General features: G+C 73.8%; 54 protein-coding genes (1 of these 54 cut by a window edge). 35 read left to right on the top strand and 19 right to left on the bottom strand.

Going from position 1 to position 55278, the window contains the following annotated elements:
- A protein-coding gene (locus tag KLI87_RS29535) for an alpha/beta hydrolase (protein WP_173390747.1) crosses the window boundary here: on the top strand, positions 1-141 show its 3' end. 765 nt of this gene lie to the left of the window's left edge; only the last 141 of its 906 coding nucleotides appear in the window; the start codon falls outside the window, past its left edge; its stop codon occupies positions 139-141.
- A 7-nt stretch (positions 142-148) separates the two neighbouring features.
- Here the strand turns inward: KLI87_RS29535 and KLI87_RS29540 are convergent, their stop codons facing one another.
- Positions 149-901, bottom strand: coding sequence for a methyltransferase domain-containing protein (locus KLI87_RS29540; protein ID WP_214619555.1), 753 nt, complete (start codon positions 899-901; stop codon positions 149-151).
- A complete protein-coding gene (locus KLI87_RS29545; protein ID WP_214619556.1) occupies positions 898-2064 on the bottom strand; it encodes an MFS transporter in 1167 nt (388 codons plus the stop codon). Before KLI87_RS29545 ends, KLI87_RS29540 begins: the two co-directional genes overlap by 4 nt.
- 104 nt (positions 2065-2168) lie before the next feature.
- Here KLI87_RS29545 and KLI87_RS29550 point away from each other — a divergent pair, with 104 nt between their 5' ends.
- From KLI87_RS29550 to KLI87_RS29620, 15 genes are all read left to right on the top strand, one after another.
- On the top strand, positions 2169-3137 hold the full coding sequence (locus tag KLI87_RS29550) for a GlxA family transcriptional regulator (protein ID WP_214619558.1): 969 nt from the start codon (positions 2169-2171) through the stop codon (positions 3135-3137).
- Positions 3138-3232: 95 nt separating this feature from the next.
- Positions 3233-3961: an SDR family NAD(P)-dependent oxidoreductase gene (locus KLI87_RS29555; RefSeq protein ID WP_214619559.1), complete on the top strand. Its 729-nt coding sequence runs from the start codon at positions 3233-3235 to the stop codon at positions 3959-3961.
- A 42-nt stretch (positions 3962-4003) separates the two neighbouring features.
- A complete protein-coding gene (locus KLI87_RS29560) occupies positions 4004-4492 on the top strand; it encodes a 2,4'-dihydroxyacetophenone dioxygenase family protein (RefSeq protein WP_214619560.1) in 489 nt (162 codons plus the stop codon).
- A 96-nt stretch (positions 4493-4588) separates the two neighbouring features.
- Positions 4589-5614: a LysR family transcriptional regulator gene (locus KLI87_RS29565; protein WP_156216323.1), complete on the top strand. Its 1026-nt coding sequence runs from the start codon at positions 4589-4591 to the stop codon at positions 5612-5614.
- A 172-nt stretch (positions 5615-5786) separates the two neighbouring features.
- Positions 5787-6446: an RraA family protein gene (locus tag KLI87_RS29570; protein WP_214619561.1), complete on the top strand. Its 660-nt coding sequence runs from the start codon at positions 5787-5789 to the stop codon at positions 6444-6446.
- A gap of 2 nt (positions 6447-6448) precedes the next feature.
- On the top strand, positions 6449-7417 hold the full coding sequence (locus tag KLI87_RS29575; RefSeq protein WP_214619562.1) for a sugar kinase: 969 nt from the start codon (positions 6449-6451) through the stop codon (positions 7415-7417).
- A gap of 3 nt (positions 7418-7420) precedes the next feature.
- Positions 7421-8557, top strand: coding sequence for an ABC transporter substrate-binding protein (locus tag KLI87_RS29580; RefSeq protein ID WP_156216321.1), 1137 nt, complete (start codon positions 7421-7423; stop codon positions 8555-8557).
- The gene (locus KLI87_RS29585; RefSeq protein WP_308166290.1) at positions 8545-9387 is read left to right on the top strand and encodes an ABC transporter permease; all 843 of its coding nucleotides are present in this window, start codon (positions 8545-8547) and stop codon (positions 9385-9387) included. The genes KLI87_RS29580 and KLI87_RS29585 overlap by 13 nt, the downstream gene beginning before the upstream one ends.
- Complete coding sequence (locus KLI87_RS29590) at positions 9384-10265, top strand: ABC transporter permease (protein WP_156216320.1); 882 nt, start codon at positions 9384-9386, stop codon at positions 10263-10265. The genes KLI87_RS29585 and KLI87_RS29590 overlap by 4 nt, the downstream gene beginning before the upstream one ends.
- Entirely contained in the window at positions 10262-11104 is an 843-nt protein-coding gene (locus tag KLI87_RS29595) for an ABC transporter ATP-binding protein (protein ID WP_214619563.1), read from the top strand. Before KLI87_RS29590 ends, KLI87_RS29595 begins: the two co-directional genes overlap by 4 nt.
- Entirely contained in the window at positions 11094-11447 is a 354-nt protein-coding gene (locus KLI87_RS29600) for a hypothetical protein (RefSeq protein ID WP_156216318.1), read from the top strand. The genes KLI87_RS29595 and KLI87_RS29600 overlap by 11 nt, the downstream gene beginning before the upstream one ends.
- Positions 11448-11634: 187 nt before the next feature.
- Positions 11635-12597, top strand: a complete 963-nt coding sequence (locus KLI87_RS29605; RefSeq protein ID WP_156216317.1) for a LysR family transcriptional regulator — start codon at positions 11635-11637, stop codon at positions 12595-12597.
- Between the two features lie 272 nt (positions 12598-12869).
- Complete coding sequence (locus tag KLI87_RS29610) at positions 12870-14465, top strand: aminotransferase class V-fold PLP-dependent enzyme (protein ID WP_214619564.1); 1596 nt, start codon at positions 12870-12872, stop codon at positions 14463-14465.
- A 77-nt stretch (positions 14466-14542) separates the two neighbouring features.
- On the top strand, positions 14543-15025 hold the full coding sequence (locus KLI87_RS40465) for a RidA family protein (protein WP_214619565.1): 483 nt from the start codon (positions 14543-14545) through the stop codon (positions 15023-15025).
- A gap of 30 nt (positions 15026-15055) precedes the next feature.
- The gene (locus KLI87_RS29620; RefSeq protein WP_214619567.1) at positions 15056-16363 is read left to right on the top strand and encodes an amidohydrolase/deacetylase family metallohydrolase; all 1308 of its coding nucleotides are present in this window, start codon (positions 15056-15058) and stop codon (positions 16361-16363) included.
- Between the two features lie 79 nt (positions 16364-16442).
- On the opposite strand, the gene KLI87_RS29625 is transcribed toward KLI87_RS29620, so the two are convergent.
- Positions 16443-17057 (bottom strand): TetR/AcrR family transcriptional regulator, encoded by a 615-nt coding sequence (locus KLI87_RS29625; protein WP_214619569.1) that lies wholly within the window; start codon positions 17055-17057, stop codon positions 16443-16445.
- A gap of 71 nt (positions 17058-17128) precedes the next feature.
- Between KLI87_RS29625 and KLI87_RS29630 the strand changes: the two genes are divergently transcribed.
- Positions 17129-17857: a hypothetical protein gene (locus tag KLI87_RS29630; protein ID WP_214619571.1), complete on the top strand. Its 729-nt coding sequence runs from the start codon at positions 17129-17131 to the stop codon at positions 17855-17857.
- Between the two features lie 41 nt (positions 17858-17898).
- Here KLI87_RS29630 and KLI87_RS29635 read toward each other — a convergent pair whose 3' ends face one another.
- Positions 17899-19338: a carboxylesterase/lipase family protein gene (locus tag KLI87_RS29635; protein WP_214619573.1), complete on the bottom strand. Its 1440-nt coding sequence runs from the start codon at positions 19336-19338 to the stop codon at positions 17899-17901.
- 26 nt (positions 19339-19364) lie between these two features.
- Positions 19365-20282, bottom strand: coding sequence for an MBL fold metallo-hydrolase (locus tag KLI87_RS29640; protein ID WP_156216312.1), 918 nt, complete (start codon positions 20280-20282; stop codon positions 19365-19367).
- A 137-nt stretch (positions 20283-20419) separates the two neighbouring features.
- Here KLI87_RS29640 and KLI87_RS29645 point away from each other — a divergent pair, with 137 nt between their 5' ends.
- Positions 20420-21307 carry a helix-turn-helix transcriptional regulator gene (locus tag KLI87_RS29645; RefSeq protein WP_214619575.1) on the top strand — a complete coding sequence of 296 codons (888 nt, stop codon included), beginning with the start codon at positions 20420-20422 and terminating at the stop codon, positions 21305-21307.
- A gap of 55 nt (positions 21308-21362) precedes the next feature.
- Here the strand turns inward: KLI87_RS29645 and KLI87_RS29650 are convergent, their stop codons facing one another.
- On the bottom strand, positions 21363-21914 hold the full coding sequence (locus KLI87_RS29650) for a hypothetical protein (RefSeq protein WP_156216310.1): 552 nt from the start codon (positions 21912-21914) through the stop codon (positions 21363-21365).
- Between the two features lie 842 nt (positions 21915-22756).
- Between KLI87_RS29650 and KLI87_RS29655 the strand changes: the two genes are divergently transcribed.
- Complete coding sequence (locus tag KLI87_RS29655) at positions 22757-23332, top strand: TetR/AcrR family transcriptional regulator (RefSeq protein ID WP_214619576.1); 576 nt, start codon at positions 22757-22759, stop codon at positions 23330-23332.
- Between the two features lie 10 nt (positions 23333-23342).
- Here KLI87_RS29655 and KLI87_RS29660 read toward each other — a convergent pair whose 3' ends face one another.
- Together KLI87_RS29660 and KLI87_RS29665 are read right to left on the bottom strand one after the other, a co-directional pair.
- Positions 23343-23981 carry a 4'-phosphopantetheinyl transferase superfamily protein gene (locus tag KLI87_RS29660; protein ID WP_214619577.1) on the bottom strand — a complete coding sequence of 213 codons (639 nt, stop codon included), beginning with the start codon at positions 23979-23981 and terminating at the stop codon, positions 23343-23345.
- The gene (locus tag KLI87_RS29665) at positions 23978-24814 is read right to left on the bottom strand and encodes a metallophosphoesterase (protein ID WP_156216308.1); all 837 of its coding nucleotides are present in this window, start codon (positions 24812-24814) and stop codon (positions 23978-23980) included. The genes KLI87_RS29660 and KLI87_RS29665 overlap by 4 nt, the downstream gene beginning before the upstream one ends.
- 207 nt (positions 24815-25021) lie before the next feature.
- On the opposite strand from KLI87_RS29665, the gene KLI87_RS29670 reads away from it, so the two are divergent.
- The 4 genes from KLI87_RS29670 to KLI87_RS29685 all read left to right on the top strand — a co-directional run bounded on the left by KLI87_RS29670 (position 25022) and on the right by KLI87_RS29685 (position 30025).
- Entirely contained in the window at positions 25022-25612 is a 591-nt protein-coding gene (locus tag KLI87_RS29670; protein WP_214619578.1) for an RNA polymerase sigma factor, read from the top strand.
- A 159-nt stretch (positions 25613-25771) separates the two neighbouring features.
- Complete coding sequence (locus tag KLI87_RS29675; protein ID WP_214619579.1) at positions 25772-27277, top strand: DUF4331 domain-containing protein; 1506 nt, start codon at positions 25772-25774, stop codon at positions 27275-27277.
- 70 nt (positions 27278-27347) lie between these two features.
- Positions 27348-28673, top strand: a complete 1326-nt coding sequence (locus KLI87_RS29680) for a hypothetical protein (protein ID WP_214619581.1) — start codon at positions 27348-27350, stop codon at positions 28671-28673.
- Positions 28670-30025, top strand: coding sequence for a nickel/cobalt transporter (locus KLI87_RS29685; protein WP_214619583.1), 1356 nt, complete (start codon positions 28670-28672; stop codon positions 30023-30025). The genes KLI87_RS29680 and KLI87_RS29685 overlap by 4 nt, the downstream gene beginning before the upstream one ends.
- A 19-nt stretch (positions 30026-30044) precedes the next feature.
- Here the strand turns inward: KLI87_RS29685 and KLI87_RS29690 are convergent, their stop codons facing one another.
- Together KLI87_RS29690 and KLI87_RS29695 are read right to left on the bottom strand one after the other, a co-directional pair.
- Complete coding sequence (locus tag KLI87_RS29690) at positions 30045-30548, bottom strand: DUF1772 domain-containing protein (RefSeq protein WP_156216304.1); 504 nt, start codon at positions 30546-30548, stop codon at positions 30045-30047.
- 61 nt (positions 30549-30609) lie between these two features.
- Positions 30610-31488 carry an NAD(P)H-binding protein gene (locus KLI87_RS29695; protein ID WP_214619584.1) on the bottom strand — a complete coding sequence of 293 codons (879 nt, stop codon included), beginning with the start codon at positions 31486-31488 and terminating at the stop codon, positions 30610-30612.
- 81 nt (positions 31489-31569) lie between these two features.
- Between KLI87_RS29695 and KLI87_RS29700 the strand changes: the two genes are divergently transcribed.
- Positions 31570-32529: an AraC family transcriptional regulator gene (locus tag KLI87_RS29700; protein ID WP_156216302.1), complete on the top strand. Its 960-nt coding sequence runs from the start codon at positions 31570-31572 to the stop codon at positions 32527-32529.
- Here KLI87_RS29700 and KLI87_RS29705 read toward each other — a convergent pair.
- From KLI87_RS29705 to KLI87_RS29720, 4 genes are all read right to left on the bottom strand, one after another.
- A complete protein-coding gene (locus KLI87_RS29705; protein ID WP_214619585.1) occupies positions 32471-32974 on the bottom strand; it encodes a hypothetical protein in 504 nt (167 codons plus the stop codon). The two genes, KLI87_RS29700 and KLI87_RS29705, sit on opposite strands and share 59 nt — an antisense overlap.
- Complete coding sequence (locus tag KLI87_RS29710) at positions 32971-33528, bottom strand: hypothetical protein (protein ID WP_250904313.1); 558 nt, start codon at positions 33526-33528, stop codon at positions 32971-32973. The genes KLI87_RS29705 and KLI87_RS29710 overlap by 4 nt, the downstream gene beginning before the upstream one ends.
- A gap of 210 nt (positions 33529-33738) precedes the next feature.
- The gene (locus KLI87_RS29715; protein ID WP_308166293.1) at positions 33739-34860 is read right to left on the bottom strand and encodes a carbohydrate kinase family protein; all 1122 of its coding nucleotides are present in this window, start codon (positions 34858-34860) and stop codon (positions 33739-33741) included.
- Positions 34861-34970: 110 nt separating this feature from the next.
- On the bottom strand, positions 34971-36296 hold the full coding sequence (locus KLI87_RS29720) for a hypothetical protein (protein WP_156216300.1): 1326 nt from the start codon (positions 36294-36296) through the stop codon (positions 34971-34973).
- Positions 36297-36480: 184 nt separating this feature from the next.
- Here KLI87_RS29720 and KLI87_RS29725 point away from each other — a divergent pair, with 184 nt between their 5' ends.
- The 7 genes from KLI87_RS29725 to KLI87_RS29755 all read left to right on the top strand — a co-directional run bounded on the left by KLI87_RS29725 (position 36481) and on the right by KLI87_RS29755 (position 43108).
- Positions 36481-37212 carry a GntR family transcriptional regulator gene (locus KLI87_RS29725; protein WP_250904314.1) on the top strand — a complete coding sequence of 244 codons (732 nt, stop codon included), beginning with the start codon at positions 36481-36483 and terminating at the stop codon, positions 37210-37212.
- 102 nt (positions 37213-37314) lie between these two features.
- Positions 37315-38748, top strand: a complete 1434-nt coding sequence (locus tag KLI87_RS29730; protein ID WP_156216298.1) for a PTS ascorbate transporter subunit IIC — start codon at positions 37315-37317, stop codon at positions 38746-38748.
- A 90-nt stretch (positions 38749-38838) separates the two neighbouring features.
- A complete protein-coding gene (locus tag KLI87_RS29735) occupies positions 38839-39141 on the top strand; it encodes a PTS sugar transporter subunit IIB (protein ID WP_214619587.1) in 303 nt (100 codons plus the stop codon).
- The gene (locus tag KLI87_RS29740) at positions 39138-39575 is read left to right on the top strand and encodes a PTS sugar transporter subunit IIA (protein ID WP_156216297.1); all 438 of its coding nucleotides are present in this window, start codon (positions 39138-39140) and stop codon (positions 39573-39575) included. The genes KLI87_RS29735 and KLI87_RS29740 overlap by 4 nt, the downstream gene beginning before the upstream one ends.
- Positions 39568-40326, top strand: coding sequence for a sugar isomerase domain-containing protein (locus KLI87_RS29745; RefSeq protein WP_214619588.1), 759 nt, complete (start codon positions 39568-39570; stop codon positions 40324-40326). The genes KLI87_RS29740 and KLI87_RS29745 overlap by 8 nt, the downstream gene beginning before the upstream one ends.
- Before the next feature lie 132 nt (positions 40327-40458).
- Positions 40459-42717 (top strand): Orn/Lys/Arg decarboxylase N-terminal domain-containing protein, encoded by a 2259-nt coding sequence (locus KLI87_RS29750; RefSeq protein ID WP_214619590.1) that lies wholly within the window; start codon positions 40459-40461, stop codon positions 42715-42717.
- 133 nt (positions 42718-42850) lie between these two features.
- A complete protein-coding gene (locus KLI87_RS29755; RefSeq protein WP_156216294.1) occupies positions 42851-43108 on the top strand; it encodes an EF-hand domain-containing protein in 258 nt (85 codons plus the stop codon).
- Between the two features lie 74 nt (positions 43109-43182).
- Here the strand turns inward: KLI87_RS29755 and pgi are convergent, their stop codons facing one another.
- Positions 43183-44814 carry a glucose-6-phosphate isomerase gene (pgi, locus tag KLI87_RS29760; RefSeq protein WP_156216293.1) on the bottom strand — a complete coding sequence of 544 codons (1632 nt, stop codon included), beginning with the start codon at positions 44812-44814 and terminating at the stop codon, positions 43183-43185.
- Positions 44815-45132: 318 nt separating this feature from the next.
- Here pgi and KLI87_RS29765 point away from each other — a divergent pair, with 318 nt between their 5' ends.
- Together KLI87_RS29765 and KLI87_RS29770 are read left to right on the top strand one after the other, a co-directional pair.
- Positions 45133-46158 (top strand): lactonase family protein, encoded by a 1026-nt coding sequence (locus KLI87_RS29765; RefSeq protein ID WP_214619591.1) that lies wholly within the window; start codon positions 45133-45135, stop codon positions 46156-46158.
- Between the two features lie 107 nt (positions 46159-46265).
- On the top strand, positions 46266-47642 hold the full coding sequence (locus KLI87_RS29770) for an NADP-dependent succinic semialdehyde dehydrogenase (RefSeq protein ID WP_214619593.1): 1377 nt from the start codon (positions 46266-46268) through the stop codon (positions 47640-47642).
- Positions 47643-47654: 12 nt separating this feature from the next.
- Here KLI87_RS29770 and KLI87_RS29775 read toward each other — a convergent pair whose 3' ends face one another.
- Positions 47655-49817, bottom strand: a complete 2163-nt coding sequence (locus KLI87_RS29775; protein WP_214619595.1) for a thiamine pyrophosphate-dependent enzyme — start codon at positions 49815-49817, stop codon at positions 47655-47657.
- 115 nt (positions 49818-49932) lie between these two features.
- Here KLI87_RS29775 and KLI87_RS29780 point away from each other — a divergent pair, with 115 nt between their 5' ends.
- Entirely contained in the window at positions 49933-51471 is a 1539-nt protein-coding gene (locus KLI87_RS29780) for an aldehyde dehydrogenase family protein (RefSeq protein ID WP_308166294.1), read from the top strand.
- 137 nt (positions 51472-51608) lie between these two features.
- On the opposite strand, the gene KLI87_RS29785 is transcribed toward KLI87_RS29780, so the two are convergent.
- Positions 51609-52487 carry a helix-turn-helix transcriptional regulator gene (locus KLI87_RS29785; protein ID WP_214619598.1) on the bottom strand — a complete coding sequence of 293 codons (879 nt, stop codon included), beginning with the start codon at positions 52485-52487 and terminating at the stop codon, positions 51609-51611.
- Positions 52488-52606: 119 nt separating this feature from the next.
- Here KLI87_RS29785 and KLI87_RS29790 point away from each other — a divergent pair, with 119 nt between their 5' ends.
- Positions 52607-54091, top strand: coding sequence for an MFS transporter (locus tag KLI87_RS29790; RefSeq protein WP_214619600.1), 1485 nt, complete (start codon positions 52607-52609; stop codon positions 54089-54091).
- Between the two features lie 212 nt (positions 54092-54303).
- Here the strand turns inward: KLI87_RS29790 and KLI87_RS29795 are convergent, their stop codons facing one another.
- Both KLI87_RS29795 and KLI87_RS29800 read right to left on the bottom strand, forming a co-directional pair.
- Positions 54304-54666 carry a CrcB family protein gene (locus KLI87_RS29795; protein ID WP_214619601.1) on the bottom strand — a complete coding sequence of 121 codons (363 nt, stop codon included), beginning with the start codon at positions 54664-54666 and terminating at the stop codon, positions 54304-54306.
- Entirely contained in the window at positions 54663-55232 is a 570-nt protein-coding gene (locus tag KLI87_RS29800) for a CrcB family protein (protein WP_214619602.1), read from the bottom strand. The genes KLI87_RS29795 and KLI87_RS29800 overlap by 4 nt, the downstream gene beginning before the upstream one ends.
- Positions 55233-55278 lie beyond the last annotated feature (46 nt).

A 55278-nucleotide genomic window follows, 5' to 3' on the forward strand; every position in this document is an offset into this window, starting at 1 on the left:
GAGGCGTTCGACGCGATACCCGGCCCCCGCAAGAAGTTCCACGTCGTCCCCCGCTCCACCCACCTGACCCTCTACGAGGACGTGGAGGTCCGCCGCCAGACGGCGACGGTGGCGGCGGCCTGGTTCACCGACCACCTCTGAGACCCGGTCATCGGGGCCGGGTGGCGGTGGCGGTGACCCATGCCTGGGCGAACATCGCGGCGGGTCCGGCGGCCCAGTCACGGAGCCGGCGGGCATGAGCGGTCTGTCCCGCGTCGTCGAGTTGGACCGCGAGGTAGCCGGCGATGCGGGACGGGTCGTCGTAGCGTTCGTAGTGGGCGTCCAGGCGGCATTGCCCGAATCCCGCCTCGGTCAGATACCGGCCGAGCTCGCGGCCGACGAAGGGGTCTCCGCCGTTGGCCCGCTGGAGGCGCGTGTAGGCGCCGACGGCGTCGTCGGCGGGCGGGGCCAGCAGGAAGCCGCCCCAGTCGGGGCTGCACAGACCGACCGTCCCGCCGGGACGCAGCACCCGCCGGATCTCGGCCAAGGCCCGGTCCGGGCGGGCGAGGTGCTCCATCAGGGCGTGGGAGAAGACGCGGTCGACCGATCGGTCCTCCAGCGGGATGTCGTAGCAGGAGCCCTCCCGGAACTCGATGTTGGTGAGGCCGCGGAGCCGGGCGAGGGCGCGTGCGCCGGAGAGCTGGGCGGCCTGCCGGTCGAGCCCGAGCACGCGTCCGGGTGCGACGGCGGCGGCCAGGTCGGCGGTGATGGTGCCGGGCCCGCACCCCAGGTCCAGCAGGGTCGTTCCCGGGGCCAGGTGCGGGAGGAAGAAGCGCGCGTGCGTCGCGGCCGTCCTGGCGGCCATGAAGCCGACGGCGGAGGTGTCGTGGCCCGGTGTGTAGCGCTCGGTTCCGCCGTTCATCGTGCGACCGCCGCCCCCGCGCGCTTGTCGACCAGACCCGAGCAGGCGGCGAGGGCGAGCCCGGTGGCGGCCAGCACCGCGCCGACGGCGTTGGGGCCGGTGTAGCCGAACCCGGCCCTGATCGCCGTGCCGCCCAGGAACGCGCCGAGCGCGTTGGCGATGTTGAACGCCGACATGTTCAGCGCGGAGGCGAGGGCGGGCGCGCCCGCGGCCTTGTCCAGGACGCGCATCTGCAGCGCCGGGACGGTCGCGAATCCGAACAGCCCCAGCAGGAACAGGGTGCAGGCCGCCGGGACCCTGCTGTGCGCGGTCACCACGAACAGGCTCAGCACGACGGTCAGCCCGGCCAGGAACACGTACAGGCTGGGCATGAGGCGCCGTCCCACGTAGCGGCCCGACACGAGGTTCCCGGTGGCCATGCCCAGCCCGAAGACGACCAGCAGCGCCGTCATGCTGGACGCGCCGAACCCGGCGACCGCGGTCATCATCGGCGCGACGTAGGTGAAGGAGGCGAACACGCCGCCGAAGCCCGCCGTCGTCACCGCCATCGCGAGCCAGACCTGGGGCCGCCGCAGCGTCGCCAGCTCCGAACGCAGCCCCGCCTCGTCCTCGGGCCGCAGCCCGCGCGGGACCAGCGCCGCGGTGCCGGCCATCGACAGCGCGCCCAGCGCCGCGATCACCCAGAACGCGGCCCGCCAGCCCGCCACCTGCCCCAGCCACGTCACCAGCGGCACTCCGGCCACGTTCGCCATGGTGAACCCGCCGAACATCACCGACATCGCGCCGGCCCGCCGCTCCGGCGGGACGAGCTGCGCCGCGACCACCGACCCGACCCCGAACAGCGCCCCCTGCGGCACGCCCGCGACCACCCTGGCCACCAGCAGCACGCCGTAGCCGGACGCGACCGCCGACAGGACGCTGCTCGCCGCCAGCAGCCCCGCGACGACCAGCAGGGTCGTGCGGCGCGGCAGCCTGGCCGAGGCCGCGGTGAGCAGCGGCGCGCCGACGATCACACCGGCGGCGTAGCCGGTGATCAGGCCCCCCGCGGCCGGGATCGACACCCCGACCCCGTGGGCGACCTGCGGCAGCAGGCCCATGATGGCGAACTCCGAGGTCCCCACCCCGAACGCCGTGACGGCCAGGGCGAACAAAGCCAACGGCATGGCGCCGCACTCCTCAACTCCCGGGAAAGAACGGTGTCCAGCCTGGTCGGCGGGCCACGGGCGGCGTGAGTGGCTGAAACGACAATGTGGGATAGATTTACGCCATGTTCCGTGTGGGAGTCCTGGTCACCGAGCACGTCCGCGTGTTCGACTACGCCGTGGCCACCGAGGTCTGGGGGCTCGACCGCACCGCCCGCGGCGTCCCGCCGTTCGAGCTGCGCATTTGCGGCCCCCAGGGCACGACGGTGCCGATGCAACCGGGGGTGACCTGCGTCCCCGACCATGGCCTGGACGGTCTGGACGAGTGCGACCTGGTCGTCGTTCCCGGGGTCCGGCACCCCACCGGGCCCGTCCACCCGGACGTGCCGGCCGCACTGCGCGCCGCCCACGCGCGCGGCGCCACCGTGGCGTCCCTGTGCTCCGGCGCGTTCCTGCTGGCCGCCGCCGGCCTGCTGGAAGGGCGCCGCGCCACCGCGCACTGGCTCGACGCCGACGAACTCGCCCGCCGCCACCCCGGGGTGACCGTGGACCCCAACGTCCTGTTCGTCGGGGACGGCGCCGTGTGGACCTCCGCGGGCGTGGCCGCGGGCATCGACCTGTGCCTGCACCTGGTCCGCCGCGACCACGGCGCCGCCGCGGCGGCCGAGATCGCCCGCACCATGGTCACCGCGCCGTTCCGGCCCGGCGGGCAGGCGCAGTTCATCGCCCGCCCCGTCCCGGCCCGCGGCGGACGGGACGACGCCCTCTCGGCGCTACGCGAACGCGTCCTGGACGACCTGGCGCACCCGTGGACCGTCCCCGAGATGGCGGGCCTCGCCCGCATGGCCGAGCGCAGCTTCACCCGCCGCTTCGTCCAGACGACCGGCGACACCCCGCTGCAATGGCTCCTGGCCCAGCGCGTCCTGGCGGCCCAGCACCTCCTGGAGGTCAGCGAGCTGCCCATCGCCGCCATCGCCCGCCGATGCGGCTTCGGCACCCCCCTCACCATGCGCCACCACTTCACCCGCCACGTCGGCCTGCCGCCCCGCGACTACCGCCGGGCGTTCGGCGCCACCGCCAGGGCATCCGAATGACCCTCATTCCCCTCCCGTATGGGGCCTGACGGCCGTTCGCCCCCTGTGTTCAAGTGGGTCCGACGCATCGGAGCCGAACACTGGAGGAGACAGCCGTGCACGATGACCGCGTTGCGGGGCCCGGGGGACGGACCGTGGTGGTGATCGGCGGGACCAGCGGGATCGGCGCCGCGATCGCCGGCCGTTTCGCCGCCGACGGGGACGACGTCGTCGCCGCCGGACTCGACGCTGCAGGCGCTGTGCGCGAACTGCCCGGGAACGTGAAGAGGGTGGAGCTCGACGTCCGGCGGGAGGACGAGCTCCGCCGGTTCGTGGGCGCGTTCGAGGAGCTGCACGTCCTCATCAACGCGGTCGGCGTCATCGCGCGCGGCCGGGAGTTCGAGTCCGAGGTGTTCGCCGACGTCGTCGGGATCAACCTCACCGGCACCATGCGCAGCTGCCTCGCCGCCCGCTCGGCGCTGGCCGGCTCGCGCGGCTGCATCGTCAACATCGCGTCCATGCTGAGCTTCTTCGGCGGCGGCCGGGTCCCGGCCTACAGCGCCAGCAAGGGCGGCGTGCTGCAACTGACCAAGTCCCTCGCCGTGGCCTGGGCGGACGAGGGGATCCGGGTGAACGCCGTCGCGCCGGGCTGGATCCGCACCGGGCTGACCCGCGAACTGCACGAGAGCGACGAGACCAGCCGCCGCATCCTGGACCGCACGCCGATGGGGCGCTGGGGCATGCCCGCGGACATCGCGGGCGCCGTGTCGTTCCTCGCCGGTCCCGACGCCGCGTTCATCACCGGCGCCGTGCTGGCGGTCGACGGCGGATATCTGGCCGCCTGAGCCGGATCACCGATTCCCGAATTCCCAGAAAGGACCGATGTCATGGTCGCCATTCCCATGTCCTCCGCCGTGCCGCCGGAGATCGCCGTGGCCGCGGTGCCCGACGACGACCGGGTCTGGGTGCCGCAGGCGCCGAACGTGTGGTTCCGGCCGCTGATGTTCAACACCGTGACCGGGCAGTGGTGCAACCTGCTCAAGGTGACCGCCGCCGGGATCGTCTCGCGGCACCGCCACCCGGGGGTCGTCTTCGGCTACGTGCTCAAGGGCAAGTGGCAGTACCACGAGCACGACTGGGTCGCCGAGGCCGGCCACTTCGTCTACGAGCCCCCCGGCGAGATCCACACCCTGGAGGTGCCCCCGGACTGCCCCGAGATGGTCACGTTCTTCAACATCACGGGCGCCATGGCCTACGTCGACGAGCACGGTGAGCAGATCGGCTACGAGGACACGTTCACCAAGATCGACATGTGCCGGGCCCACTACGCGCGGAACGGCCTCGGCGCCGACTACGCCGACCAGTTCGTCCGCTGACGGCACCCCAGGGGCCTCAACAACCGATCTGCACCATTTAACTATCGGTGCGCCGCATGTAAGGTTCTCGACGATCTCGGTTTGGGAGGACGTGCCATGGACCTCAACAGCGCGCATCACTACCGCATCGACTGGATCGCGAGCTTCGTGGCGGTGGCCCGCCACGGCAGCTTCTCCGCCGCCGCCCGGACCCTCTACCGCTCCCAGCCCCGTGTCAGCAGCCATGTCGCCGCCCTGGAGCGGCTGGTCGGCCGGCGTCTTGTGGACCGTTCCGTTCAGCCGGCCATCCTCACCCCCGAGGGCCGCGGGCTGCTGCCGCACGCCGAGGAGATCATCCGCCGGCTCGACCTGCTCGCCGAGACGGCGGCGGGGAGCGTCTGCGGGACGGTGCGGCTGGGCTGCTACCCCAGCGTCGCGGCGTACCTGTACCCCCGGGCGGTGCGGGCGCTGCGGGAGACCCATCCGCAGGTCCGCCTGGTGCTGCACGAGGGCACCAGCCTGGACATCGGCGAGCGGCTCGCCGACGGCGGCGTCGACCTGGCCGCGCGCCCGCTGCACCCGCTGGTCAACTCCGACCGGGTGACCAGCGAGGTGCTGTGGCGCGAGCCGCTCGTCGCCGTGTTCCGCGCCGACCACCCGCTGGCCCGCGAGCCGGAGGTGACGCTGGCGCAGGCCGCCAGGCTGCCGGTGATCAGCATCGGGGAGATCGACGACGGCCACTCCCAGCAGTACGAGACCAACCTCGCGTTCGCCAACCACGGGCTGCACCCGGTGATCAGCGAACGCACCAACCAGCCGCAGACGCTGATCTCCCTGGTCCGCCACGGCCTGGGCGTCGGCATCACGAACGCGCTCGCCATGACCACCGCCAACACCGACGGCGTCTGCCTGGTCCCGCTCGCCGGCGCGGGCTTCGAGCGCGTCGTCGCCCTCTGGCGGCGGCAGGGCGAGGGCGGGTCGCCCGCCGTGGAGGCGGTGCGGGACTGCCTGTGCCGGCTCGCCCCGCCCGCGTGGCCGTGGACGGCGTCCGCCGAGCGCCGGACGGGCGCGGCCAGGGGCCCGGCGGGCACCCGCGCCGGGCGGCCGGGCGCCGCCCCGCCCTCGCTGCCGGCCGCCGTATAGCGGCCGGCATCCATTTGTCGAATACCTGCATTCGAGCCTCAGCCTTAACCGCTCCGACAATCCGCTCCTACAGTTTCCAGTAGCCGCACCACCGGGCCGTCACGCCTGACCAATTTCGCTCCCGGAATGCGGCGCGCTACAGGGAACGCTTTTGCAGAGAACGGAGCCCGCCATGACCACGACGCTTTCCGCCGATATCATCACCGCATTCCGTGCCATCGCGACCGCGTCGGTGGCCGACGCGGTGGAACTGGGCGGGCGCCGCGGCTTCCTGTCCGGCAGCGTCCGGCAGATGCTCCCCGGCGCGGGCCGGCTCGTCGGCCCGGCGGCGACGGTGCTGGAGGTGCCCTCGCCCGAGCCGGCCCCGCCGGAGCACGCGCTGCGGGCCATCGACGAGTCGGAGCCGGGCAGCGTCATCTGCATCGCCGCCGGCGGCGCCGACGTCGCCGTGTGGGGCGGGCTGATGGCGGCGGGGGCGGTGGCCAACCGGGTGGCCGGCGCGGTGCTCGACGCCGGCGTCCGCGACGTCGAGGAGATCCGCCGCGACTACCCGGACTTCCCCATCTACGCGCGCGGCAGCGTGCCCGCGACCACGGTGGGCCGCTACCGCACGGTGTCCCTGAACGAACCGGTGGAGATGGGCGGGGTGGCGGTGCGTCCCGGCGACCTCATCGTCGCCGACGCCGACGGGGTGGTGTGCGTGCCCGCCGAGCGCGCCGCCTCGGTCCTGGAGGCGGCGCTGGAGATCGAGCGGCGGGAGCGGGAGCAGACCGCGCTGATCCTGGAGTCGGGCTCGCTGCGCGGCGGCATCGAGAAGCACGGCCGGATCTGAGCGTGGACATCCTCGCGGTGGGCGAGCCGCTCCTGGAGTTCAACACCAGGATCGACGGCGCCCGGCCGATCCAAGACGACGACGCGTTCACCGTCGGTTACGGCGGTGACACCTCCAACTTCGCCGTGGCCGCGGCCCGCTCGGGCGCCCGCGCCGGCTATGTCACCCGGATCGGCGACGACGATTTCGGCGCGGCACTCGTGCGCATGTGGGAGCGGGAGGGGGTCGGCACCGACCACGTCGTGCGCGAGGCGGGCGGGCGGACCGGCATCTACTTCGTCTCCCGCACGGAGGCGGAGAGCAGGTTCGTCTACTACCGCGCGGACTCCCCGGCCAGCCGGCTCGCGCCCCAGGACATCCCGGTGGACGCCGTGAGCCGGGCGCGCCTGGTGCACCTCAGCGGGATCACCCAGGCGATCAGCCCGTCGGCCTGCGACGCGGGCTTCCACGCCATGGAGCTGGCGCGGCGGGCCGGCGCGCTGGTCAGCTACGACCCGAACCTGCGGCCCGCGCTCTGGCCGGCGGAGCGCGCCCGCGCGGTGATCATGCGCGCCGTCGAGCTGTGCGACATCGCGCTGCCGAACCTCACCGAGGGCCGGGCCCTCACCGGGGCGGACGACCCGCGGGACGTGCTGGCGGCCTTCGTGCGGCGGGGGCCGTCCATCGTGGTGCTGAAGATGGGGGCCGAGGGCGCGCTGGTGGCCCACGAGGGCACGGTCACCCGGATCGACCCGCACCCCGTGCGGCAGGTCGATCCCACCGGGGCCGGCGACACCTTCGACGGCGCGTTCGCGGCCCGGCTGCTGGACGGCGAGCCGGTGCCCGAGGCCGCCCGCTACGCGGCGGTGGCGGCGGCGCTCACCACGACCGGCCCGGGCGCGGTCACCCCCATCCCCCGCCGCGGCACCGTGGACGCCGCGCTCGCCGGGGGCCACCGACCCGTCCAACCGTCCAGACCGATCAGGAGATGAGTCATGTTGCGCGTGAAACGCCACCTCGCCGTGGTGGCCTGCTCGGGCATCGTGTCGTTGCTCGCGGGGTGCTCCGGCGGGTCCACCGTCGATGACGACGCGGGCGGCGGCGGCGCGGACGCCCCGACCAAGGTCTCCGCGGGATATGTCTCGGCGATCGACCAGCTCGGCCTGCCGGCCGGGGTCGAGGCCGGCTACTTCGACGACCAGAACCTCAACGTGAAGCTCGCCGACCCGTTCCCGACCGGCGTGGACGCGCTCAACGCGCTCCAGGCCGGCCAGGTGGACTTCGTGCAGGTCGGCACGCCGGCCATCGCCGCCGCCCAGAAGGGCCTCGACCTGGTGCTGGTCGGCAACTACACCGGCGCCGCCAGCAGGCTCAGCATCGACGACACCATGGCCGTGGTGGCGAGCGCGAAGTCCGGCGTGGACGGCGGGAACCTCACGACGCTGCGGGGCAAGCGCATCGGCGTCTCCGAGGGCTCCATCAACCACCTGTACCTGTTGGGGCTGCTGGAGAAGACGGGGCTCAAGGCGGGCGACGTCAAGATCGTGAACACCGAGCCGCCGGACATGGCGGTGGCGCTCAGGTCGGGCGGCATCGACGTCGCCATCGTCTGGGACCCGTTCCCGATCACCATCGCGCGGCAGGTGGACGGCGCGAAGGAGGTCCTGCGCGGCGGCGGGCACATCCCGTTCGTCGGCTACATCGTCACCACCCCCAAGTACGCGCAGGAGCACCCCGACGTCGTCAGCCGCTTCCTCACCGCCCGGGCGACCACCGACCAGTGGATGCGCCAGAACCCGGACAAGGCGGCCGACGCCGCGACCCGGTGGCTGCCCGGCACCAAGAAGGAGGTGGCCGCCGAGGCGATGAAGCACAACGTCAAGCAGCTCGACCCGCGCTTCTCCGCCTGCAACTACCTCGCGCTCGACACCGTCGCCCGGCTGCTGGCCGCGCAGGGGAAGGTCAAGCCCGGCTTCGACGTCAACAAGCTCTTCCGTCCCGGCCCGATCCTCAAGGTGATGTCCGCGGACCCGAAGCTCTTCCAGGACCTGCCCGCGACGCCGGCGTCCGCGAAGATCCAGGACGGCTACACCTTCGAGCGGACGGCGGCCGAGAAGGCGTGCCCGTCGTGACGGCGCCGACCGCGCGCCGCCGCGCCCTCCTGACCGCGCGGCGGCGCGGCCTCCTCTCCACCGCCACGGGCGCGCTGTGGTTCTTCGGGCCGCTGGCGGCGCTGGTGGCGGCGTGGGCCGTCGCGGTGCGGGTGTCGGGCGTGGAGATGCGCGTCTTCCCCCAGGTCACCGACGTGCTCGGAGCGCTGGGCGACCTGTGGTCGAGCGGGGACCTCTTCCGGCACCTGGGCGCCAGCCTGCGGCGGGCGGGCCTGGGGATGGCGCTGGCGCTGGTCACCGGGCTGCCGTTCGGCGTCGCGCTGGGGGCGAGCCGCGTGCTGTCCGCGTTCTTCCTGCCGCTGCTGCGGTTCTCGGTGGCGCTCGCCGGCATCGCCTGGATCCCGATCGCGACGCTGTGGTTCGGCTACGGCGACCGTGCCGTGATCTTCATCGTGTGGAACGCGATGTTCTTCGCGCTGACCTACAACGCGATGCTCGGCGTCCGGCAGATCCCCGTCGAGGTGCTGCGGGCCGCCCGCAGCATGGGCACCGGACGCCTGCGGATGTTCTGGGAGGTCCTGCTGCCCGGCGCCCTGCCCAGCATCGTCACCGGCCTGCGGGTCGGGCTCGGCTACGGATGGCGCGGCCTGGTGGCGGCCGAGATCATCGCGACCAACGCGGGCCTCGGATACGCCCTGTTCCAGGCGCAGAAGTACTTCCAGACCGACGTGATCATCGCGTCGATGGTGATCATCGGTGTGCTGTGGCTGCTGATGGACCGGCTCCTGCTGGCGCCGCTGGAGCGGCGCACGGTCGAGCGCTGGGGGATGACGGGAGCGGGGGACCGATGACCTCGACCACCTTTTCCACCGACGAGAAGCGCGCGGGCCGCGGATCGGGCCGGCGCCGGGGCGCGCGCCGCGGCCTGGCGTGGCGGCTGTGGCACCGGTGCCTGCGCAGCGGCGCCTTCCGCACGCTGGGGCCCTTCGTGCCGGTCGTCGCCCTGTGGTGGCTGCTGGCCGCGCTGGAGGTGTTCCCCGAGTCCTTCTTCGCCGGGCCGCCCGCCGTGGTGGACAAGTTCGGCGAGCTGATGGAGAAGGGCATCCTGCCCGGCTACCTCACGGACTCGCTCACCCGGCTGTGCTACGGCGTCGGCTTCGGCCTGCTCATCGGGCTCCCGCTGGGCTTCGCCGTGGCGATGAGCCGCGTGCTGCGCCGCGCCTGCTGGCCGATCCTGCTGTTCTTCCAGGCCGTCGCGGACATCGCGTGGCTGCCGATCGTCATCGTCTGGTTCGGCTTCAGCCTCACCACGGTGACGTTCGTCATCGTCTACACGATCGTCTTCCCGCTGATGCTCAGCGTCGTCGCCGGGGTGGAGCAGGTGCCGCGCGAGCTCGTCCGGGCGGCGCGCAGCCTGGGCGCCGGCCGCCTGCGGGTGTTCCTGGAGGTGATCGTGCCCGGGGCGCTGCCGTCGGTGGCCGGCGGTATCCGCACCGGGCTCGGGTACGGCTGGCGGGCGCTGGTGGCCGCCGAGATCATCGTCGGCACCAGCGGCGTCGGCTTCATGATGTTCGACGCCCGCCGCGTCGGCGACGTCAGCCAGGTGTTCCTGGGCATGGCGGTGCTCGGCACGCTCTGGTACGCGCTCGACGCTCTGATTCTGGCCCCGTTCGAGCGGGCGACCGTCGAACGCTGGGGAATGGTTCGCGCGATGGAGGCGGATGGATGACCGCGCTGAAGATCGACCGACTGCGGAAGGTCTACACCGACACCTACAGCGGTGAGGAGGTCACGGCCATCGACGACGTCTCCTTCTCGGTGAGGAAGGGCGAGTTCGTCTCCGTGCTCGGCCCCAGCGGCTGCGGCAAGACCACCGTGCTCAACATCGTCGCGGGCTTCGTGCGGCAGTCCGGCGGGACGGTCGTCGTCGACGGCCGCCCCGTCGACGGGCCGGGGCCCGACCGCGGGGTGGTGTTCCAGAGCCACGCGCTCTTCCCGTGGAAGACGGTGCTGGGCAACGTGGTCTTCGGGCTGCGCATGCGCAAGGTGCCGCGGGCCGAGCGCAACGCCAGGGGCGAGGAGTTCCTCAAGCTCGTCGGCCTCGAAGGCTTCGCGCACCGGTACCCGCACGAGCTGTCCGGCGGCATGCAGCAGCGGCTCGGCGTGGCCCGGGTGCTGGCCAACGAGCCGGCCGTGATGCTCATGGACGAGCCGTTCGCCAGCATCGACGCGCAGACGCGCCGCAGGCTCCAGGAGGACCTGACGGGCATCTTCGAGACCCGCCGCCCGACGGTCTTCTTCGTCACCCACGACGTCGACGAGGCGGTGTTCCTCTCCGACCGGATCGTGGTGCTGTCCCGGCGGCCCAGCCGGGTGCGCGAGATCGTGGACGTGGCGCTGCCCAGGCCGCGCCGCTGGCAGGAGGCGGCGGAGCTCCCCGAGTTCCGCCGCATCGCGAACCGGGTCAACGAGCTGCTGGGGGACGACGAGGACGCGGGGGCCGGCGCGGGCGCGGGAGACGGCGGCGCGCGCGGCGGGGAAGCGGGGGGCGAGCCCGATGCCGCCTAGGACGTCGCTGCCGCGCCGGGCCGCCAAGAGCCCGGCACTCCGCAAGATCGCCGTGGTCCTCGCGCTCGTGCTCGCCTACCAGCTGTGGCTGGTCGTCCAGGCCCAGGGCAAGGTCGGTCCGGGTGTCGGCGCGCAGCGCGACGCCCGCGGCCGCTTCGCGGTGGACGTGGAACTCGGCTTCGCGCCGGAGCGCTTCCACATCCTGCGCCTGCAGAAGCACGGCCGCATCGCGGGCACCGACGGCCATGTCGTGCACCTGCGGGGCGTGGCGCCGGCGGGGGTGGACGCGCTGGCCCGCGAGTACTGGATCCGGCACATCGAGGTACCGAGGCGAGGATCCTGACCCGACCGCCGCACGGCCGCCCCTCCCCCGTCCGACCAGCGGCCGCGCCGGGCGGCGGCCATGCCCTGAGCACATGGTGCGCACGCCCCCGGCCGCGGACCGCACGGCTATTCGGAATGCGGATCGGCCCCCATCCGAAACCACGACCGGGATTGTCCGCCACCAGGCACGGCGGTAGAGCAAAGGCATGCTCCGTACCGATCTGCGCCTCGAATGGCTCGTCTCGTTCCTCACCGTCGTCGATGCCGGAAGCTTCAGCGCCGCGGCGGAGGTCCTCCACCGCTCCCAGCCCCGCGTGAGCATGCACGTGGCCGCCCTGGAACGGGAGGCGGGCGTCTCGCTGTTCGACCGCGACCGCCGGCCCGTGTCGCTGACCGACGCGGGCGTGGTGCTCGCCGACCACGCCCGGTCGATACTGCGGCAGCTCGCCGGCGCGGAGGCCGCCATGGCCGGCTACCGCGGCGCGGCCCGCGGGGTGGTGACGCTCGGCAGCTATCCGAGCGCCAGCGCGGCGTTCGTGTCGCACCTGCTGGAGCGGATGGCGCGGACCCGTCCCGCGATCAAGGTGGTGCTGGTGGAGCGATCCACCCTGGAGCTCGACGGGGCACTGGCGGCGGGCGAGGTGGACATCTGCCTGCGGCCCATGGCGCCGCCGGCCGGGCCGTCGGTGGAGTGCCGGCCGCTGTGGCGGGAGGGACTGATCGTCGTGCACCGCCCGGACCACCCGCTGGCCGGCCTGCCCGAGCCGCTGCCGGTGGCCGAGGTCGCCAAGTACCCGGTGATCACCATCGGCCGGCTCGGCTCGCCGAAGGAGACGGGCTTCGAGCCCTACCGCGCCTTCCACGACCACGGCCTCGAACCGAACGCCGTCCAGGCGACGAACCAGCCGCAGACTCTCGTCTCCCTGGTCCGCAGCGGCCTCGGCGTCGGCGTCATCAACTTCCTGGCGGTCGCCACCGCCAACACGAGCGGCGTGGTGGCCCGCCGCCTCGACGTCCCCTGCGGCCGCCGCGTCGCGGTCTTCTGGAGCACGACCAGCCCGCTGACGCCGCAGGCCCGCACGCTGCTCCGCGAGATCGAGGTGTCGGACATCCCGGTCGGGACCACGAGGCTGACCGCGCCGGTGCGGCAGCCGCAGCCCGCCGGGTGACCTCCCGGCGGCACCGGTCCCTGAACCTCCGGTGTTCGAGGACGCATTCGATGTGCCATTACGGCTACTGGAAAACGCAATTCTTGACGGCTGCCACGCCGGCGATCGCCGTTCACGGGAACTGCCCGCGTTTCCCCCGGCACGCCAGGTGTCGGGCGGGCGGCCGCCATCCGAATAACGAATACTTCCATGCGAACGGCGAGCTTAACGCCCGCCCCCGCCCGCTTTACCGTGTGACGCACCACGAACCACGAGTCGCCTGAGGTGGCCGGATGCGAACTGAAGGAATATCACGGCGGACGATGCTCGGGCGCGGCGCGGCCGTCGGCGGCGCGCTCACTCTGGGACCGCTGCTGGGCGGCGAGGCGGTGGCGGCCGCGGACGCCGGCCTGGCCGCACCCGCCCTCGGGAAGGGCCCGAAGACCGGCTACGAGGCGATCGGCGTGCGCCCGCTGATCAACGGCCGCGGCACCTACACCGTCCTCAGCGGATCGCTGATGCTGCCCCAGGTGCGCGACGCGATCGACAGGGCGTCGCGCAAGTACGTCCAGCTGGACGAGCTCGCGGACGCCATCGGCAAGCGGCTCGCGGAGCTGACCAAGGCCGAGTTCGGGATGGTCAGCTCCGGCGCCTCGGCGGCGCTGGGGCACGCGAGCGCGGCGTGCGTGGCGGGCGGCAACCCCGACCTCCACGTGCGGCTGCCGGACCTGACCGGTTTCAAGAAGACCGAAGCGATCATCCCGAAGCACTCCCGGAACGTGTACGAGGCGGCCGTCAGCGCCACCGGACTCAAGATCGTCGAGGTGGACACCCGCGCGGAGCTCAAGGCGGCGCTCGGTCCCCAGACCGCGCTCGTCTACGTCTTCGCGATGCCCCGCGTCGACAAGCACGAGCTCAACACCGAGACGATCGCCGAGCTCGCCCACGCCGCGGGCGTGCCGGTGCTGGTCGACGCGGCGGCGGAGATCCTCACCATCCCGAACGTCCACCTGGCGCGGGGCGCCGACCTCGTCGCCTACAGCGGCGGCAAGTGCCTGCGCGGACCGCAGTCCGCCGGGCTCCTGCTCGGCCGCAAGGACCTGGTGAAGGCCGCCTGGATGCACAGCGCGCCCCACCACGGCTGGGCCCGCGGGTTCAAGGTGGGCAAGGAAGAGGCGATGGGGATGCTCGCCGCCGTGGAGATGTGGGTGCAGCGCGACCACAAGGCGGAGTACGCGACCTGGACCTCGTGGCTGAGGGACATCGCCCGCCGGGTCTCGGTGGTCCGCGGCCTGACCACCAAGATCGTCCAGCCGGAGGGGCTCTCCAACCGGACCCCGAGCCTCACCATCCTGTGGAACGCCGAGAAACTCGGCGTCAAGGGCCAGACGATCGTGGACGCCCTGTGGAACGGTGAGCCGCGCATCGCCATCAACGCCGCGGGCGGCAGCGACCCTGCCCAGTCCGGCGTGTCCATCACCCCGTACATGCTGGAGCGCGGTGACGCGAAGACGATCGCCACCGAGCTCGTCAAGCTGCTCCGCGACCCGCCGCCCGCGCCCGAGCCGCCCAAGCCGCCCACCGTCAACGCGAGCGGCACCTGGGCGCTGGACATCAGGTTCACGGCCAGCAGGTCCACCGCGCACGAGCTGAAGCTGACCCAGGACGGCGCGAAGATCACCGGCACCCACACCGGCGAGTTCGTGAGCCGGCCGGTGACCGGCACCGTCAGCGGCGACGAGGTGACCGTGCGCAGCCACTACGGCGAGGAGCACGGGGACGCCCTCGACTTCGCCTTCAAGGGCAGGCTCAGGGGCAACGGCATCAGCGGCGAACTCGACATGGGCGAATACCTGAAGGCGTCCTGGACCGCCACCCGCAAGTCCTGACGGCGGCGCCCCCGGCGCCCCGTCCCCCGCACGTCAACGCACCGAACCCTGTCTCACCCGCACCCCCTGGAGGAACCGTGTCCTCGAACCGACGGGACTTCATCCGCAAGGCCCCGGCAGTGGCGGCCGTCGCCGCGGTACCGGTCGTGGCGGGCGCCGACCCCGCGTCCGCCGACACCGGACGCGGGCACCGGCCCCGCAAGGAGGTCCACTACCCGGGCGGCCAGCAGCCGCCGAAGAACCCGCTGTTCAGCCCGATCGTCACCTACGGCGACATGGTCTACATCTCCGGCATCGGCGCGCACTTCGAGGGCGACATCCGCGCGCACACCAACCACGTGCTCAACGAGGTCAAGCGCTACCTGGAGTCCGTCGGCTCCTCCATGGAGAAGGTGCTGAAGGTCAACGTCTACCTCAACTCGCTGGACGACTACGCGGGCATGAACGAGGTCTTCCTGGGACGCTGGGGCCGCGCGCCCGGCGTGCGCACCACGATCGCCGCCGCCGGGGGCATCCCCGGCGACTCGCTCGTGGAGATCGACTGCATCGCCGTCAGATGAGTGCCGCCCTCAGCTGAGATTGGAGTCCGGATGCACGCGAGAGACCGATTCCGCCGGCGGATCATCCCGGCCACCGTCACCCTGACCCTCGGCGCCGCCCTCGGCGCCCTGGCCCCGGGCGGTGCGCCGTCCGCCGCCGAAGCCTATGACCTGGTCATCCAGCGCGGCCATGTCATCGACCCGAAGAACAACGTCGACGCCACCCGCGACGTCGCCATCAAGGACGGGAAGATCGCCAAGGTCGCGAAGCGGATCGACACCGCGGCCGCGAAGAAGACCGTCGACGCGTCCGGGGAGTACGTCACCCCGGGCCTCATCGACATGCACGCCCACATGTTCGCCGGCCCGGAGAGCGAGTACCGGAACGGCTGGGCGGGCCTGGCCCCCGACGGCTTCACCTTCCGCTCCGGCGTCACCACCGCGGTGGACGCGGGCTCGTCGGGCGCGAAGAGCTTCGACCTGTTCAAGAAGAACGTCATCGACCGCTCCCAGACCCGCGTCCTCGCCTTCATCAACATCGTCGGCGAGGGCATGGGCGGCGCGAAGTACGAGCAGAACCTCAAGGACATGGACCCGGGTCTGGCCGCGGCGAAGGCCAAGGAACACCCGGAGACGATCGTCGGCATCAAGACGGCGCACTACGAGGGGCCGGAGTGGACGCCGGTCGAGAACTCGGTCAAGGCGGGCACCGAGGCGAACATCCCGGTGATGGTCGACTTCGGCGCCAACCGCCCGGAGCGTCCGCTGAAGACGCTGCTCACCGAGAAGCTCCGCCCCGGCGACATCTACTCGCACGCCTACTCCGGGCTCCGCGGCGAGCTGGGCCCGGACGGCAGGCTCAACCCGGGCATGAAGAAGGGCCGCGAGCGCGGCGTGCTGTTCGACGTGGGCCACGGCGGCGGCAGCTTCGCGTGGGACGTCGCCGTCCCGGCGCTGAAGGAGGGCTTCACCCCCGACACGATCTCCACCGACCTGCACATCACCAGCATGAACGGCGGCATGAAGGACGAGTCCAACGTCATGTCGAAGTTCCTGGCGGTGGGCCTGCCGCTGAAGGACGTCGTCAACGCCTCGACCTGGGCGCCCGCGAAGGCGATCAAGCGTCCCGACCTGGGCAACCTCTCGGTGGGCGCGCCGGCCGACCTCGCGGTGTTCACGCTGGAGAAGGGCAGGTTCGGGTTCGTGGACAGCTTCGGCTACCGGATCGACGGCAGGCGGAAGCTGTCCACAGAGCTGACGGTCCGCGCCGGGAAGGTCGTCTGGGACCTGAACGGCCAGGCCGCCCAGAAGTGGACGCCGGACCCGGGCCGGCTGCCGGGCCCGGAGGACGGGCACTGACCTGAGCGGGCGAGGGGCGGGGTGCCGGGCGCAGAGCCCGGGGCCCCGCCCCTCGCCCGTACGTGACCACCGGCAGGGCTCAACCTGACCCCGCCGTTCCGCGACCCCGGGGCGCGCGCTCCAGTTCGTCGAGGTGCAGCGCGAGGGCGGACCGCATGCGGTGCGGGGTGTACACGTCGGGACGCGTGGCCGCGTGCACGGCCAGCCCGTCGACCAGGGCGTGCAACCGGTCGGTCTCGCGTTCGAGGCCGTGGTCCGACTCGTCGGGGAGGAGCCTGCGCACGAGTTCGCGGCAGCCGTCGCGCAGGCGGTCATGAGCCTGCTCCCGGACGGCGCGAAGCCCGGGGTCCACCAGCGCGCGGGCGGTGAAGGCCAGCCAGACCTGGTTCTCGGCGGCGCGCTCGGCGTCCATCGGCAGGAGTTCGGCCAGGACCCGCTCCGCCCGCAGGCGCGGATCGGCCTCCTCGGGCAGCGCCGCGATCCGCCGGTCGATCCGCTCGATGATCGTCCGCAGCGTGAAGTCCAGCAGCTCGGACTGCGCGGCGAAGTAGTGCCGCAGCGAGCCCATCGAGAGGCCGGCCTCGCGGGCGACCTCGCGCACCGACGCGCGGTCGAGCCCGTCCCGCCGGACGACCCGCCACACCGCCTCCGCGACCTCGCGCCGCCGTTCCACCGGATCCACCATCTTCGGCATGGGTTCTTTTTAGCACAGTCGTGCTATCGTCAAGGTAGTAGCACGCTCGTACTACAACCCTGGGAGACGCCATGACCACCCACCTGGCCCATGCCGCGCCCGCCTCGGCGGACCGCCCGACCCGCCCTCCGCGGCGAGGCCGCCGGGCACGGCGGGTCGCCGCCATGGGCGTCGGAGGCGTTCTCCTGCTCGCCGGATCGGCCTCACTGGCGGCCGCGGGCCTCCAGGCGCGCTCGGGCGGCTATTTCGGCACCCCCGAATACCACTTCGCCACCGACACGGCCGCGCTGAAGACCGACGAGATCGACGTGGGCTCGGACGGCGCTCGACCGGCCGACCCCGACCCCGACGTCGGCGAGCTGGCCCGGGTACGGATCGTGGTGCGGCCGCAGGACCCGGGCGTTCCCCTGTTCGTCGGCATCGGCCCCAAGGCCGAGGTCGAGAAGTACCTCCGGAACGTGGCGCACGACGAGTTCGCCTCCGCGCGCCTGGACCCGTTCAAGGCCGACTTCCGCCGGAGCCCGGGCGCCGCCACGGCACCCGACCCGGCCGCCCAGCCGTTCTGGGTCGCCACGTCGACGGGCCGGGGGACCCGAACGCTGAACTGGAACAAGACCCATGGCGCATGGTCGGTCGTCCTCCTGCGCCGCGACGGCCGACCGGGGGTGGAGGCCGACGCCTCGATCGGCCTGCGCTTCGGGTTCCTCCTCCCCGCCGGACTCGGCCTGCTGGTCGCCGGGACGGCGACGATCGGCCACCTGATCATCACGCGCGGGCGGCCCCGCGCGGGACGCCCCTGACCGGGCCGCAGCCGTCGGGCCGGGCCGACACGGCCGCGCCCTCAGGATCCGAGGACCTCCGCCACGGGTCGCCGCGGGTCGTGGACGGCCCAGCCCGGATCACCGGTCCGGGCGAACGCGACCCAGGCGGCGTGCGTCCGGGCCGCGAGGCCGCCCGGGGCGGGGTCGGGGCCGAGCAGTCCCGCGTCACCGTGCAGCCACGGCTCCTCGGCGACGCCGAAGACGAACGGCAACTCGACGGTGTGGGCGGCGCCGAGCCGTCCGTCCAGAGCCGTCGAGCGATACGCGAACGAGTAGACGTGTGTGCTGCCGCGCGAGACACGCGCGTGGGCTTGCGCCATGCGGGCCGTACCTGCGCCGAACAGGGCGTCCCCGAGCACCGCGGAGCGCAGCTCGCCCGGCGTCGCGTCCGGCAGTGCCGCGCGGTGCTCGGCGATCGCGGCGCCCGGGTCCGCGTACACCCTGGCGGCGAGGGCGCGCACGTCCGCGTTCGTGGACGACTCCAGGTCGCCTCGCGGGACGAGGTAGAGGCGCCCCTCCTCGGTGTTGGTGCCGATCAGCAGGTCGGCGTCGCGGCCGGGGCCGTCCGCGAGGCCGTCGGCGGGCTGGACGGCGAGGACGAGGCCGAACGGGCTGAGCCCGGCCAGCGGGTCGGTGGCGGTGCCGGTGCGCAGGTCGAGCCCGGCCAGCGCGGGCAGGATCCCCAGGAAGCGCTCGTCCGGGATCGCGGCGAAGGCGTCGGCGGCCGGTGCGACGCCCAGCGCGGCGGCCGCCGCCGCGGTGACCCGCCGCGCCTGCTCCGGGGTGAAGGCGCCGGTGCCGCTGCCGCTCTGCACGATCGCCCGCCGGAACAGGCCCGCGGCCTCCGGCGTCGCGAGCAGCGCTCCGACGAGCGTGGCGCCCGCGGACTGGCCGAAGACCGTGACGTTGCCCGGGTCTCCCCCGAACGCCGCGATGCCGGCGCGGACCCAGCCGAGCGCGGCGACCACGTCGAGCAGCCCGCGGTTGGCCGGGGCGCCCTCCAGGTCGAGGAAGCCGGGGACGCCGAGGCGGTAGTTCACCCTCACCAGCACGATGCCGTCGCGGGCGAACGCGCCGCCGTCGTAGAGCGCGGCGCGGGTCGAGCCGGTGACGAATCCGCCGCCGTGCACGAAGACCATGACGGGCCGCCTGCCGTGGTCGGCGGCCGGGGTGCGGACGTCGACGGTCAGGTACTCCTCGCCCCGGACCCAGCCCGGCCCGAAGTAGGGGGCCATGTCGAGCCCGCCGAAGTCGCGGACCGGCTGGGGGGCCGTGGGCGAGGGCCGCCTGCCGTCGCGGACGCCGGACCAGCCCGGGTGCGGCGCGGGCGCGGTGAACCGGCCGGCGCCGACCGGTGCCGCCGCGTAGGGGATGGCACGGTAGAGCTCGCCGGAGTCGTCGCGGACGCCGCGCACGGCGCCCGCCGGGGTCTCGACGACCGGGTCTGCGTACTGGGTCATGGGAAAACGCGTCCTTTCCGGAAATCTCAGGACATGCGGGAGAAGGCCGCCCACTGCTTGATCGCGAACTTCGAGCCGTCGCGCTCGACCTCCACGGCGCCCCGGCCCGCGAGGTGCGCGGGGAAGACGAGCGCGTTGTCCTCGGCGGCACGGCCGAGCAGCCTGTGCCGGGTGCTCCGCGACTCGGCCGGGTCCTCGCAGAAGCACGAGTTGGTCTCCGGCTCCACGATCTGCAGCGCGGTGTGCACGAGGTCGCCGACGAACAGGGCCCGGTCGCCGCCGGACTCCAGGGCGAGCACGGACGAGCCGGGGGTGTGCCCGGGAGCGGGTTCGAGCCGCAGGTTCGCGTCGATCCGGTACGACCCCTCCCACAGGTGCGCCAGCCCCGCGCGATGGACGGGCGCGACGCTGTCCTCGAACACGTTCTGGTTCCCGCGTCCGAGCACGGACCCGTTGCCGTTGGCCGGGTCCCAGAACTCGAAGTCCCGCCGCGTCATCAGGTAGGTCGCGTTCGGGAAGGTCGGCACCCAGTCGCGGCCGTCGAGCCGGGTGTTCCAGCCGACGTGGTCGATGTGCAGATGCGTGTTGACCACGATGTCGACGTCCTCGGGCCGCACCCCGGCCGCGGCGAGGTTGTCAAGGTAGGCCGTGTCCCGGCGGCTCCACACCGGCGCGTAGGGCCGGTCCTTGTGGTTGCCCACCCCGGTGTCGACGAGGATCGTGCGCCCCTCGCTGCGCAGCAGCCAGGTCTGGATCGCCGAACGGCACTCGTCCGTCTCCGGGTTCCAGAAATCGGGCGCCAGCCAGCCGCGGTGCTCCTCCCACGAGCCGCCGGGGCTGCCCGGGAAGAACTGGCCGGGGGTCATCTCGACCGAGCCGTAGAACTCCTTGACGCGGGTGACGCCGACGCCGCCCAGAGTGATCTGCTCGGGGTCCTGGTCCATGCGGTCCGTCCTCGGTTCGGGGCAGGTGACTGAATGGGACCGACCCTGGACGCGCGGACCCGCACGCACCACTCCCGCGTTGTCGTACCCCTCGCAGGGTGTGGCTGGGACCGGACCGTGCGCCGGATACTGGGGGCATGGACGGACCCGGCCCCCTCGGCGACTTCCTGCAGGCACGACGGGCCCTGCTGCGACCGGCGGACGTCGGCCTGCGCGACCTCGGCCCCCGCAGGCGGGTGGCCGGTCTCCGGCGCGAGGAACTGGCCCAGCTGGCGGGCGTCAGCGTCTCGTACTACACGCGGCTGGAGCAGGGGCTGTCGCGAGGGGCCTCGGCCGAGGTGCTCGACGCGATCGCCCGCGCCCTGATGCTCGACGACCACGAACGCGACCATCTCAACCGGCTCGCGGAGACCTCCCGCCACTCCCCCCGTGCGCGCCGTCCGCGTCCCGAGAGGCTCGCCGACGAGACCCGGGACCTCCTGCGGGCCGTGGACGGCGTCCCCGCGCTGGTGCTCGGGCGGCGCACGGACGTGCTGGCGTGGAACACCCTCGGCCACGCGCTCCTCGCCGGCCACCTGGACTTCCGCGGCCCGGACGGCCCGGCGGGGCGGCCGAACATGAGCCGGATGCTGTTCCTGGACCCGCACTGCCGGGCGCTGTACGCCGACTGGGAGCGCAAGGCTCGCGCGGTGGTCGGCAACCTGCGGATCACCGCGGGCAGACACCCGCAGGACCCGCTGCTCGCGGAACTGATCGGCGAACTGACGATGAAGAGCCCCGAGTTCGGCGCGCTCTGGAGCGACCACCGCGTGGGCCCCTGCGACGCCGCGTCCTACGAACTGCGCCATCCCGTCGTCGGCCCGGTGACGCTGACGCAGCAGACACTGTCGATCGCCCGCTCGCCGGACCAGGTGCTGATCGTGTGCACGACCCCCGCCGGATCGCCGTCCGAGGAGGCGCTCGTGCCGCTCCGGGACTTCCACGACCATTCGACCGGCCTGAGCCTCGAAGACGCGGTTCGATAGGACCCCGCCGCGCTTCTGCTCGACGGGAGGCCATGCGGGCCGTCCAGGTGACGGACTACGGCTCGACTTCGTCTCTTTCCGGACCCGGGCCCGAACGGGCATCCCGAGTGTTCCGCCTTCCCTCAAGAACGGCCACGAACAGCGTGGCGCAGGTGCCCGCCAACGCACTGGCCCAGACGAGCTCGCTCTTTATCGTGCGACCTGCCATGGAGATCCGCCGGGACGCGGGGGCCGACTTCTCGGTGACGACGACCGGGAAGAGGAACTTCCTACTCGCCGCCACCGGCTCGTCGGACCCGCCGCCCAGCGGCGTCATCGTCAATACCATCAGATACCGCCCCTTCTGGTGGGGCGTCACGGTCCAATACCATTCGGCGTAGGAGTTCTCGTCTTCGGTGGACTCGATGCTCGATCCGTGGGCCTTGACGACGAGCGTGGGGCTGTCGGCGGTGAGTTCGGCCTTCGTTCTTCTTCCCAGGGGGACCTCCCCGGCCCGTCGGGGTGCCGCGCTCGACCCGGGGTAGCCGGTCGGCCCGGCCCAAGCGGGCGGGCACCTGGAGCCGGAGGAGAGGCACAGGTAGGCGCGCACCAACGACGGCACCGCCACGGTCTGGTCCTCATCGAGGAGAACGGTGACGGCAGGGTCGAACCGCTTGCGGCCTTTCGTCGGTCTCGGCCGAGGAGGTGTCGAGTCACCGCGGGGCCCTGTGCGCGGAAGTCCCGAGCCCCCCGTTTCCCCCGAGCTCCCTGTTTTCCCGGAGTCCCCCGGTTCCTTGGAGGGCACGGGCTCGGTGGGCGCGGACGAGGCGGGTGCGCTGGGTCCGGGGCCATCCGGCGGACCAGGACCCGCAGGCTGGCGCACCTGCCCGGGCGCGGTCAAGGATTCCTGTGAACCAATAGGCCCGTATCGGTGCACGACGACGGTGCTCGGCGCGGCTTTGGGAGCCGCCTGACGGCGGTCCCAGAAAGATCCAAGGATAAAGGTGCCCGCGGCAAAGAGGAAGAAGGCGAGCACCAACCTCGGAAAGCGCATTCGAGAACCAGGACGACTCCCCACGGGTCCAGTATTGCCGCGAAACAAGATCGGTCGTGGATCGCGGCTCCTCATCCGTTGACCGGCACCGGCCAGCCGCAGATCATAAAGAGCGATCTTCAACAAAGAGAGCCGGGGCAGGTCCCCTTTGCGAACGCGGGCAGGCGAAGAAATCTCATATAAGGGAAATGACGTCCCGTCGTGGTGGCACGGCTTCGCGGCTGCCCGCCCGACCGGGGCCGGTCCTGGCGCAGCGGCTCCCGCCCGCGCCGCCCTCACCGCCCCTGGGGCCGAGCCCTCCCGGGCCCGGCCCGCGGGGTTCGGTGGGGCCTTCGCGTGCGGCGACGCGGCGGCGTCCGGAGCATCCCGGCTAGTATCTGGGGACCGTTCCAAAATTCCCGCGCCAGGAAGGTCCCGTGACCAGCGACCACACCTCCGCCGCAGGCCGGCCCGAGCGCGCCGACGTGCGCCGCAACCGCGCGCGGCTCCTCGCCGCGGCGCGGGAGACCTTCCCGCGCGACGGGGCCGACGCCTCACTGGAGGGCATCGCGCGGCTGGCCGGCGTCGGGATCGGCACGCTCTACCGCCACTTCCCCACCCGCCGGGACCTGCTGGAGGCCCTGACCGCCGACGTCTACGACGGTCTCGCCGCGCAGGCCCGCGCCCTCCAGTCCGCGCCCGAGCCGGCCGAGGCGTTCATGACCTGGCTGCGCGCGTTCATCGCGCGGGTGACCGGGTTCCGCGGCATGGCGGCCGCCGTCCTGGTCACGCTGCGCGACGAGCGGTCGGTGCCGTCGAAGGCGTGCCAGGCGATGCGGGCCGAGGCCGAGGAGCTGTTCGCCCGCGCGCAGAAGGCGGGGGCGATCCCGGTGGGCACCGAGTTCGGCGACGTCCTGACGCTGGCCAACGCGATCGCGATGGCCACCGAGGAGGACCCCGGCAGCGCCGACCGCCTGCTCACCCTCGCCGCCTCGGGCATCCGGCAGGACTGAGCCCGGGGCCTCACCTCGGGACGGTGATCGCGGCGGCGACCAGGCCGTCCGCAGTGGCCCAGCGGCCGGTGAACCCGTCGAAGGGCGGGTCCGGGGCGAGGATCGCGGCGGTGAACGTCCCGTCCGGGGCGAGCACGAGGCTGGCGTCCTCGAAGCCCAGCCAGCGGCGCGCCACCGGGAACCACGCCTTGTAGACGGCCTCCTTGGCGCAGAACAGCAGCCGGTCCCAGTGGACGTCCGGGGACGCGCGGCGCAGCTCCTCCAGCAGCGGGACCTCCTCCTCGCGGGCGATCGCGTCGAGCACGCCCTCGGGCAGCGGACCGTGCGGCTCGGCGTCGATGCCGAGTGCGCGGACGTCGCCCGCGCGGGCGACGGCGGCGGCGCGGTAGCCGTCGCAGTGCGTCATGCTGCCGACGACGCCGTCCGGCCAGCGGGGCGCGCCCCTCTCCCCTCGGGGGATCGGAACGGGCGCGAACCCGAGGTCGCCGAGCGCCCGGCGGGCGCACCAGCGGACCGTGGTGAACTCGCGGCGGCGCTTGTCGACGGCCCGCGCCACCTCGGGCTCCTCCTCGGGGAACAGCACGGCGCCGGGCGGGTCGTGGTAGGCGGTGGACGTGGCGACGCCCGGCGGCACGATCCGCTCGATCACGAGCCCTCCTCCTCCAGCAGGACGGGCCGCAGCCCCTGCGGCGCCTCCCCGCGCTTGCGCCACTCGCGCGGGTAGCCGACGGACACCTCCACGTGGGGGACGCCCTCGCTCCAGATCGTCCGGGGGATGTGCAGGTGGCCGTACACGACGGAGACCGCGCCGAAGCGGACGTGCCAGTCGGCGGTGCGCTCGCTGCCGCACCACTGGGCGAACTCGGGGTACCACAGGACGCGGGTGGGCTCGCGGATCAGCGGCCAGTGGTTGACGAGGACCGTCCGGGTGCCCGGCGGCAGCTCCGCCAGGCGGCGCTCGCTGTAGGCGATCCGCGCGTCGCACCAGGCGTCGCGCGTGGGGTAGGGGTCGGGGTGCAGGTAGACCTCGTCGGTGCACACGATGCCCGCCTCGTGCGCGAGCTTCAGCGCCTCCTCCTTGGTGTCCGCGCCGTCCGGCCGGAACGTGTAGTCGTACAGGACGAACAGCGGCGCGATCGTCAGCGGGCCGCCCTCGCCCTCCCACACCGGATACGGGTCCTCGGGGGTGTGCACGCCGAGCCCGCGGCACATCTCGACGAGCCGCCGGTAGCGGGCCTCGCCGCGCAGCGCCACCGGGTCGTCCCTGGTCGTCCACAGCTCGTGGTTGCCGGGCACCCAGAGCACCTCGGCGAAGCGCCCCGCGAGGGTGCGCAGCGTCCACTCGACGTCGGCGAAGCGCTCCCCGACGTCCCCGGCCACGATCAGCCAGTCGCCGTCCGCAACCGGCCGCAGCCCTTCGACGAACGCGCGGTTGTCGGGGAATCCCACGTGCAGGTCGCTGATGCCGTACAGACCGCTCATCCAATGATCGTAGGCGGCGGAGGCGCGGATCCGGCGCCCCTGAGGCCGCCGGGACCGGGGTCTGGACCCCCTGGCCGGACAAGGCCATCCGGGCGCGGGACCTGCGCCGCACCTCACGGCACCCGCCGCCGGGCCCGAGGTCATGTACCGGCCGACGCGAGGGTGAGACAATTCACGCCGGACCGGTCAGCGACGGGTGGTGGTTCGGTGGACGCGCCCGGGCCCGCATCCGACCCCGATCCCGACCGGGCGCCCCCGGGCGATGAGGACCTGCGCGCCCGGCTCGCGGCGGGCGACGAGGCCGCGCTGGGCGAGGTCTACGACGCGTACGCGACGCTGGTGCACGGGCTCGCGCGGCGCGTGACCGGCGACCACGAGGCCGCGCGCGACGTCACGCAGGAGGTGTTCGCCGGGCTGTGGGAGCGCCCGCTGGCGTTCGACCCCGAGCGCGGGACGCTGCGCGGCTGGCTGGCGACGCTCGCCCACCGCCGCGCGGTCGACTGGGTGCGGCGGGAGGTGCGGCGGAGCCGGCCTCCCGAGGAGGCGCCCGAGCCGCCGGACACGGCCGGCCCGGACGAGGCGGTCCTCGCCGGGGAGCTGGCCAGCGGGGTGAAGCGGTCGGTGAACGCGCTGCCCCCGCCGATGCGCGACGTCCTCGAACTCGCCTACTACCGGGGCATGACCTACCGGGAGGTGGCCGCCGCCCTCGGCATCCCCGAGGGGACGGCCAAGTCCCGCATCCGGGGCGCCCTCGCGCGCGTCGGCCGGCTGCTGGAACGCGAGGGCCTCATCCCGTGACGATTCCGCGCCGCCGCGCCTTGGACGCGCGCGGTGGGCGGAACGCCGGATCGATGACCCGATGTGGCCAGGCGGTCATCCAAGGGGCGCACGGGTTCGAACGAGGGTTATCAGCGGCACCGAAAAGGGGGCCGCCAGACTCGCGAGAAGGACTCAGCGATGTCATTACCGCATCATCTCAAGGCAGCCGCGCTGCTCACCGTGGGCGCGGCGCTCGCCGCCGGGGGCCTGTCCGGCCTCGGGTCCGGCGCCGCGACGGCGTCCAGCCACCGGGAGGCGCCGCTCATCTCCGGGCAGCCGCAGTACGACAACACCGACGTCTACGCGTTCGTCAGCCCGGACCGGCCCGACACCACGACGCTGGTGGCGAACTTCCTGCCGTTCGAGGAACCGGCGGGCGGGCCCAACTTCTACAAGTTCGCCCAGGACGCGCGGTACGAGATCAACGTCGACAACGACGGCGACTCGCTGCCCGAGTTCACCTACCGGTTCAGCTTCCGGGACTCCTACCGCAACCCCAACACGTTCCTCTACAACACCGGCCCGGTACGGAGCCTGGACGACCCGAACCTCAACTTCCGCCAGACCTACGACCTGACGCTGATCCAGCGCAAGGGCGGGAAGGTCACCGACACGCGCACGCTGGCGAACGACGTGCCGGTCGCGCCGTCCAACGTCGGGCGGGCGTCGATGCCCGACTACCGGACGCTGCGCCAGCAGGCGACCCGGGGGCTGCCGGACGGCGCGCGCGTGTTCGCCGGGCAGGCCGACGACCCGTTCTTCCTCGACCTGCGCGTCTTCGACCTGCTGTACGGCGCGAACCTGAAGGAGGTCGGCAATGACACGCTGCGCGGCTACGACGTCCAGTCGGTGGCACTGCAGATCCCGACGAAGGCGCTCGTCACACCGGGCCAGCCCATCGTCGGGGTGTACTCGGCGGTTCAGCGGCAGAACGCGGCCGGCGAGTGGACGCAGGTGTCACGACTGGGCAATCCACTGGTGAACGAGCTGGTCGTCCCGGTGAAGGACAAGGACAGGTTCAACGCGTCCGTGCCGTGGAACGACGCGCAGTTCGCGCAGTACGTCACGAACCCCGAGCTGGCGCGGCTGATCGAGGGCGTCTACAACATCCCGGCGCCGCCGACGCCGCGCAACGACCTCGTGCAGGTGTTCCTCACGGGGGTGCCGAAGCTCAACCAGCCGCCGAACGTCCGTCCGGCGGAGCTGATGCGGCTCAACACCTCGATCCCGCCCGCGGCGAGCCCCAAGCGGCTCGGCGTGCTGGACGGGGACGCCGCCGGGTATCCGAACGGGCGCCGGCTCACCGACGACACCGTCGACATCTCGCTCCAGGTCGTGGAGGGCGAGCTGCTCGGCCGCAAGACCGATCTCGGTGACCGGGTCGACGCCAACGACGTGCCGCTCGACAAGGCGTTCCCGTACGTGGCGCTGCCGACGTCCGGGTCCACCGTGCAGAAGGCGCCGCGGCAGGAGAGCGTGCGCAAGGCGTCCGCCGGCCTCGACGCCGCGCCCGCCGCGGGCACCGAGCACACCGGCGGCGACGGCGCGCCGATCGTCCCGGTCCTCGCGCTCGGCGTCGGTGCGGCGTTCCTGGTCGGGGGCGGCACGCTGTGGTTCCGGCGCCGCCGGGGCCCCGTCCTCTGACGCACCGGATCGCAAGGCCCGGCCGCTCCCCCGCACCGGCCGGGCCCTCCGGGGCACCCAAGGAGCTCTCATGACACACGCACTCACGCGGCGCCTGCTTCCGGTCGGGCTGGTGGCGGCGCTGGCCGCCGGCCTCACCGCGGGCGCGGCGATCCGGATCCAGCGCCCGGCCCCCGCGGCGGGCGCCCAGGCCGGGCCGGTCGCGGCCGGGGCGCCCGCCGCGACGCTCGCCGGCTCGATCGCCCGGCTCCAGCGGCACCTGCGCGACCAGCCGCGCGACGCGTCCGGCTGGGCGGCGCTCGGGCTGGGCTACGTGGAGCGGGCGCGGGTCACCGCCGACCCGTCCCTCTACCCGAAAGCGTCCGACGCCCTGGACCGCTCGCTGCGCTTACGTCCGGACGGCAACGACGCCGCCCTCGCCGGACGCGCCGCGCTCGCCGCCGCCCGGCACGACTTCCCCACGGCGCTGGCGGAGGCCGACCGCGCCCTGGCCGTCAACCCCTACGGGGCGCGCGCACTGGCCGTGCGGGTGGACGCGCTGGTCGAGCTGGGCCGCTACCCGGCCGCGCTGAAGGCCGCCGAGCACGCCGACGCGACCGCGCCGGGCATCCCGGTGTTCACCCGGCTCGCCTACGTCCGCGAACTCCACGGCCGGACGGGCGAGGCGCGGCGCGTGCTGCGGCTCGCGGCGGCCTCGGCGACCGACCGGGGCGACATCGCCTACGTCCGGACGCAGCTCGGCGACCTCGCCTGGAACGGCGGCGACGCGCGCGCCGCCGGACGCGAGTTCGCCGCCGCGCTCCGCGCCGACCCGACCGACCTCGGCGCGCTGGACGGGCGGGCCCGGGTGCGGGCGGCGACCGGCGACCTCGCCGGGGCGGCGCGCGACCAGGAGGCCCTGGTCGCCCGGTCCCCGCTGCCCGCGCGGCTGACCTGGCTCGGCGAGCTGCGCGAGTCCGCGGGGCGCCGGGACGAGGCCGCCCCCCAGTACGCGGCCGCCTCGGCGTGGGGCGCGCTCGCCTGGGCGAACGGGGTCACGCCCGACCTGGAGACGGCGCTGTTCGAGGCCGACCACGGCGACCCGGCGAAGGCGGTGCGCGCGGCGCGGGCCGAGTGGGGGCGGCGCCGCAGCGTCCACGTCGCCGACGCCCTCGGCTGGGCCCTGCACGCCGCCGGGCGCGACGCCGAGGCCCTCGGCTACGCCCGGCGGGCCGCCGCGACGGGGTACCGCAACGCCGCGTTCCTCTACCACCGGGGCATGATCGAGCGGTCGCTCGGGCAGCGGGCGCCGGCGCGCCGCGACCTCGGGGCGGCGCTGCGACTCAACCCGTCCTTCTCGCCGCTGCACGCGCCCCGCGCCCGCGCCGCGCTCGCCTCCCTCGGGGGCGCCCCGTGATCGCGCTCGTCCTCGCGGCCGGGCTCGCCGCGCCGGCGGGGCATCCGCTGGGCAACTTCTCGGTGAACCGCTACGACGGGCTGGTCGTCGCGCCGCACGAGCTGCGGATCGACCACGTCCAGGATCTGGCGGAGATCCCGGCGGCGCAGGTCCTGCACGGGAGCACGGACCTGCGCGGCTGGGCCAGGAGCGAGTGCGCGCGCTCGGCCGCGGCGTTCCGGATCACCGCGGACGGGCGGCCGGTCGCGGCGGTGGTCCGCGCGGCGTCGGCGTCCGCGCGGCCCGGGCAGGCGGGGCTGCGGACGCTGCGGCTGGAGTGCGCGGTCAGCGCGCCGTTCGGCGGCAGCAGGCTCGGGTTCCGCGACACCGGCGACGGGGGCCGCCCCGGCTGGCGCGAGGTGACGGCGGTGGGCGACCGCATGACGCTGACCTCGTCGGACGTGCCGCGCGAGTCGCCGACGGCGCGGCTGACCCGCTACCCGCGCGACCTTCTCGGCTCGCCCTCGGACCGCCGCGCGGCGACGGCCGAGGTGCGGCCGGGGGGCCCGCCGCTGCCCGCGTCCGCGCCCGCGGCCGCCGGGCCCGGGGTCGCGGGACGCGGCGCCGACCCGCTCACCCGCGCCTACACCGGCCTGGTCGCGCGCCACCGCCTCACCCCGGGCTTCGCCGTGTTCGCGCTGCTCGCGGCCGTCGTCCTCGGGGCCGCGCACGCGCTGGCGCCCGGCCACGGCAAGACGATCATGGCGGCGCAGGCCGCCGGGCAGGGCCGCCGCTCCCGCCGGGACGTGCTGGCCCTGGGGCTCACGGTCACGGTCACACACACCGCGGGGGTCCTCGCGCTGGGCCTGCTCGCGGCGACCGGCGCGTCCCTCGGGGCGCCGCAGCTGCTGCCGTGGCTCGGCGCGGGGGCCGGGGTCCTCGTCGTGGCGGCCGGTGTCTCGCTCCTGCGGCGCGCCCTGCGCCGCCCGCGCCACCACGGACATGGGCACGGACATGGGCACGGGCACGGCCACGGGCACGGCCACGGGCATGAGGGGGGAAGGCGGGGGATGGTGCTGGTGGGGTTCGCCGGAGGGCTGGTGCCCAGCCCGTCCGCCGTCGTCGTGCTGCTCGGCGCGCACGCGCTGGGGCACGCCTGGTTCGGGGTGCTGCTCGTCCTCGCCTACGGGGCGGGGCTGGCGCTCATGCTGGTGGCGGTCGGGATGCTGGTCACCGGGACGGGGCGGCTGCTGGCGCGGCGGCTGCCGCCGCTGCCGGTCCTCGCGCCGCGCCTGCTGCCCGTCGTGACGGCGGCGCTGGTCGTGCTGCTGGGGGTGGGCCTGACAGCGCGAAGCCTGGCGCCACTGGTGTGACGCCAGGCTCCCCCGCGGATCATGCGCCCTTGCCCCAGACATAGGCCCCGGCGCCCATCAGGAGGAGGCTCGCCCAGCTGAACACGGCGCGGACGGTGTTCCAGGCCGTCCAGCGCCCGGAGTAGTCCGACCAGATCTCGGCGGCCTCGCGGGTCCCGGACGGGATCCTGACGGCGTCCAGGTCGTTGTTCATCGGGATGTTCACCGCGAAGCTCGGCACCAGCGCGCCGACGACGTAGACGGCGGCGGCCGCGAAGAACAGGATCGCCGCCGACTTCTGCCCGAGCGACATCAGCAGGACCCCCGCGACGACCGCGAGGACGGGCAGCAGCATGAACGCGCCGACGAACAGCGGGTTCTGGATCTTCTGGTTGATCGTCTGCATCGCGTTGATCGCCGAGGACGGCCTGGCGGCGTTCAGGCCCGGCATAACTCCGCAGGAGAAGACGAAGAACGCGCCGGCCATCCCGGAGGCCATCAGGATGGACAGGGCCGCCGAGGCCGCCGTGAGGGAGAATTTCATGGTCGCTCCGTTGGTTCGTTCGGGGTGGGGTTCAGGTCCGGGGGTTCGGTTCCGGCGGGGGTCAGTTCCAGATGCCGCTGGCGGCGGTCTCGGCGGCGTACTCGGCGAAGTCCCGGGGCTCGCGCCCGAGTGCCCGCCGCACACCGTCGGCGGTGGGGGTGTTCCGGCCGTCCAGAACCGTCGAGAAAAGGTAGGTCAGAAAAGCGACCACCTCGGCCGGGAGGCCGTGCTCGGTGAGCGCGGCGGCGTAGTCGTCGGTGCTCACCGGCACGTAGGCGACCTCGCGCCCGGCCGCGCGTCCGATCTCGGCGACCGCCTCGCCGAAGGTGAGCGCCCGGGGGCCGGTCACCTCGTAGACCTCGCCGTGGTGCCCGTCCCGGGTGAGCGCCGCGACCGCCACGTCCGCGACGTCGTCCAGGTGGACGAACGGCTCGGGCACCTCCCCCGCCGGCAGCACGACCTCGCCCGCCTGGACCGGCTCCAGCAGGTAGTCCTCGCTGAAGTTCTGCGCGAACCAGCTCGACCGGACGATCGTCCACTCCAGGCCCGAGTCCTGGACGATCCGCTCGCAGGCCTGCGCCTCGTCCTCGCCCCGGCCGGAGAGCAGGACCACCCGCCGGACCCCGGCCTCGACCGCCGCCGCCGTGAACCCGTGGATCGCGCCGGGCGCCCCGGGGACCGCGAGGTCGGGGTAGAAGACGAGGTAGACGCGCTCGACGCCGCGCAGGACGGGCGCCCAGGTGGAGCCGTCCTCCCAGTCGAAGGCCGGGGCCGCCGAGCGGGATCCCATCCGCACCGGGACGTCCAGGGCCTCAAGGCGCTCGACGACGCGCCGCCCGGTCTTGCCGGTGCCGCCGAGGACGAGCGTCAGGCCGCTCTCGACGGGGGCCGTGCTGGTGTTTCCGCCGGTGTTTCCGCTGATGTTCTCGCTGTTCGTCATGGCTAAGAGTCAACCGGGGTGCGACCTCCGAGAACATCGTCGAGAAGCTCGTCCGCATACGCGAGCGTCTACGCTGGCGCCATGGACGCCCTCACCGACCTGCTCGACGGCCCCCGCGCACGCGGTGCGTTCATGCTGCGCTGCGTGCTCGACCCGCCGTGGTCCGTGCGGATCCAGGACGAGGCGCCGCTGACGCTGGTCGCGATGGTCCGCGACGAGGCGTGGGTGATCCCCGACGAGGGCGGTCCCGAGCACGTCCGCCCCGGCGACGTGGTGATCATCCGCGGGCCGGCCCCGTACGTCGTCGCCGACGATCGCGGCACCGCGCCGCAGATCGTCATCCACCCGGGCCAGCACTGCACCACCCCGGACGGCACGAGCCTGTCGGAGGCGATGGACCTCGGCGTGCGGGCCTGGGGCAACGCGCCCGACGGCCGCACGGAGATGCTGGTCGGCACCTACCAGATGCGGGGCGCGGTCACCCAGCGGCTGCTGGCGGCGCTCCCGGCGCTCGCGGTCGTGCGGGGCGACACGTGGGAGTCGCCGCTGGTGGGGCTGCTCGGCGAGGAGATCGGCAGGGACGAGCCGGGCCAGGAGGTCGTCCTCGACCGGCTGCTGGACCTGCTGCTCATCGGGACGCTGCGCGCGTGGTTCTCGCGGCCGCGCGCCGAGAAGCCCGGCTGGTACCGGGCGCACGGCGACGCGGTGGTCGGCCCGGCGCTGCGGCTGCTGCACGACGACCTGTCGCACCCGTGGACGGTCGCGGACCTCGCCGCCCGGGTCGGGGTCTCCCGCGCGGCGCTCGCGCAGCGGTTCGGGAAGCTGGTGGGCGAGCCGCCGATGGCGTACCTGACCGGCGTCCGCCTCGCCCAGGCGGCCGACCTGCTGCGCGAGAGCGAGGCGACGCTGGAGTCGGTCGCGCGGCAGGTCGGCTACGGCAACGCGTTCGCGCTCAGCACCGCGTTCAAGCGCGAGCGCGGCGTCAGCCCGCAGGAATACCGGACCTCGCCGGAGCACCGGCCCGCCGCGCCCGCCCGCTGACCCGGCGGGCGAGCGGGTAGAGCAGGGCGGCCCCGGCCAGCAGGATGAGCCCGGTCGGGATCCACTCGTGCGACCCCGACGGCGCGTACACGCGGCTCGCGCGCCCGACGTCGATGGCGGGCACCCGCTCCCCCGCCGCCAGGTCGCCGCGTCCGGCGCCGTACATCGTCGTCTCCCGCGCGCCGCCGCCGCCCGCGGGCGTGAACGTGCCGTACCAGGAGCACGCCTCGTGCCCGGGATGGCTGACGCACGACACACGCGCGGCGGTGAACGCGCCGGGCGCGCCGTCGCCGCGCGCCGCCCGCCAGACCAGCTTCACGTTCGGGACCGTGAAGAACAGCAGGAGGAGCGCGGCGGCGGTCGCGACCGTGACCGTGAACCCGGACGGGGCCCGGCGGGGCGGCGCGCCGCGCTCCCCCGGGCCCGCCTCCCGGACGGCCGTCATGCGCGGGCGACCGCGCAGTCGCAGGAGCGGGCGCCGCCCGGCCCGGCCGCCGCCGCGTCCCGCCGGTGCAGCAGCATCGCGACCACCATCGGGGCGAACACGACCGCGTTGTAGAACAGGTGCAGCTCCACGCGCGGGACGAGCAGCTGGATGATGCTCGTCGGCACGGCGCGGCCGCCGATGTTGTGGCCGCTCTGCGCCTGGACCAGCAGGAGCAGGTGCTCGAAGTGGTGCCACACCTGGATGCCGAGGGCGATGTTCCACCACGTCCGCGATCGTCCGGAGAAGCCGGGGCGCAGCAGGATGAACGCCACCAGCATCACCACCGCGAAGCCGTAGTGGAGCCCCTCGGACTTGATCAGCCAGGGGAACCACTGCCCGAGGATCCCCCGCGACTCCGGGACGGGCCGGCCGAGCACCCAGATCTGGTACGCCTGCACGAGGTGCTCGGCCCAGTGGCCGAGGACGATCAGGAAGAACACGTTGAGGCCGGTCCGGTGACCGCCCGCGTTGAGGCGGGTCATCCAGGTGGGCCGGTGGGCGATGGCGGCCATGGGCTACTCCTCGCTACCGCGGCGGCGCGGCGGGGGACCACGATCTTTGTGTAACGCTGTTATGGCTTCCATCTTGGGCCACCCGGGGGCCCAGGTCACGCGGACGGCCGGATCCGGCCTGACGGACGACCCGGAATCACCGCCAGCCCCCCGGCCTGGCACGCCGAAGGCCCGCGCGGGCCTTCGGCGGTCCAGGGCCTTCCGGCCGGATCACGCCTGGTGGCGCAGCGTCGGTTCGGCGCGGACGACCGTGTCGTCGGCGGCCGCGGGGATGAAGGGGACCACGAACGCGTAGTCGGCGAGGACGGACTCGGGGACCTCGCCGGACTCGCCGAACGCGGCGATCTCGCCCCAGCAGGGCGAGCCGAGCGAGCCGCTGCGGTGCCGGACCGACAGGCCCGCGCACAGGTTGGCGAACCGGAGCCGCTCGGCGAGCGGGAGGCCGGCGAGCGTGGCGAACACGAACCCGGCGGCGAACACGTCGCCCGCGCCGGTCGCGTCCAGCGCCTGGACCGGCAGCGCGCCGGTCTCGGCGCGCTCCCCCGTCCGCGCGTCGAGGGCGATGGCGCCGTCGCCGCCGCGCTTGACCACCACGACCGGGACCCGCGCGGACAGCGCGCGCGCCGCCTCCTCCGGTGTCGCGGTGCGGGTGTAGGCCATCGCCTCGGCCGCGTTCGGCAGGAACACGTCGACGTGGGCGAGCCGGTCGAGGACCTCGGTGGACCAGGCGCCGGTCGGGTCCCAGCCGAGGTCGGCGAACACGAGCGCGCCGCGGTCGCGCATCGCGGGGGCCCAGGCGGGCACCGGGCGGTCGACGTCGACGAAGCACGCCCGCGCGGGCGGCGGCGCGGCGCCCATCGACTCGTCCACCGCCGCGGGGAGGGGCCGCGCGTAGGTGACCATGCTGCGGTCGGAGTCGTAGGCCATCGACACCGTCACCGGCGTCGGCCATCCGGGGACGCGGCGCGACAGCGCGAGGTCGACGCCCTCCTGCTCGGCGAGCGTGCGCCACAGGTAGGAGCCGAACAGGTCGTCGCCGAACGGCGCCGCCAGCCCGACGCGCAGGCCGAGCCTGCTCATCGCGACCGCGATGTTGGCGGCGCCGCCGGGCGCCGAGCCGAGCCCGTCGGTGACGATCTCGGTGCCGGGCGGCGGCAGGCCGGGCAGCCCGGTGAAGATCATGTCCATGAAGACCCGGCCGGACAGGAACACGTCCAGGGCGGGGCCGGCGGCGTCCGCCGCGGCGTGCAGGCGCTCGCCCGCCGGCTCCCGCCCGGCGCAGGGATCGGTGAGGGGCGGCTCGGGCGGCCGGCCCGGAACGGTCTGCGTCACGGTGCCCCCACGGCGTGGTTGGAACGTTCTCGCGGACGATAACCGCCGCCTCCGACAGAACGCACCCGGCGCCGTGCGACGCGACCGGACCGCCGCCTCCCCCGCGGCGGCTACCTCGGCGTGTACAGGCGGACGTCGTCCACCCGGGCGCTCCCCTCGTAGAAGTTCATGTGCGGGTCGCCGATCATGAAGTGGTCGGGGTAGGCGGACCCGGCGGGCCAGGTGTCGCGGTCGACGAGCGTGCCGCCGGGGCCCTTCCACGTCCAGTCGGCGTTGTAGCGGCCGTCGTACTCGGAGGGCTTCTGGTTGTAGTGCCAGATCGGCTCGCCGTCCTGGACGAACGACCGGGTGTACCGGAAGGTCGCCTTCCCCACGTGCGCGAAGTTGCCCGACATCTCCATCGTGTACGCGCCGTTCCGCCGCTCGACCGCGAACCGGTAGGGCTCCTTGGGCAGCAGCTCCGGCTTGAGGTCGACGGTGGAGACGATCGCGCCGCCCTTGGCGAGCCCGCACCGGCTCTCCATCAGGTACTCCGTGCCCGGCGTCGTCGGGTAGCGGCGGTCGTCGGTCATGAAGATGGCGTTGACGCCGTTGCCCGTCCCGGCGGAGTAGGGCTCGTACTGCCCGGTCGCCGGGTTGCAGTACCGCAGGCCCGCGCCGGTGTACTTGTAGCGGTTGTAACCGTCCATGGCGACCTTGCGGTGCCCGTGGATGAACACGTTGTTGTGCGGCGCCACCCGCCCGTAGTCCATGATCGACATGTAGTAGAAGCCGTTGGAGTCGGTGCGGACGTCCGCCCACTGGCACTCGGGACGGCCGAAGTCGCCGCCCGAGGCCCACGGGAAGTTCGTCTTGCAGCCCTCCGGCGAGTAGCCGTTGACCCGGCCGTCGGGGTAGTCCCACGATCCGCCCCGCTGCCCGCCGAAGTCGAGGCCGCGCAGCGTCATCTCCACCCGGTACTCGGCGGGCAGCGCCCGCGTCGAGCGGATGACGACGCCCGCCTGGTGGCTCGGCTCGTCCAGCCGCGCGACGCCGCCGCGCGAGGTGAGCGTGGGCGGCGCGTCCGGCCGGCCGTCGCCGTCGGCGTCGCGGGCGGCGAGTTCGGCGGTGAGCCAGCCGCGCTTGCCGAAGGTGAACGACTTGCGGTAGGTGCTCATCTTGGCGAGCTGCGTCCGGAACGCCGGTCCCCCGACCGTGTCGAAGAAGGCGCCGTCGTTGTCGTACATGTCGACGTTGTAGGGACTTGACGGACCGTCGCCGTCGGGCTTCCAGGGCACCTTGGCGTCGTCCAGGTGCCGGTCGAAGGACTCGGCGTCCAGCAGCCGCCACCCCGCCGGGACGGGCGGTGCCGCCCCCGCGCGGGCCGCTCCCGCGAACGCCATGGGCATGACCAGGGGAAGCGCCAGTGCCAGCGCGCCCCTCACGATTGCTCTCATCTCGACCCCTCCGCGCCGCGCCTCCCGCGCGGCGCTCCGCCGGACATCGGGTGATCATCGGTGACGGTAGGTCGAGGCGTCGGCGAACGCCATGGCAAAACCCGCCAAAGTGGTATTGACCAGTCGCAACAACCGGACATATCGTGTGCCCGAACAGGAACAGCGCATCCGGGAGGTGACCAGGTTGCGATCCGCCGGTGAGTCCCGGAACGGGAACACGAAACGGCAGGCGGTGCGCCGCCGCCTGCTGGCGATGCTGGACGGGATGGACGTCGGCGACGCCCTTCCGTCCGAGCGCCGGCTGGCCGCCGACCTGGGCGTCTCCCGGCCGACGTTGCGGCAGGCCATCGACGGCCTCGTCGCCGAGGGCCTGCTCGACCGGCGGCACGGGAGCGGAACCTATGTGTCCGAACCCCGGATCGCCGTGCCGCTGACCATGACCTCCTTCACCGAGGACATGATCAGGAGAGGGATGCGGCCGGGCGGCCGGGTCCTGTCGTTCCGCACGGAGGCCGCGGGGGCGCGGATCGGCAGGCGCCTGGCCATGTCACCGTTGGAAGAGGTATTTACCATTCGGCGGCTCCGGCTCGCCGACGAGGCCACGATGGCGATCGAGACCCTCTACATGCCCCGGGCGCTGATGCCCGGCCTGCGCAGGCAGGACCTGGAGGGCCGGTCGTTCTACGAACTGCTCCGGGGCAACGGCGTCGAGATCGCCTCGGGCACCGAGACGATCGAGCCGACCGTCACCACCGAGGAGGAGGCGGCGGAACTCGGCGTGCCGGTGCATACACCGGCGTTCCTGTTCGAGCGGGTGACCAGGGACGCCGAAGGCCGGCCCCTGGAATACGTCCGGTCGCTGTACCGCGGCGACCGCTACCGCCTGGAACTCGATCTCACACCACCGTCGCACTGACCGGAGTCCCGGCGGCGACCCGCCCCGGAACCCGACCGTCCAACCGCGCTGACGGGGGCGACAGCGCACGACCCCACCCCCGAGAAGTGAGGCGATTCACCCATGGACGTCATCAAGGACATCCTCACCTTCCTGGCCGACAACGTGTTCGGCCAGGTGCCCATCCTCATCGGGCTCATCACGCTCATCGGGCTGCTGCTCCAGCGCAAGCGGTTCGAGGACGTGTTCGCCGGCGCGCTGCGCGCGACGATCGGCGTGGTGATCCTGTTCATCGGCGTCGACGTCTTCACCGGCGGGCTGACCAGCTTCCAGACCGTGCTGGCCAGCGCGATGGGCACGACGCCGCCGAAGGCCGACCACACGCTCACGCAGTTCCTGACCGACCAGGGCGGGACGATCGCGCTGGTCATCACCGTCGCGTTCCTCGTGCACGTGCTGGTCGTGCGGCTCTTCCCGGCGGCCCGGTACCTGTACCTGACCGGGCACCTGATGTTCTGGGTGAGCACGGTGACGGTCGCGTCGCTGGTGACGATCGCGCCGGGCCAGGACCAGCTCACGCTGGTGCTGTGCGGCGCCGGGTTCGTCGCCGCGTACTGGACCGTCCAGCCGCTGTGGATGCGGCCGCTGATGCGCCGCGTGATGCCCGACGACCGGTTCGGGTACGCGCACACCAGCTCGCTGTCCTGCCTGATCACCGGCTACGCGGCGCGGCCGCTCGGCAGCCGGGAGAAGCACGACACCGAGAAGCTGAAGCTGCCCCGCCAGCTCTCGTTCTTCAAGGACGTCAACGTCAGCACGGCGCTGATCATCTCGGTGATCATGCTGGTGGCGGTCGCGTTCGCCGAGGACGCCGTGGTGGGCAAGGCCTCCGCCGAGATGGACCCCAAGCTGTCCTCGTGGGTGTGGGCGCTGCTGGTCGGCCTGCGGTTCGCGGGCGGCATCGCGATCCTGCTGTTCGGCGTGCGGATGTTCCTGGGCGAGATCGTCCCGGCGTTCAAGGGGTTCAGCGACAAGGTGATCCCCGGCACCCGTCCCGCGCTGGACGCGCCGACCGTCTTCCCCGTCGCGCCGACCGCGGTGATGCTCGGCTTCGTGGCCTCGACCGGCGTGTTCCTGGTCTGCCTCGCGGTCTTCGCCGCGGCCGGCTGGTTCACGCTCGCCCCGCCCATGATCATGCTGTTCTTCGTCGGCGGCGCCGCCGGGCTGTTCGGCAACGTCGTGGCGGGCTGGCGCGGGGCGGTGCTCGGCGGCGTGATCTCGGGGCTGATCCTCGCGATCGGGCAGTCGGTCACCTGGGGCCTGTACGAGCGGACCGCGCCCGAGCTCGCCACCCTCGCCGACCCCGACTGGTACGCGATCGGGTGGCTGCTCAAGGCCGTGGACCCGGTCGTCGGCGACGGGTCGATCTGGCTGGTGCCCGCCGTGGCGCTGGTCGCGATGACCGCGACCCTGCTCGTCCTCGGGCGGGCCGAGAAGCGCAGGGCCGTCGCCGAGGGCGCGGCCCCCGGCGGGGACAAGGCGCCCGCGAACGCCTGAGAGACGGAAGGAACGGGAACGCCCCGAGGGGGCGACCTCGCGGGGCGCCCGGGCCGAACGTCAACGAAACCGGACAAGGAGTGACCCGATATGGCACTGGACCGGCAACTGGAGATCCTCGCGGTCTGCGGCGTCGGCATGGGCTCCAGCCTGATGCTGAAGATGACCGCCGAGGACGCGCTGCGCGCGCTCGGCGTAGAGGCGCGGGTGGAGAACACCGACGTGTCCACGGCGCGCGGCATGACGCCGGACGTGGTGATCGGCCAGGGCATGCACACCAGCGAGATCGCCGACCTGGCGCCGGTGGTGATCACGATCAGCGACTTCCTGGACAAGGAGGGCCTGGAGGTCCAGCTCCGCGAGCGCCTGACCGAGCAGGGGTGGCTGTCATGACGATCGCCGTGGCGACCGACGGCGTCGCCGCCGCCGACTGGCGGGAGGCCGTCGTCAGCGCGGCGTCCGCGCTGGTCGATGCGGGCGCGGCGGGTGAGGGCTACCCGGAGGCGTGCGTGCGGGTGGTCGAGGAGAACGGCCCCTACATCGTGCTGACGAAGGGGCTGGCGCTCGTCCACGCCCGCCCGGAGGAGGGCGGCCTGGCCGTCGGGGTCGGCGTGACCCGGCTGGCCGCGCCGGTGGAGTTCGGCCACCCCGACAACGACCCGGTGGACCTGCTGCTGGCGTTCTGCACCCCGGACCCCGACGTCCACGTCGGGACGCTGGCCGCGCTGGCGCGCGCGCTGTCGGGCGGCCTGGCCGACCGGCTCCGCGCGGCCGCCGGTCGGGACGACCTCGCCCGCGAGCTGAAGGAGGCGCTGCCCGATGACTGAGACCGTCCGCGCGCAGCGGCTCCCCGACCGGGTGCGGACCCTGCTGGACGACCTCGACTCCGTGTCCGGCGCGGCGATCGGCGAGGCCGCCGCGCTGCTGCTGGAGTCGGTCGCCTCCGACGGGATCGTGCACGTCGCGGGCGCGGGCCACTCGCTGGCGATGGTCTGCGAGACCTTCTACCGCGCGGGCGGGCTCGCCGCGGTCCGGCCGATCTGGCATCCCGGCGTGTTCCCGCTCGACGACGCCCTGCGCAGCACGCGGGTCGAGCGGGAGAGCGGGGTCGGGCGGGCCGTCGTCGAGGCCGCCGCGCCCACCCCGCCCGACGTCGCGGTGGTGTTCTCCACCAGCGGCCGCAACCCCTACCCGGTCGAGGTCGCGGAGGCGTGCGCGGCGCGGGGCGTGCCGGTCATCGCGGTGACCTCGGCGCGGGCCTCGCGCGAGGCGGCGGCGCGGACCCCGACGAGCCTCGCCGACCACGCCGCGATCGTGCTGGACACGCGCGTCCCGCCGGGCGACGCGCTGCACCCGGCGGGCGCGCCGCGCACCGCCGCGGTCTCCACGATCCTCGCCGCCTACACGTGGTCGCGCGTCCTCGCCGAGCTCGACGACCTCGCCTCCGCGCGCGGTATGCGGCTCCCCCGCTGGACGAGCGCGAACGTCCCGGGCGGGGACGAGGAGAACGCGGCGCTCCTGGCCCGCTACCGGGGGCGGATCCCCGAGCTGACCGGCGGCCGGGACACGTCGCAATAAACGGGGGCTTACCGTCGCACGCCACCCTCCTCCCGTAACGGTTACTTTTAGTTGCCATTCAGGCACTATTCGGTGATCGGCCCGGTTGTTACCGTTCGGGAACTCCGCCCCTGGGCGACGGGAGGCCCCGCGATGCAACGAACGATCCTCGTCGCCGTCGACGAGGCGCCGGACGGCGACTCGGTGGTCGCCGAGCAGCTCCGCCGCCTGTGCGCCGCGCTGGAGGGGCACGGGCTGCACGTCCGCTGGACGCACCGCGCCGCCGACGCGCTGGCGGTGGTCCGCTCGGACGCCATGCTGGCGGCGGCGCTGGTGGGCTGGGGGGCGGCGGGCACCGACGACGTCCTGACCGCGGTGGGCGGGCGGTTCCACCGCCTCCCGGTGTTCCTCGTGACCGCCGAGCAGGAGGCCCGCGACGTCCCGCTGTGGGTGTACGAGGTGATCCAGGGCTATGTCTTCCTGCTGGAGGACACCCCCGACTTCATCGCCGGGCGCGTCGCGCACGCGGCGCAGGAGTACGCCGAGCGGATCCTGCCGCCGTTCTTCGAGGCGCTCCAGCGCCTGGACGACCGGCACCGCTACTCCTGGCACACCCCCGCCCACGCCGGCGGGGTGGCGTTCCTGAAGTCGCCGGTGGGGCGGGCGTTCTTCGACTACTACGGCGAGCGGCTGCTGCGCACCGACCTGTCGATCTCTGTCCCCGAGCTCGGGTCGCCGCTGGACCACACCGGCCCGATCGGCGACGCCGAGCGCAACGCCGCCCGGATCTTCGGCGCCGAGCGGACGTTCTTCGTCGTCAACGGCAACTCGACCGCCAACCGCATCGTCGGGCACCACGCGGTCGCCCGCGACGAGCTGGCGCTGGTGGACCGCAACTGCCACAAGTCCGTCCAGCACGTCCTCGCCATCAGCGGCGCCCGCCCGGTCTACCTCGTTCCGGAGCGCAACGGGCTCGGGCTCGCGGGGCCCATCCCGGCCGGGTCGCTGGCGGCGGCGGCCGTCGCCGACCGGCTGGCGGGCCACCCGTTCGGTGCGGGCGCGGCGGGCTCCGGCGCCGCGTACGCGGTGATCACCAACTCGACCTACGACGGGCTGTGCTACGACGCCGTCCAGGTCGCGGGGCTGCTCGGCGCGTCGGTGCCGCGGGTGCACTTCGACGAGGCGTGGTTCGCCTACGCCCGCTTCAACCCGCTGTACGAGCGCCGGTACGGCATGGCCGTCGACGAGCGGTCGCTGCCCGGCCCGGAGCGTCCGACGGTGTTCGCCACGCAGTCCACGCACAAGCTGCTGGCGGCGCTGTCGCAGGCGTCGATGCTGCACGTGCGCTCCTCACCGCGCGCGCCGGTGGACTACGAGCGGTTCAACGAGACGTTCCTGATGCACGCCAGCACCTCGCCGCTCTACCCGATGATCGCGTCCCTGGACGTGGCGGCGGCGATGATGGACGGCCCGTCCGGCCCGTTCCTCACCGGCGAGGCGATCGTCGAGGCGGTCCGCTTCCGGCAGGCGATGGTGCGGCTGGCCGGCCGCGTCCGCGAGGACGACGCCCGCCCCGACTGGTTCTTCGGCGTCTGGCAGCCGCCGGAGGTGACCGACCCGCGGACCGGCGGCACGACCCGGTTCGAGGACGCCGACATCACGCTGCTGTCCACCGAGCCGCGCTGCTGGACGCTGGAGCCCGGCGCCACCTGGCACGGGTTCGGCGGCCTCGACGACGGCCAGTGCGCGCTCGACCCGATCAAGGTGACGATCACCTGCCCGGGCGCCGACGCCGTCGCCGGCACCACCCCGTGGGGGATCCCCGCCCGGATCGTGGCCGCCTACCTGGAGCGGCGCGGCATCGTCGTGGAGAAGACCGGCGACCACACGCTGCTGGTGCTGTTCTCGATCGGCATCACCAAGGGCAAGTGGGGGACGCTGATCGACGCGCTCATCGACTTCAAGAACGCCTACGACGGCGGCGCGCCGCTGGCGGAGGCGCTGCCCGGGTTCGGACCGCCCGGGATCTCGCTGCGCGCGCTCTGCGAGGCGGTCCACGGGAGGCTGCGCGACTCCCGCCTCGGTGAGCTGCTCGACCAGGTCTTCACCGACCTGCCCCGACCCGTCCTGACCCCCGCCGAGTGCTACCAGGCGCTGATCCGCTCCCGCACCGAGCGGGTCCCGCTGGAGGAGCTGGCGGGCCGGGTCTGCGCCTCGACCGTCGTCGTCACGCCGCCCGGGATCCCGATGCTGATGCCCGGCGAGGCCGCCGGGCCCGCCGACGGCCCGGTGCTGCGCTACCTGCGTGCCCTGGAGGCCTTCGACCGCGCCTTCCCCTACCTCGCCACCGACATCCACGGCGCGCACCGCGACGAGGACGGCCGCTACCGGATCGAGTGCGTCGTCACGTGACCGGACACGGCCCCAAACCGGAAGCGAGGGATGAACGACCGGGAACCGGGTCGGGTCGGACGGCGTTTCCGGTGGGACCCGCCCGCTCGCCGTGCGATGATGCGGGCACACCGGACCAGAACGGGGAACTGAGATGACCACGAGGCCGACCGAGGACGACCTTCTCGCCGTGTTCAGGCGCGCGGACCTCGGTGGCGACGACCGGCTCGACCTCATGGAGTTCACGCTCGTCCTGGAGAGCCTCGGGCTGTCCTGGACGCGGGCGGAGACCCAGGACAGGTTCGAGCAGGCCGACACCAACCGCGACGGCTTCATCTCCTACCGCGAGTTCCGGGCGGCCCTGGACGTCCGGGGCTGGGCCTCCGGGCCGCTGCCCGGCGCGCGGAGCTGAACGGCGCGCGGAGCTGAACGGCGCGGGCCGGGCCCGCCGGACGGATCCGGCGGGCCCCGTCCGCACGCGTCGCGTCAGACCGCCCGGCCGCGCAGCCGCCGGTAGCGGCGGACGAGCGCCGCCGTGGAGGGGTCGGGGGCCTGCGCCGGGGGCTCCTCGGAGGTGAGCGCGGGCGCCAGGTCCATCGCCATGACCTTGCCGAGCTCCACGCCCCACTGGTCGAAGGAGTCGATGCCCCAGATCGTCCCCTCGACGAACACGATGTGCTCGTAGAGGGCGACGAGCGCGCCGAGCGTCCGGGGGGTCAGCTTCGGCACGAGGATCGTGCTGGTCGGCCGGTTGCCCGGCATGACCTTGTGCGGGACGACCGCGGCGGGCGTCCCCTCGGCGGCGATCTCCTCGGCGGTCTTGCCGAACGCCAGCGCGGAGGTCTGCGCGAGCATGTTGGCGGTCAGCAGGTCGTGCATGCCCGCGCGGTCCTCGAACGGCTCGGCGAAGCCGATGAAGTCGGCGGGCACGAGCCGGGTGCCCTGGTGCAGGAGCTGGTAGAAGGCGTGCTGGCCGTTCGTGCCCGGCTCGCCCCAGAAGATCTCACCGGTCTGCGCGACGACGGGGACGCCGTCGGCCCGCACCGACTTGCCGTTGGACTCCATCGTGAGCTGCTGGAGGTAGGCGGGGAAGCGCGACAGCCGCTGGCTGTAGGGAAGCACCGCCCGGGTCTGCGCGCCGAAGAAGTCGGTGTACCAGACGCCGAGCAGCCCCATCAGGACGGGCATGTTCGCCTCGAACGGCGCGCTGCGGAAGTGCTCGTCGATCTGGCGGAACCCGGCGAGCATCTCGCGGAACGCCTCGCCGCCGATCGCGACCATGAGGGACAGCCCGATCGCGCCGTCGAAGGAGTAGCGGCCTCCGACCCAGTCCCAGAACCCGAACATGTTGGCGGTGTCGATGCCGAAGGCCGCGACCCGCTCGGCGTTGGTCGACACCGCGACGAAGTGCCGCGACACGGCCTTCTCGTCGCCGAGCCGCCCGACCAGCCACTCCCGCGCGACCTTGGCGTTGGTGAGGGTCTCCAGCGTCCCGAACGTCTTGGAGCTGATGACGAACAGCGTCCGCTCGGGATCGAGGTCCGCGAGCGTCCCGACGATGTCGGCCGGGTCGATGTTGGACACGAACCGGCACGAGATCCCCGCGTCGGCGAAGTCGCGCAGCGCCTCGTAGGCCATGGCGGGGCCGAGGTCGGACCCGCCGATGCCGATGTTCACGACGGTCGCGATCGGCTTGCCGGTGAAACCCGTCCACTCCCCCGCGCGGACGCGTCCCGCGAACTCCGCCATCCGGTCCAGGACGGCGTGCACGTCGGCGGCGACGTCCTGGCCGTCCGCGGTGAGCGGCTCGCCCGGCGGCAGGCGCAGCGCCGTGTGCAGGACGGCGCGGTCCTCGCTGACGTTGATGTGCTCGCCGGAGAACATCGCCTCGATCCGCTCGCGCAGCCCCGCGCGCTCGGCGAGCGACACCAGCAGCCCCAGCGTCTCGGCGGTGACGCGGTGCTTGGAGTAGTCCAGGTGGAGGTCCCCCGCGGTGACCGTCATGCGCTCGGCGCGCCCCGGGTCGTCCGCGAACAGCTCGCGCAGGTGCCGCCCCGCCAGCACCGCCTGGTGCTCGGCGAGCGCGGACCACTCGGGCGCCTCGGTGATATCAGCCATTGCCTCTCTCGTCTCCTCGACGGGGCCGTGCGAGCGCCGCTGTCCCCCGGGCGCTCCGCGGTCCCCCACCGGCGATCATAGGTCGACCGCGCGCGACCGTACCAAAGCCCACCCGCGCCCTGGGCGGAACCGCCGGGATCGTCAGGTCTCAGGCGCCGCGCCCGGTCGGCCGCCCATGCCCGCGGCGCCGCCGCTGACCAGGAGGAACGCCGTTGAGCTGCGAAATCCCCCGGCGCCTCCGGGACGTTAGGCTCGGTGGCCCGCCGCCCGTCTCGGGGGCGGGAATGATCACATTCCGCGGTCGGGAGGAGAGTCCGGGTGGGCGAGCGGGTGTTCTGGGTGGGCACGTACACGGGCGCGATGGGCGCCGGTGAGGGCGTCTACCGCGTGCGGCGCGGCGCGGACGGCGCGCTGGAGGGCCCGGAGCTCGCGGGCGCTGCGGCGAGCCCGTCCTATCTGGCGGTGCGTCCGGGCGGCCGCGTCCTCTACGCGGTCCGGGAGGAGGACGCGGGAGGCGTCCTCGCGTACGCGGTCGAGGGCGGGCGGCTCCGGGAGATCGGCAGGCGCGAGGCGGGGGCGCTCCCCTGCCATCTGTCGCTGTCGCCCGGCGGCGGGCACCTGCTGGTGGCCGACTACGGGTCCGGGACGGTGCGGGCGGTGCCGCTGGGCCCGGACGGCGCCTTCACCGGCGAGCCCGACGTCGTCGAAGGCCACGGCTCCGGCCCGCGCGAGGACCGCCAGGACGGCCCGCACGCGCACATGACCGCCCCCGCCCCGGACGGGACGATCCTGTCCACCGACCTCGGCGCCGACCTCGTCCGCTCGTTCCGGATCGAGGACGGGCGCCTGCGGCTCACCGGGGAGACCCGGCTCCCGGCGGGGTGCGGGCCCCGGCACCTGGCCGTGCACCCGAGCGGGCACGTGTTCGTGCTGACCGAGCTGGCGGCCACGGTGCTCGTGCTGCGCCCCGCCGGCGGGGCGGACGGCTACGCCCGGCTCGAACCGGTCGCCGAGTCGCCCGCCACCGCGGCGGGGTCGGACGGCGAGTCGCTCGCCGGGGCGATCAAGCTCGGCGGCGACGGCCGGCACGTCTACACCTCGACGCGCGGCGCGGACGTGGTCACCACGCACCGCGTGCTCGACGAGGGCGCGGCGCTCAAGCCCGTCGCGGACATCGCCTCGGGCGGGCACTGGCCCCGCGACCTGCACGTCGACGGCGCGTGGATGCACGTCGCGAACGAGCGGAGCGGGCTGGTCGCCACGTTCCGGATCGGCGCGGACGGCCTCCCGGCGCCCGCCGGGGCGCTGGAGGTGCCGTCCCCGGTCTGCGTCGTCCCCGCCTGAGCATCGGGTCCGCGCCGGGGTTCCGGCGCGGACCCGCCGGTGTTTCCCGGATGCCCCCAAGGGCACGCCCCGGAGGGTCGAAACGGACATCTCAGGGAGCATCGGACATGACAACGATCGCGACGACCAACCCCGCGACGGAACGGGTGGAGCAGACCTTCGACGCGCTCTCCGAGGACGCCGTCGACCGGTACGTCGGGCGGGCCGCCGAGGCGTTCGCGTCCTACCGCCTCACGCCCGTCGGGAGGCGGGCGGCGTGGATGAGCGCCGCCGCCGACATCCTGGACGAGGAGGCCGACCGGATCGGCGCCATGGTGACCGCCGAGATGGGCAAGACGTTCACGGCGGCCAGGGCCGAGGCGCGCAAGTGCGCGCACGCGTGCCGGTACTACGCCGAGCACGCGGAGGGGTTCCTGGCCGACCGCCCGGCCGACGCGGAAGCCGTGGGCGCGTCGGGCGCCTACGTCCGCTACCAGCCGCTCGGGCCCGTGCTGGCGGTCATGCCGTGGAACTTCCCGCTCTGGCAGGTGATCAGGTTCGCGGCGCCGGGGCTGATGGCGGGCAACGTGGGGCTGCTGAAGCACGCCTCGAACGTCCCGCGCACGGCGCTGTTCCTGGAGGACCTGTTCCGCCGGGCGGGGTTCCCCGAGGGCGTGTTCCAGACGCTGCTCATCGGGTCGCGGCAGGTCGAGCGGGTGCTGCGCGACCCGCGGGTGCGGGCCGCGACGCTCACCGGCAGCGAGCCCGCCGGGCGGTCGGTCGCCGCGATCGCCGGGGACGAGGTCAAGCCGACGGTGCTGGAGCTCGGCGGCAGCGACCCGTTCGTGGTGATGCCCTCGGCCGACGTCGCGGCGGCGGCGGAGGCGGCGGCCACGTCCCGCTGCCTGAACAACGGGCAGAGCTGCATCTCCGCCAAGCGCTTCATCGCCGACATCGGTGTCGCGGACGAGTTCGAGCGGCGGTTCGTCGAGGCCATGCGCGACCGGACCGTCGGCGACCCGATGGACGAGGGCACCGACGTGGGGCCGCTGGCCAGCGAGCAGGGCCGCGCCGACGTCGAGGCCCTGGTCGCCGACGCCGTCGGCAAGGGCGCCACGGTGCTGTGCGGCGGCGAGCGCCCGGCCGGTCCCGGCTGGTTCTATCCGCCGACCGTGATCTCCGGCGTGACGCCCGAGATGCGCGTGTTCCACGAGGAGGTGTTCGGGCCGGTCGCGTCGCTGTTCCGGGTCCGGGGCGTGTCGGAGGCGGTCGAGCTGGCCAACGCGACCGGCTTCGGCCTCGGCTCGAACGCCTGGACGCGGGAGCCCGACGAGCAGGAGCGGTTCGTCCGGGAGCTGGACGCCGGGCAGGTCTTCATCAACGGCATGACCACCTCCTACCCGGAGCTGCCGTTCGGCGGCGTGAAGCGGTCCGGATACGGGAGGGAGCTGTCGCAGGAGGGCGTCCACGCCTTCTGCGACGCCAAGTCGGTCTGGATCAAGTAGGCCGGTCGTGGCTCAGCGGTCGAGCAGGGCCAGCGCGGCCTCCTCGATCGCGCGTTCCGACAGCAGGACGTGCCGGGCGGCGTCGCCGAGCGGCACGAAGCTGTCCTCGCTCGTGACGCGGGCCGCGCGGCCCGCGAACCCGCCGTCGGTGAGCGCGGTGAGGACGGCCTCCGACACCCCGCCCGTCCGGCGGGTCTCGTCGGCGACCAGGACGGCGCCGGTCGCGCGGGCCTCGCGCAGCAGGTCGGCCGCCGGCAGCGGCGCCAGCCAGCGCAGGTCGAGGACGCGGCAGCGGACGCCGCGGCGCTCCAGCCGGCGGGCCGCGCGCAGGCTCATGCGCAGCCCGTTCGCGAACGTGACGATGGTGAGGTCGCCGCCGCCGCCGTGGGTGCGGGCGCGGCCGAGCGGCACCGCGTCCCGGCCGGGCGCGGCGAGCCAGCCGCCGTCCCCGTCCTCGTGCAGGTCACGGACGTGGTACAGCGCGATCGGCTCCAGCAGCACGCAGACCCGGCCGTGCGCGGACGCCGCGTCCGCGCAGGCGCGCAGCATCCCGGCGGCGTCGTCGGGGCGCGCGGGCGAGGCGATGACCAGGCCGGGGATGTCGCGCAGCGCGGCGACGGCGTTGTCGTTGTGGAAGTGGCCGCCGAACCCCTTCTGGTAGGCGTAGGCGGCGATGCGCACCACCATCGGGTTGCGGTAGCGGCCCGCGGAGAAGAACGGCAGCGTGGCCGCCTCGCCGCGGAGCTGGTCGGCGGCGTTGTGCAGGTAGGCGAGGTACTGGATCTCCGGGACCGGCAGCAGTCCCGCCGTCGCGAGACCCAGCGCGAGGCCGAGGATCGACTGCTCGTCCAGGATCGTGTCGAACACCCGCGCCGCGCCGGCGCGCCGCAGCAGCCCCCGCGTGACCCCGTACACGCCGCCCTTGCGCGCGACGTCCTCGCCGAACACCAGCGCCTCGGGCCGCTCGTCGAGCAGGTCGGCGAGCGCCCGGTTGACCGCCCGCGCGAGCGTCAGCCGCTCACCGCCGGGCTCGGAAGGCTGCTCGGGGGGTGGCTCGGCGCTTGACGGGTCGGCGCTCGGCGGGGCGGGGAGCGGGGCCATGACCTCGCGCGCGGAGGTCAGGCGCGGCGCGTCCGCGACCTCCGCGGCGAGGGCCATGACCTCGGCGCGCTTGGCCTCGTAGCGGCCGACGACATCGTCCGCCGTCGCCAGCCCCCGGTCGACGAGCGTTCGCGCCGTGCGCAGCAGCGGGTCGGCGGCGAGGTCGGCGTCCAGTTCGGCCTGGGTCCGGTAGGCGGATTCGACGTCGGAGCCCGCGTGCCCCATCAACCGGACGGTGCGCAGGTGCAGGAACGCCGGACGGCGCCTCTCCCGAACCCAGGCCGCCGCGTCACGGGCGACGCTGTAGACCTCCTCCAGGTCACCGCCGTCGGCGTGGAAGTAGGCGAGGCCCGGCCGCGAGCCGTAGGCGGCCTCGATCCACCCCGGCGGGGTGCGGACGCTGATGCCGATGCCGTTGTCCTCGCAGACGAGGAGCAGCGGCATCGGCACGCCCTGGTGGCCGCAGTTCACGGCCGCGTTGACCGCGCCGGCCGCGGTGGAGTGGTTGGCGGAGGCGTCCCCGAACCCGCACACGGCCAGCGCGTCGCGCGGCCAGGGCGGCTCGACGCCGAGGCGGACGGCGCGTCCGATCGCGAACGCGACGCCGAGCGCGCGCGGGAGGTGCGAGGCGATCGTGGACGTCTGCGGGATGACGTGGAGCCGGTCGGCGCCGAACACCTTGTGCCGCCCGCCGGAGATCGGGTCCTCGGCGGCGGCGACCACGCCCAGCAGGACGTCGCGCAGCGCGTCCCGCCCCGGCACCTGACGGGCGCGCTCCAGGAAGAACGCGCCCGAGCGGTAGTGCAGGAGCGCCGGGTCGTCCGGGCGGAGCGCGGCCGCGACGGCCGCATCGCCCTCGTGCCCGGACGAGCCGATCGTGTAGAACCCGTGGCCGCCCGCCCGCAGCCACCTCGCGGCGAGGTCGAGGTGGCGGCTGCCGAGCTGCGCGTCGAACAGCTCCAGGAGGCGCTCCCCGGTGAGCGGCCCCGGCGGGCGGGACGCGCCGGAGGGCCGGAGCGACGCGGCCCTCTCCAGGAAGTGGACGTCGGCGGGCTCGGCGTCGCGGGCTGCCATGCGGCCTCCTGCCTCGGTGGAAGGGGTGCGGTGTCGAGCATCGGACACCTCGCCCGCGATGCCAAGCATCCGGCCCGCTTGGCGGAGACGCGGCGGACCGGCCAAGCTTGAGTCCGTGCTCACCTCCGTCATCGGCGGCTCCCGCATCCCGGCCGGGCCGCGCTCATACCGTTCCGTCGACCCCGCCCGCGTGTCGGAGGTGGTCGCCGACGTGGCCCTGGCCGGGGCCGACGACCTGGTCGCGGCGTGCCGCGCCGCCCGCGCCGCGCAGGACGCCTGGCGCGACGTCCCGCCGCCCGTCCGGGGGCAGGCCGTCGCCGCGCTCGGACGCCTCGTCGAGGCCAACAAGGAGGCCCTCGCCCGCGTCGTCACCCGGGAGGTCGGCAAGCCCTACGCCGAGGCGCTCGGCGAGGTGCAGGAGATCGCCGACACCTGCGCGTTCTTCGCCGGGGAGGGGCGGCGGCTGTACGGGCGGACCGTCCCGTCGGAGATGCCGGACAAGCAGCTCCTGACCTTCCGCGACCCGGTGGGGGTCGTCACCGTGATCACGGCCGGGAACTTCCCCGTCGCCGTGCCGTCCTGGTACATCGTCCCGGCGCTGCTGTGCGGGAACACGGTCGTGTGGAAGCCCGCCGAGTACGCGGCGGCGTGCGCGGAGGCGTTCTATCGGCTCGTCGCCCATGCGGGGATCCCGGACGGCGTCCTCAACGTCGTGTACGCCGACGGCCCCGAGACGTTCCGGGGGCTGGAGCTGGCGCTGGAGGCAGGGCTCGTCGGCAAGGTGGGCTTCACCGGCTCCACCGAGGTCGGGTCGCGGATCGGCGCGCTGTGCGGCCGCCACCTCCAGACGCCGTGCCTGGAGCTGGGCGGCAAGAACCCGATGGTCGTCACCGAGGACGCCGACCTCCCGCTGGCCGTCGAGGGCGCGCTGTTCTCCGGGTTCGGGACGGCCGGGCAGCGCTGCACCTCCCTCGGCACGGCGATCGTGCACGAGTCGGCGCACGCGGAGTTCGTCCGGCTGCTGGACGAGGCGGCGCGCGCGGCCACCGTGGGCGACCCGTCCGGCGACGTGCTGTTCGGGCCGCTGATCGACCAGCGGTTCGCGGACGGCTTCGAGCGGGTCCTCGGCTGGATCGGGCCCGACCACACCGTGCACGGCTCGTCCGGGACGGGCCGGATCACGGCCGCGAACCCGCGAGCGGGCTTCGCGGGCGACCCGGCGGACGGCCTGTACTACCACCCGGTGATCGTGGACGGCGTCGGCCCCGGCGATGACCTGTTCGCGCACGAGACGTTCGGGCCGGTCGTCGGCGTCGCCTCCTACCGGACGCTGGACGAGGCGGTCGCGCTGGCGAACGCGCCGGGCTACGGGCTGTCGGCGTCGATCTACACCACCGACCCGGCGAAGGTGTTCGCGTTCCGGCGGCGGGTCTCGGCGGGGATGGTCAGCGTGAACAACTCAACCTCGGGCGCCGAGGCGCACCTGCCGTTCGGCGGGAACGGGCGGTCGGGCAACGGGAGCCGCCAGTCGGGCGTGTGGGTGCTGGACCAGTTCACCCGCTGGCAGTCGATGAACTGGGACTACTCCGGGCGGTTGCAGAAGGCGCAGATGGACGTCCCGGAGGTCGAGCCCGACCTCGCCTTCCGCCTCTAGCGCACCGCTCGCGGCTACCTCCGAGGTAATCGCCGGGGGTCCGGAACGTCCGTAGCGTCGGGGTCATCGACGGCAGAGGGAGGACCAGGATGACCGCGATGACCGCGATCGGCTCGGCCGGGAGACGGGGCGCACCGTCAGTGGGTGTGGTCGGGGGCGGCGGCCTCGGGGTTGGCGAGCAGCCAGCCGATCCGGTCGCGGCTCTCCTCGTCGGTCGGCACGTAGACCACGACCCGGACCCCGGGTGAGGCGGTGATCTCCAGGTTCGTGGTGCGGGTGCGGATCTCTCCGCCGGCGTGGTGCCGGAACACCTTGGTCCGCTGCCCGGGGATCGCGACGTCGTGCGAGGCCGCCCACAGCCGCGCGAACTCCGGGCTGACCGCCTGGAGCCGCTCGACCAGCTCCTTCCAGCCCGGCTCGCCGAGGTGCCTGATGTAGCGGTGCCGGAACACCGCGACGTGGATCGGCGTCTCCTCCTCCCAGTTCACGACCGGGTTGCAGCACGGCGGCAGCGTGAACATCATCCACATCGTGTTGCGCTCGCACCCGGTCGCCCGCACCACGCGCGGGAAGAGCGCGGCGTAGGCGGCGTTCCACGCGAGGACGTCGCAGCGGCCGTTGGACACCACCGCGGGCAGCGGGAGCAGCCCGTCCAGGATCGTCTGGACGTCGGGGGGGAGCGGGGTGCCGACCGTATCGGACAGGGTGGCCGTCGGGACCTCGGCCAGCCGGTACAGGTGCTCGTGCTCGGTGCCGTCCAGCCGCAGGGTGCGGGCCACCGCGTCCAGCACCTGGGTGCTCACCTTGATCGGACGGCCCTGCTCCAGCCACGTGTACCAGGTGACGCCGACCCCCGCGAGCTGGGCGACCTCCTCGCGGCGCAGGCCGGGCGTGCGGCGGCGCGGGCCGGCGGGCATGCCGACGTCGGCCGGGGTGATCCGCTCGCGGCGGCTGCGCAGGAAGGCGCCGAGCTCGCCGCGGCGCTCCCGCCCGGTGGTCTCCTCGGCGGTGCTCATGCCGGTCGTCATCACGCCCCCAGGGCCTCGCGCGCGGTGGCCGCACGTTCCAGGTGCTGTCAGTACCAGTATAAGCGGGCTCTCGTTACCGGTATCGAACCTCAAGGAGGATGACCCGTATGACTCAGACAACCGATCCGCCCGGGATTGTTCCCGACCGGGGGACGCGGAGCGGGCCCGGCGGCCTCATGCTGGCCCTCATCCTGCTCGGGCAGTTCATGGCCATCCTCGACGTCAACATCGTCAACGTGGCCCTGCCGACCATGCGCGCCGACCTGCACGCCTCCGGCGCCGGCATCCAGCTCATCGTGGCCGGATACGTCATCTCCTACGCCGTCCTGCTGATCACGGGAGCCAGGATCGGCGACATCATCGGCCACGGCCGCGCCTACCACCTCGGCCTCGCGGTCTTCACGGTGACCTCGCTGGCCTGCGGGCTCGCGCCGTCCACCTGGACGCTGGTCGCGTTCCGCTTCCTGCAGGGCGTCGGCGCGGCGCTCATGACGCCGCAGGTGATGTCGATGATCCAGCGCAACTACGCCGGCGCGGCACGGGCGCGCGCGCTCGGCTTCTACACGGCCATCATCGCCGGCGGCGTCGTCATCGGGCAGGTGGCGGGCGGCCTGCTGGTCAGCGCGGACCTGTTCGGCAGCGGCTGGCGGACGGTCTTCCTGGTGAACGTGCCGATCGGCGTCGCGCTGCTGCTCGCGGGGCCCCGCGTGCTGCCCCGGCCGGAGCCGTCGCGGGAGCGCGGCTCGGTCGTGCGGGCCCTGGACCTCCCGGGGCTGGCCACGCTGATCCCGGCGGTGCTGCTGCTGGTGGTGCCGCTGATCCTCGGCCACGAGTTCGGCTGGCCGCTGTGGGGCTGGGTGTCGCTCGCCGCGAGCGCGGTCTTCCTCGGCGCGTTCGTCGCCGTGGAGCGCGGCGTCGCGGCCCGCGGCCTGCGCCCCCTCATCTCGGGACGGGTGCTGCGCGCGCCGAAGCTGCCCGTGGCCTGCGCGGTCCTCGTGTTCGGGCCGGGCACGTGGGGCTCGTTCCTGTTCACCACGACGCTGCACCTCCAGGGCGACCTCGACATGTCGCCGCTGGAGTCGGGGCTCGCGTTCGTGCCGTGCGTCGCCGCGTTCGGCGCGGTCGGCCTGACCTGGCAGCGGCTGCCCGCCCGCTGGCACCGCCCCGCCATCCCGATCGGGTTCACGATCGCGGCGCTGGGCTACCTGTGCGTCGGCCCGCTGGCCGGCGGCGGCGTGGCCTACGAGCTGCTGACCGCGGCCATCGGGTTCGGGCTCGGCGTGCTGCCGATCGGCATGACGGTCGCGCTCTCGAACGTCCCGGCCGAGGACGCCTCGGACGCCAGCGGGCTGCTGCTGACGCTCATGCAGCTCGGCCAGGTCGTCGGCGTCGCCACGGTCGGGACGCTGTTCCTCACCCTGACCGAGGACAGCGGCTCGACCCGGCACGCCGAGTACGGCACCGGCTGGGCCCTCGCCGGGTCGATCCTGATCGGCATCGTGCTCGGGATCATCCTGGCGCGCGGGCGGACCGACCGCCCCGCCCGCCCCGCGCCCGCCGCCGAGGGCCCGGCGGTGGACCTCGCCCGCTAGGGCGGTCGGCGGGGGGCGACGGAGCACCGTCCGCCCCGGCGCCGCACCACCCTGGCGCCGGGGGGACAGTGACGATACCTACCGGTTTACTCGAACCGGGGCATGGGCAGAGTCACGGCGCGGCCCACTCGCGAGCTCGGAGCCAGGTGCTCAGGACTGCGAGCCTGGGCCGCGCCACGCTTTCCGCCGCAGGGGCCCGCGGCGGCCCGCCGTCAGCCGGTGACGGCCGCCGCGACGGTCATGCCGCAGTAGGCGGCGCCGAGCCCCGCCGCGATGCTCGCGGCGACGTTGGCCACGGAGTAGAAGCGCGCCCCGTCCTCGACGAGGCGCACGGTCTCGTATCCGAACGTGGAGTAGGTGCTGAGCGCGCCGCACAGGCCCGTCCCGGCGAAGGACATGACGCCGCCGTCCGCCGGGAGCGCCACGAGGAACCCCAGCAGCGCCGACCCCGCGACGTTGACGGTGAGCGTCCCCCAGGGGAACTCCGAGTCGTGCCGGGCCTGCACGGCCCGGTCGGTGAGGTAGCGGACCGGCGCGCCGAGCGCCGCGCCGAGCGCGACCAGCAGGATCGTCACGGCCGCTCCCCCGCCCCGGCGGCCTCGGGCGCGGCGCCGCCCGCGCGGGGCCGGGCGAGCGCGCGGGTCAGCCGCAGCCCGGCGGTCGTCGCGGCGAGCGCGGCGACGAGCGTCGCGGCGAGGTAGCCGAGCGCGGTCGCGGCGGCGTCGGCGTCCACGGCCCGCTGGATGTCCACGACGTAGGTGGAGAACGTCGTGAAGCCGCCCAGGACCCCGACGCCGAGGAACGGCCGCACCAGGTGGTGCGCCCGCCGCACCTCGGTGATCAGCACCATCAGCACCCCGATCAGCAGGCAGCCGCCGACGTTGATCCCGAAGACCGGCCAGGGGAAGTCCCCGGGCCCGTAGGGGAAGGCGTCGGTCAGCCCGTAGCGCGACAGCGCGCCGATGATCCCGCCCACCGAGATCGCGGCGAGCGTCGACCACGGCGCGCGGTGCAGCTCGAAGCGCTGCCGGGGGACGTGCAGGTCGACGTCGGGGTCGACGAGCGGGCCGGACTCCGCGGCCGAGAGGCCGTCGTCGCCACCGCCCTCGTCGAAGGCGCCGTCGGGGGCTCGCTCGGACACGGGGCACTCCTGCCAGCGGGGATCTTCGTCACCGGCGGGGACCGCC

It is taken from the genome of Actinomadura sp. NEAU-AAG7 (assembly GCF_018603865.1).
Lineage (GTDB): Bacteria > Actinomycetota > Actinomycetes > Streptosporangiales > Streptosporangiaceae > Spirillospora > Spirillospora litoris.

What these genes read in the sequence shown, in the direction of transcription:
- KLI87_RS29540 (WP_214619555.1), bottom strand. Translation starts at nt 901, where the DNA reads ATGAACGGCGGAACCGAGCGCTACACACCGGGCCACGACACCTCCGCC.
- KLI87_RS29545 (WP_214619556.1), bottom strand. Translation starts at nt 2,064, where the DNA reads ATGCCGTTGGCTTTGTTCGCCCTGGCCGTCACGGCGTTCGGGGTGGGG.
- KLI87_RS29550 (WP_214619558.1), top strand. Translation starts at nt 2,169, where the DNA reads ATGTTCCGTGTGGGAGTCCTGGTCACCGAGCACGTCCGCGTGTTCGAC.
- KLI87_RS29560 (WP_214619560.1), top strand. Translation starts at nt 4,004, where the DNA reads ATGGTCGCCATTCCCATGTCCTCCGCCGTGCCGCCGGAGATCGCCGTG.
- KLI87_RS29565 (WP_156216323.1), top strand. Translation starts at nt 4,589, where the DNA reads ATGGACCTCAACAGCGCGCATCACTACCGCATCGACTGGATCGCGAGC.
- KLI87_RS29570 (WP_214619561.1), top strand. Translation starts at nt 5,787, where the DNA reads ATGACCACGACGCTTTCCGCCGATATCATCACCGCATTCCGTGCCATC.
- KLI87_RS29580 (WP_156216321.1), top strand. Translation starts at nt 7,421, where the DNA reads ATGTTGCGCGTGAAACGCCACCTCGCCGTGGTGGCCTGCTCGGGCATC.
- KLI87_RS29590 (WP_156216320.1), top strand. Translation starts at nt 9,384, where the DNA reads ATGACCTCGACCACCTTTTCCACCGACGAGAAGCGCGCGGGCCGCGGA.
- KLI87_RS29595 (WP_214619563.1), top strand. Translation starts at nt 10,262, where the DNA reads ATGACCGCGCTGAAGATCGACCGACTGCGGAAGGTCTACACCGACACC.
- KLI87_RS29600 (WP_156216318.1), top strand. Translation starts at nt 11,094, where the DNA reads ATGCCGCCTAGGACGTCGCTGCCGCGCCGGGCCGCCAAGAGCCCGGCA.
- KLI87_RS29605 (WP_156216317.1), top strand. Translation starts at nt 11,635, where the DNA reads ATGCTCCGTACCGATCTGCGCCTCGAATGGCTCGTCTCGTTCCTCACC.
- KLI87_RS29610 (WP_214619564.1), top strand. Translation starts at nt 12,870, where the DNA reads ATGCGAACTGAAGGAATATCACGGCGGACGATGCTCGGGCGCGGCGCG.
- KLI87_RS29620 (WP_214619567.1), top strand. Translation starts at nt 15,056, where the DNA reads ATGCACGCGAGAGACCGATTCCGCCGGCGGATCATCCCGGCCACCGTC.
- KLI87_RS29625 (WP_214619569.1), bottom strand. Translation starts at nt 17,057, where the DNA reads ATGCCGAAGATGGTGGATCCGGTGGAACGGCGGCGCGAGGTCGCGGAG.
- KLI87_RS29630 (WP_214619571.1), top strand. Translation starts at nt 17,129, where the DNA reads ATGACCACCCACCTGGCCCATGCCGCGCCCGCCTCGGCGGACCGCCCG.
- KLI87_RS29635 (WP_214619573.1), bottom strand. Translation starts at nt 19,338, where the DNA reads ATGACCCAGTACGCAGACCCGGTCGTCGAGACCCCGGCGGGCGCCGTG.
- KLI87_RS29640 (WP_156216312.1), bottom strand. Translation starts at nt 20,282, where the DNA reads ATGGACCAGGACCCCGAGCAGATCACTCTGGGCGGCGTCGGCGTCACC.
- KLI87_RS29645 (WP_214619575.1), top strand. Translation starts at nt 20,420, where the DNA reads ATGGACGGACCCGGCCCCCTCGGCGACTTCCTGCAGGCACGACGGGCC.
- KLI87_RS29665 (WP_156216308.1), bottom strand. Translation starts at nt 24,814, where the DNA reads ATGAGCGGTCTGTACGGCATCAGCGACCTGCACGTGGGATTCCCCGAC.
- KLI87_RS29675 (WP_214619579.1), top strand. Translation starts at nt 25,772, where the DNA reads ATGTCATTACCGCATCATCTCAAGGCAGCCGCGCTGCTCACCGTGGGC.
- KLI87_RS29680 (WP_214619581.1), top strand. Translation starts at nt 27,348, where the DNA reads ATGACACACGCACTCACGCGGCGCCTGCTTCCGGTCGGGCTGGTGGCG.
- KLI87_RS29690 (WP_156216304.1), bottom strand. Translation starts at nt 30,548, where the DNA reads ATGAAATTCTCCCTCACGGCGGCCTCGGCGGCCCTGTCCATCCTGATG.
- KLI87_RS29695 (WP_214619584.1), bottom strand. Translation starts at nt 31,488, where the DNA reads ATGACGAACAGCGAGAACATCAGCGGAAACACCGGCGGAAACACCAGC.
- KLI87_RS29700 (WP_156216302.1), top strand. Translation starts at nt 31,570, where the DNA reads ATGGACGCCCTCACCGACCTGCTCGACGGCCCCCGCGCACGCGGTGCG.
- KLI87_RS29705 (WP_214619585.1), bottom strand. Translation starts at nt 32,974, where the DNA reads ATGACGGCCGTCCGGGAGGCGGGCCCGGGGGAGCGCGGCGCGCCGCCC.
- KLI87_RS29710 (WP_250904313.1), bottom strand. Translation starts at nt 33,528, where the DNA reads ATGGCCGCCATCGCCCACCGGCCCACCTGGATGACCCGCCTCAACGCG.
- KLI87_RS29720 (WP_156216300.1), bottom strand. Translation starts at nt 36,296, where the DNA reads ATGAGAGCAATCGTGAGGGGCGCGCTGGCACTGGCGCTTCCCCTGGTC.
- KLI87_RS29730 (WP_156216298.1), top strand. Translation starts at nt 37,315, where the DNA reads ATGGACGTCATCAAGGACATCCTCACCTTCCTGGCCGACAACGTGTTC.
- KLI87_RS29735 (WP_214619587.1), top strand. Translation starts at nt 38,839, where the DNA reads ATGGCACTGGACCGGCAACTGGAGATCCTCGCGGTCTGCGGCGTCGGC.
- KLI87_RS29740 (WP_156216297.1), top strand. Translation starts at nt 39,138, where the DNA reads ATGACGATCGCCGTGGCGACCGACGGCGTCGCCGCCGCCGACTGGCGG.
- KLI87_RS29745 (WP_214619588.1), top strand. Translation starts at nt 39,568, where the DNA reads ATGACTGAGACCGTCCGCGCGCAGCGGCTCCCCGACCGGGTGCGGACC.
- KLI87_RS29750 (WP_214619590.1), top strand. Translation starts at nt 40,459, where the DNA reads ATGCAACGAACGATCCTCGTCGCCGTCGACGAGGCGCCGGACGGCGAC.
- KLI87_RS29755 (WP_156216294.1), top strand. Translation starts at nt 42,851, where the DNA reads ATGACCACGAGGCCGACCGAGGACGACCTTCTCGCCGTGTTCAGGCGC.
- pgi (WP_156216293.1), bottom strand. Translation starts at nt 44,814, where the DNA reads ATGGCTGATATCACCGAGGCGCCCGAGTGGTCCGCGCTCGCCGAGCAC.
- KLI87_RS29770 (WP_214619593.1), top strand. Translation starts at nt 46,266, where the DNA reads ATGACAACGATCGCGACGACCAACCCCGCGACGGAACGGGTGGAGCAG.
- KLI87_RS29775 (WP_214619595.1), bottom strand. Translation starts at nt 49,817, where the DNA reads ATGGCAGCCCGCGACGCCGAGCCCGCCGACGTCCACTTCCTGGAGAGG.
- KLI87_RS29785 (WP_214619598.1), bottom strand. Translation starts at nt 52,487, where the DNA reads ATGAGCACCGCCGAGGAGACCACCGGGCGGGAGCGCCGCGGCGAGCTC.
- KLI87_RS29790 (WP_214619600.1), top strand. Translation starts at nt 52,607, where the DNA reads ATGACTCAGACAACCGATCCGCCCGGGATTGTTCCCGACCGGGGGACG.